Origin of the sequence: Nocardioides ganghwensis (assembly GCF_014779655.1) — a bacterium.
Taxonomy (GTDB): Bacteria; Actinomycetota; Actinomycetes; order Propionibacteriales; family Nocardioidaceae; genus Nocardioides; species Nocardioides ganghwensis.
In genome coordinates, this window is sequence record NZ_JACXYX010000004.1 from 1 (window position 1) to 56,112 (window position 56,112).

Below are 56,112 nucleotides of genomic sequence, written 5' to 3' on the forward strand. Positions count from 1 at the left end.
GCCTGCGGCAAACCCGCCAGATACGCCCGTTCAATCACCAACCGCTGATCCGCGGTCAACCTCACTCCCGGCATGCGCCGCAACCTCTCACCTCACGATCGAGTTGCAACAACCGGTTGAGTTCGCCGCGTGCTACTCGACCAGCGATGGGGAAGGGTCACAGCCGCAGGACGCGGCCGGCCACCACCAGGTGCACCTCGTCGCACGCGGCGGCGACGCGCTGGTTCACCAGGCCGAGGAGGTCGCGGAAGAGCCGGCCGGAGCGGTGCTCGGGCACCACGCCCAGGCCGACCTCGTTGGTCACCAGCACGACGTCCTGCTCGCACCGGCCGAGTGCGTCGACCACCTCGTCCGTACGGGCGAGCACGAGGTCGTGGACGGCTTCGGAGTCGTGGTCCCATGCGTCCGCGGCGTCGATGACGGCGGTGAGCCAGGTGCCCAGGCAGTCGACCAGCAGGGGGTCGCGGGCCTCGGCGAGCACGCCGGCGAGGTCCTGCGTCTCCACGGTTCCCCACGAGTCGGGGCGACGGGCGCGGTGGGCGTCGATCCGGGCCGCCCAGTCGGGGTCCTGCTCGCGGTCGGGCGGCGTACCGGTGGCGACATAGGTGGCGGGGGCACCGCCGATCAGGTCCTCGGCGTGGGTCGACTTGCCGGACCGTACGCCGCCGGTGACCAGGATCCGCATGGCGCGCATCCTGTCAGAGCCTGATCAGGCAGTCGCTGCCGCCAGCACCAGCACGGCGAAGGACACCTCCACCGCCGCGCCGAGCACGTCGCCGGTGATCCCGCCGAGACGGCGTACGCACCGCAGCAGCAGCGCGAGCACGACGCCCACCATCGCCACCAGCCCCAGCAGCAACGACCACGGCGCGTCGAGCCCGCGTCCGGCGAGGGTCACCGCCACGGCAGCGAGCACCAGCGTCGCGATCGCCCCGAGGACGGGCACCGCGCCGATGCAGGTGGCGCCGAGGCCGTCGGGTCGCGCGGCGGGCACACCACGTACGCACGCCAACGCCAGCGACGCGCGCGACACGCAGACGAGCAGGCCCACGACCCACCATGCGTCCTCGTGGCGGAGCACTGCCTGGAGCCCGGCCGCCTGCAGGCTCGCCACCAGCACGACGGCGACCACACCTGCCGGTCCCACGGGACCGGTGCGCATCACCTCGAGCGAGCGGGCAGGGGAGTAGGACGCGGTCAGCCCGTCGGCGGTGTCCGCGAGGCCGTCCCAGTGGAAGGCACGTGTGCCGAGGGCGAGCGCCAGCACGACGGCGTACGCCGTGGCGAGGGGCGGCAGGTCGATCCACCCGGCCAGCACGACGAGCGCCGCCGCGGCGACCGCGAGCGGCAGCGCGGCGAGCGGCGCGAGTGCCATCCCGAGTCCCGCGACCCTGCGGTCCACCACGCTGGGCGCGGGGACGCGCACCGCCGTCAGCGTGCCCGTGGCGAAGAGCCACGCGTCGCGCAGGAGCACGTCCTCAGCCCGGCAGGATGTCGGACAGCAGCGCCACGTCGCGCAGCACGGCGACACCCGAGCGCAGGACGGGCAGCGCGGCCACGGCTCCGGAGCCCTCGCCGAGGCGCATGCCGACGTCGAGCAGGGGCTCGAGGCCGAGGGACTTGAGGGCGTGGGCCTGCGCGGGCTCGGTCGAGCGGTGACCGGCGACCCACCAGGCAGCCGCGCCGGGCGCGATCGCCTGCGCGACGACCGCGCACGCGACGGACATCAGGCCGTCGAGGAGCACCGGCACGCCCCGGACCGACGCCTCGACGAGGAAGCCGACGGCCGCGGCGAGGTCTGCACTGCCGAGGGCGGCGAGCAGGTCGACCGGGTCCTCGGCGCGGCCCTCCGTCCGGGCGAGCGCAGCGGCGACCACGTCGCGCTTGCGCGCCCACCCGTCGTCGTCGATGCCCGTGCCACGGCCGGTGACCTCGTCGGCGGGGAGGCCGAGGAGGGCCGCGACCAGCGCGGCGGCCGGGGTGGTGTTGCCGATGCCGAGGTCGCCGGTCATCAGCAGCTGCGCCCCGTCGTCGACGTGCTCGCCCGCCACCGCGGCGCCGAGCGCCAGGGAGCGCTCCACCTCGTCGCGGGTGAGCGCGTCCTCGAGGTGGATCGCGCCCGAGCCACGACGTACCTTGCGCGCCGTGACCTCGGCCGGCAGGTCGGACAGGTCCGCGTCGACCGCGACGTCGAGCACGCTCACCCGTACGCCGTGCTCGCGGGCCAGCGCGGACACACCCGCCTGTCCCGCCACGATCGTGCGCACCATCGCCTCGGTGACGGCGGCGGGGTAGGCAGAGACCCCGTGCGCGGCGACGCCGTGGTCGCCGGCGAACACCACGAGGCGTACGTCGGTCAGTGGCCGGGGCGGCACCTCGCCCTGCGCGGCGGCGACCCAGGCGCCGATCTCGCCGATCCGGCCGAGGGCGCCGGCTGGGGTGGCGAGGGCGGCCAGCCGCTGCTGGGCGAGGGCGGCGATCTCGGGTGAGGGCGGGGCGATGCGCGACGACTGGTCCATGGCCGGACCAGCCTAGTGACGTCCGCTCACGGTGGGCCTGCCAGTCTTGCCGCGTGCCCGGTCATACCGTCCTCCAGCTCCCGGTCCCCGCGCTCGAGGAGTGGGTGCGCACCCGGACGGCCCACTACGACGGTGGGTTCGTGTCGGAGGACCCGCGGTTCGGGCACGCCCACATCACCGCGCTCGGTCCCTTCGACCCGGCGCCGTCGAGGGAGACGCTGGACCTGGTCCGCTCGATCGCCGCGGAAACGGACCCGGTCGCCGTACGGCTCGAGCGGCTCGCGCAGTTCCCCAACGGGATCATCCACCTCGTCCCGGACCCCGACGACGCGCTGCGCGCGCTCACCGCCCGACTGGTGGCCGCCTTCCCCGAGTGGCCGCCGTACGACGGCCAGTTCGAGGACGTACGCCCGCACCTCACCGTCGACGCGGCGTCGGACGCTGCGTCCGACCCGGTGGACCTCGCCTCGACGGCGCGGCTGCTCACGGACGTGGTGCCGGTCGACGTCGTCCTCGACCGGCTCCAGCTCGCGTGGTGGGAGTCGGGGAGCTGCCGGGTGATGCACGAGTGGTGGCTGGGAGGTTGACCGGGATGGCAGGATCGCCGCATGGCTTCATGGGCGCACCTCGAGATCACCGTCGACGACCAGGGCAACGTGGAGGTCGGCGGCTACAACGCCGACCCGGAGGCGCTGGTCGAGGGCACCGAGTCGTGGGAGGACCTGCTGTCCACCCTCGGCGTCAACGGCTGGGAGCTGGTGCAGGTGATCCCCGGACCGGAGACGACGTACTGGTTCAAGCGCCACGCCTGACGTCCGCGTGAGCGAGCTCCGCGACCGCTTCCGCGCCGCGTCGGCCTCCGCCGAGGCGATCTTCTGGCGCGCGCCGTCGACGCCCGCGGCGACGTTCCGCGACCTCGCGGCGTACGCCGAGGAGCACGACGTCGCATGGGACCGCTACGGCGAGGGCGGCGCGGTGGCGCAGCTCGAGGCAGAGGTCGCCGAGCTGCTCGGCAAGCCGGCCGCGGTGATGTTCCCCAGCGGCGTGATGGCGCAGCAGGCCGCCCTGCGCGCGTGGTGCGACCGCTCGGGGTCACGCCGGGTCGCGCTCCCCGACCTCTCGCACCTGGTGCACCACGAGCAGGACGGCCCGCGCCGCGTGCTCGGCCTGGAGCTCGAGTGGCTGACCACCGGGCGGGAGACCCCCACGGCCGAGGCCCTCGACAAGGTGGGGGGACGCCTCGGCGCAGCGCTGGTCGAGCTGCCGCTGCGCGACGCCGGCTGCCTGCTCCCGACGTGGGACGAGCTCGTCGAGCTGTCCGCGGCGGCACGCGGGCGCGGTGTGCCGCTGCACGCCGACGGCGCCCGGATCTGGGAGTCGGTGCCCCACTGGGACCGCACCATCGCGGAAGCGGCCGACCTGTTCGACTCGATGTACGTCTCGCTCTACAAGGGGCTCGGCGCCTCGAGCGGCGCGCTCGTCGTGGGCCCCGAGGACCTCGCCGGCGAGCTGCGGTCGTGGCGCCAGCGGATGGGCGGCACGATCTTCTCGATGACGACCGCCGCCGTCGGCGGGCTGATGGGCCTGCGCGACGGCGTGGAGCGGTTCGGCGCCTACCGCGCCTGGGCGATCGACCTCGCGGCCGCGCTGCGCGAACGTGGGATCCGGACCTTCCCCGAGGTCCCCCACATCGCGACCTTCCTCGCCTACGCGCCCGGCACGGCCGAGGAGGTCAACGAGCGGGTCGTCGCCCTCGTCGAGGAGCGCGGCGTCGTGCCCTGCGGGCTGTGGAGCCAGGCCGACGTGCCGGGCTGGGTGCAGACCGAGCTGACCTGCTACGAGGCCGCGATCACACGCGATCCGGGACAGGTCGCAGCGTTGGTGGCCGAGGCCGTCGGGGCCGCTACATTCCTCCCGTGAGTGCCCAGGCCCCTTCCGCAGTCATCCTCATCCGCGCGACCAGCTTCGTCCCCAACCCGGCGACGGCGGCCGACAACGCCTTCCAGTCCGACGTGCCCGCCGGGCAGTCCCAGGAGTCGACCGCGGCGCACGCGCTGGCCGAGATGGACGCGCTCGCCGAGGCGCTGCGCGCGGTCGGCGTACGGGTCCACGTCTTCGACGACGACGACCACACCCGCCCCGACAGCGTGTTCCCCAACAACTGGGTCTCCACCCACGCGGGCGGCACCGTCGCCGTCTACCCGATGTACGCCTCCAACCGCCGCCACGAGCGTCGCGCCGACGTCCTGGAGATGCTCAAGTCGGAGTACCGCGTCCAGGCGATCGTCGACTACTCCGGCCTCGAGCCGGACGGCATCTTCCTCGAGGGCACCGGCGCGATGGTGCTCGACCACGTGTCGCGGGTGGCCTACACCGCGCGGAGCCACCGCGCGGACATCGCCGTGCTCGAGCGCTTCTGCACCGACTTCAACTACGAGCCGATGGCCTTCGACGCCGTCGACTCGCACGGCGTGCCCGTCTACCACACCAACGTCATCGCCTGCATCGGCACCGACGTCGCGATGATCGCGCTCGAGATGATCCCCGACGAGCACCGCCGTCAGCAGGTGCGCGAGCGGCTCGAGGTCACCGGGCGCACGATCATCGAGCTCACCGAGGAGCAGATCCGCGAGTTCGCCGGCAACGCCGTCGAACTGTGCGGGCGTACGGCCGACGGCCGGCGCCGCTACGTCATGGCGATGTCGGCCCGCGCGAAGCGCTCCCTGACACCCGAGCAGGTCGCCACGATCGAGGACTCCTGCGAGATCGTCGCCGTGGACATCCCGACGATCGAGCTGGCGGGCGGCTCGGTGCGCTGCATGATCGCCGGCGTCCACCTCGACCACCGCCGCCCCCTCGCCGAGGCCGAGCTCACCGAGGCCGTCGCGGCCATCAACGAGGACAACCCGGTCACCCCCGACGGCCGCTTCGTCGACGGCAACGCCTGACGCGCCCAGGTCACGTCCGGTCGGTGGGAACCTCTCGGGTCGCGGCGGTGTAGACACTCTGCTGGGCCCCTCTGGACGGGAGTGACGATCAGCACCGACGACGCCAGCCACGACTCCAGCCAGGACGGGAGGGACGACGCCGACCTGGTCGGCCGGGTGCGCGCCGGGGACACCGACGCGTACGCCGTGCTCGTGCGCCGTCACGCCCGGGCGGCGCTGCGCACGGCCGTCCTCCTGGGAGCGGGGAGCGACGCCGAGGACGTGGTGCAGGAGGCGCTGGTGAAGGCGTACCGGTCGCTGGGGTCGTTCCGCGCCGACCGGCCGTTCCGGCCCTGGCTGCTGCGGATCGTCGCCAACGAGACCCGCAACGCCCACCGGTCGGCCGTACGCCGGACCGGCCGTGAGGAGCGGCAGGCCCGGGACCTGTGGGCCGAGCTGCTCGACCCGTCCGCGGCCGTGGTAGACCGGGAGGAGAAGGCCCGGCTGCTGGCCGCGGTCGCCGGACTGCCGGACAAGCTGCGCCTCGTGGTGGCCTGCCGGTACCTGCTCGAGCTCGACGAGGCGGCCACGGCCGTCGTCCTCGGTGTGCCCCGCGGCACCGTCAAGTCGCGGCTGAGCCGGGGCCTCGCGCGGCTGCGCGAGGACCTCGCCACGACGATCGAGGAGGTCGACCATGCCTGACGCGCTGGAGGAACGGCTGGCCGCGCTGGCCGCGGACCTGCGGGTGCCGGTGCCGGACCGGCTCGAGGGTGACGTCATGCGTCGCGTCGCCACGGCCCGCCCGCGTCGACGGTGGCGCCGCTGGCTCGCCGGGCTGGTCGCCGGTCTGCTCGGCGCCGGAGTCGTGGCCTCGCCGGTGGGTGCGGAGATCCGCGGGTGGCTCGGCCTGCCGGGCGTCTCGGTGACGTCGGGCGACCCGGTCGAGGAGACGCCCACCGTGCCGCCGGCGACCGGACCGACCGACCTCCAGCGCGCGGAGCAGCTCGCCGGCTTCGCGCCCGTGGTGCCCGCCGAGCTCGGCTCGCCGGACGGGGTGGAGGTCTCGGCCGACGGGCTGGTCGTGTCGCTGACGTGGTCCACGGAGGACGGGACGATCCGGCTCGACCAGCTCCGCGGCGACGTCGAGCCGCTGTTCTGGAAGACCGCCGACCACGCCGAGCGGGTCCTCGTCGCCGGCGCCGAGGCGCTCTGGCTGCCGACGGCGCACCGCGTCACCGTCGTCCCCGAGGGCGGCTCGGTGCGCGAGCTGCCGTCCCGGCTGGCGGCCCCGACCCTGCTGTGGCTCCACGGCGACCTCACCCTGCGGCTCGAGGGCGACCTCGACCTCGGGGCGGCCACGCGGATCGCTGAGTCGATCGCCTGACGGAACCCGGCGCCCCGCGGCGGTGTATCCCCGGCAACCCGTCGCCCCGAGGAGGAGCCATGCGCAGGATCCTGGCCGTCGTCGTGCTCGCTCTCGCACCCGCCGTCGGCCTGCCGGCCGCGGCGAACGCCGGTGGACCCACGAGCGTGCTCGTCACCCAGCCCGGGCAGTCGGCCGGTGCCCTGTACTACGACGACGCGGCGTACGACGCCCTGCTGGAGCTGCTGCCGGTCGGTGAGACGCGAGGCAAGCCGCTGCCGCCGGGTCGGAACGGGACGGACTACACCCTGACGTGGCTGATCCACGACGTGGAGCCCTGGCGGTGGGATCGCATCCGCATCGATGGGGACGGCAACGCGTGGGTGGCGACCGCCATGACGGCCGGCGCCACGCCCGGGTGGGAGCCTCTCGGGTCGCCGCAGGACGAGGCCCTCGCGCAGCTCCTCGCAGGAGTCCTGGGGGACTCGGCGACCCCGACGGTGGTCTCGGTGCCCACGGACGTCAGCCCAGCGCCGGCGACGCCGGAGGTCGCGCCGCCCGCGCCTCCCGCGCCGTCGACCGCGTGGTTCCCGCTCACCGGCTGGCGGTGGGCGCTGCCGGGTGCCCTGCTGGGGCTCGCGGTCGGGGCGGTCGCGGCGCGGCGCGACCGGGACGCGGAGCCGCGTCAGGTGCTGGTCGGCTCTGGGGCCTGAGCCCCAGGAGCGGGATCGTGGAGGTTCCGAGCCACCCCGTGACCCGGAACCTCCACGATCTCCTCGCTCAGTCGCGCGTCACCTGCACGACCGACGGGCGCGGGCCGGCGAACTCGCCGGCGCCGGCGGTGGCTCCGGCCGGCACGAAGTCGGGGAAGCGCGACTGGGGTGCGTCCCAGGAGCCGTCCTCGCCCGGGTGCTGGACGGCGACGAACACCGAGTCCTCGCGGTCGCGGATGACCGGGCCGCACGTCTCGGCGCCCGACGGCACGGCGAGGAACTGCTGCACGCGGCCGCGCTCGGGGCCCTCGACGGGCACCTTGAACAGCGCGTCGTTGAGCTTGATGGCGCCGGGCTGGCCGTCGGTGGAGACCCAGAGGTTCCCGACGCTGTCGAAGGCGACGTTGTCGGGGCAGGAGATGGGGGAGACCGGTCCGTCCCAGCCACCGAAGTAGCGTCCGGCCGACGCCTCGTCGCCGCAGACGAGGAACAGGTTCCAGCCGAACGTGGCGGCGGTGTGGTCGCCGCCGGTCGGGATCATCTCGACGACGTGGCCGTCCTTGTTGGCCGGACGGGGGTTCGCCTCGTCGACCTGTGCGGCGGTCCGGCTGGTGTTGTTGGTGCAGGCGACGTAGATGCGGCCGTTGCGCAGGTTGGGCTCGACGTCCTCGGGGCGGTCCATCCTGGTCGGCTGGACGGTGTCGGCGGCCAGGCGGGTGTAGACGAGCACCTCCTCGGTCGTGAAGCCGGGGACCACGGACTGCCCGTCGCGGGTCAGCGGGAGCCACTCACCGCTGCCGTCGCTGACGCCGTCGCCGAGCCCGTCGCCGGTGAAGCGGGCCACGGACAGGTCGCCCTCGCTCAGCAGCCGCAGGTTGTGGCGGCGCGCCTTCGCGCTGCTGCCGGGGCGCATCCGGTCGCGGGAGACGAAGCGGTAGACGTAGTCGAACCGCTCGTCGTCGCCCATGTAGGCCACGACGCGGCCGTCGCGGTTGACCACGACGGTGGCGCCCTCGTGCTTGAAGCGGCCCATTGCCGTGTGCTTGACCGGGGTGGAGGTCGGGTCGCTCGGGTCGAGCTCGACGATCCAGCCGAAGCGGTTGGGCTCGTTGCGGTAGTCGTCGGTGGTGGCGTCCCAGCGCGGGTCGAGCGAGCGCCAGTTGCGGGAGTCCTGGGTGGCGGAGAGGCCGTACCGCTTCTCCTTCGGGTCCGTCCCGGTGGCGCGGAAGTACTGGTTGAAGTTCTCCTCGCCCGACAGGACGGTTCCCCACGGCGTCGTTCCGCCGGCGCAGTTGTTCATCGTGCCGCGGACCGTGCGGCCGGTCGGGTCGGCCTTGGTCTTCAGGAGGTCGGAGCCGGCGGCGGGGCCGTCGACGGCGAAGACGGTGTCGAGGGTGATGCGTCGGTTGAGGCGCGCGCCCGGGACGTACGTCCACACGTCCCCGCGCCTGCGGCGTCGCAGCTCGACCACGGACATGCCGTGCGCCGCCCACGCCGTACGGATCACGGTCGCCGGGTCGCTGCCGGGCGGGAACATGATGCCCTCGTTGGTGTACTCGTGGTTGCACACGAGCAGCGCGGTGGTGCCGGCGCGGTTGGTCTCGATGATGTCGAGGTAGTCGTTGTTGTAGCCGAACTGGCCGGCCTGCGCCTCGGGCGACTGGTCGGCGGGGTCGAAGGTCGGCGCACCCGGCAGGATCGGGTCGCCCCAGCGCAGGATGGTGTCCCAGCGGTAGCCGGCGGGGACGGTCACGTCGTCCACGGTCGTCGCGACGGGTGCGATGGGGGTGAAGGGCAGCCTGCCCGCGGAGCCCGGGCCGCCTGTGCCCGGTCCGCGGCTCGGCGCGGCGGCCACACCTGTGGCGGGGAGCGCCGTGAGGGCGGTGACGGTGAGGCCGGTGCCGACGACCGCGCGACGGCTCAGGACGGAGGAGGCGATGTCGCGGAAGTACGAGGTCTCGGTCGTGTTGGGCACGGGCAGGGAGCAGGCGTCGCCGCAGCGCAGGTGGCACGTCACGGCGCTGCGGTTGCCGTGGGTCTGGCCGGCCATCGGCAACAGGGTGCGGCTCGGGCTCGGGCTCGGGCTGAGGCTCGGGGTCGGGCTGTGGGGCATGGGGGGACTCCGGGGATCTGAGGTCGGACGGACGGTCCGACTCTTCTCACCCGGGTGGCCCGCCGAGGGACCGGCGGGTGGACGTCAGGTGAACGTCCGCGGGCCCCTCGGCGAAGCGGCTGACGGGTCAGCGAACGGGCGCCCGCCCGGTGCGTACGTCGACCCAGACCAGGCGGTGGTCGCTCGCCGGGAAGGGGAAGGTCCCCACCAGCCGTGTGAACAGCGGGTCCGACGACGTCAGCCAGTAGACGCCGGCGTCCCGGACCGCGAGACGCTCGCTCGGCAGGACGTAGTCGGCGCGCAGGTTGCCGGGGGCGCCGTCGGCGAAGTCGGCAGTGTCCTCGGCGGCGGGGCCGGTGTGGGTCAGGTTGGCGCCACCGTCGCGGACGGCCGCCTCGACGGCGCCGGCCGACGTCGGGTGCGGGTCCTGGACCCGCGGGTGGTCGAGCAGCTGGAGGATCGCGTCGTCGTAGGAGTCTCCGTCGAAGGGGTCGGCGTTCTGGTCGCCGGCGATCACGAAGTCCTGCCCGCGACCGAGGCCGCCGGTGTCGCCCTCGTCGTCGTAGATGTAGGCCGCCGCGCGCCCGCCGGTCACGTAGTCGGCCCAGAAGCGGATCTCGTCGTGGTTGCGCTTGCCGTTGCGGTCCTCCACGCCGTCGAAGGTGGGCGGCGTCGGGTGGGAGACGAGGAAGTGGACCGGCTTGCGGCCGGGGATGCGGATCGGCACGTCCCAGTGCGACTTCGACGACAGCCGGAAGACGTCGAGCTCCTCGGGGGAGTACCAGTCCGCCGGCGCGGGCGTGGTCGGGTCGTCCGGGAGGACGGCACCCGGCATGTCCTTCCAGAGGAAGTGCTGGAAGGTGCGGACGTCGTCGGCGGCGATGGGGTACTTCGAGTAGACGACCATGCCGTACTGGCCCGGGAAGAAGCCGAAGCCGAAGGCGTCGTCCCCGCCGCCGATGGTCCCGTTGTTGTTGAGGTCGAACCCGCTCGGTACGCCCGTGTTGACCGGGGCGACGAAGTAGTAGGGGTAGTCGACGGGCGCCGCGCCGTTGTGGCCCACCTCGAGGTAGTTCTCCCGGAACAGCTCGGCGGCCCGGCCGTCCTCGACGTAGTCGAACTCGTTGACCAGCACGACGTCGGGGTTCGTGCGCTGGATCGTCTCGGCGACCGCCGCGGCCTGCGCGTTGCCGGGGGTGGACAGGTCCGCGACCAGCTGGCCCTCCGCGTTGCGGTTGAGCGAGGCGTTGAAGGTCGCGAACCGGACCTCGCTGGGCTTGCCGTGCCTTCCCTGCTGGTCGGCTCCGGCCGCGGCGGGTGCGGTGACGGCCACGGTGGTGGCGCCGGTGACGGCGAGGGCCGCGACGGCGGCAAGGGCGAGGCGGGTGGGCCGAGTACGCATGGGGGGTGCCTTCCGGGAGGGGGTCTCGCCAACGTACGACGACTTCCGGGCGCCGGGGAAGGCGGGTGCCGATGGATTCGGCGAGCGGTCGCCACGCGTTCGCCGCCACGTCACGTGCGTAACAGTTGCGGGTGCCCCGGCGCTGTAGTGGAGAAGAGGCGTGGCGAAACAAGCCACGCCGCTACCAGGAGGAACTCCATGTCTGTCTCCACCCGCTTCTGCGGTCTCGCGGCCACCGCCGCGATCACCTTCGCCGGTTTCGCGGTCGCTCCGTCGGCCACCGCCGACGAGACCACCGAGACGGTGCCCTGCGCCTCGCAGCAGGCCAAGGTCGACAAGGCCGAGGAGGCCCTCGAGCGCGTCACCGCGGTCTTCGCGCGCCAGCAGGCCAAGGTCAAGAAGGCCAAGAAGGTCGTCGAGCAGGCCGAGGCCGGCCGCGAGAAGGCCCTCGCCCGCAAGGCCCTCTCCAAGGCCAAGGACGTCCGTGACGAGACCAAGACGACCAAGCGCGCCCAGCAGCAGCGCCTGGCCAAGGCCGAGGAGCGCCTCGCCACGTGCGAGGCCGAGGAGGCGGCCACCACGCCGACCCCCACCCCGACGCCGACCACCACGGCCTGACGCGTCCGACTCGCACCGGGACCCCTCACGGCACCGCCGTGGGGGGTCCTGTCGTTCCCGGGACTGAGATGCTTGCGCCCGTGATCCCCACTCCCCGGCGTACGGCCATGCTGCTCATCGGATGCCTCGTGCTCGGCACGGGGGTCTCGCTGCTGCTCGCTGCGGACCTCGGCTCCGACGGCTACTCGACGTTCGTCAACGGCCTGACCATCTCGACGGGGGTCGACTTCTGGATCATGAACCTGGTCGTCGGCGTCGTGCTGGTGGCCCTGGCCGCGCTGCGGAAGGTCTACCCGGGCATCGGCACGGTGGTCCAGGTCGTGCTGGTCGGCGTGACGGTGTCCGTCGTGCTCGACCTGCTGACGACACCGGACGCGCTCGGGTGGCGACTGGCGCTGCTCGTCGCGGCGTTCCCGGTGCTGGCCGTGGGCATCGCGCTCTACCTCGGGAGCCACACCGGGGCGGGGCCAGCGGAGGCGGCAGCGCTGGCATGGGACCCGCCGGTGCCGTTCCGGTGGAGCTACAGCGTGGTGCAGGGCGGGGGAGCGCTGGGCGGCTGGCTGCTCGGCGCGACCGTCGGCGTGGGGACGCTCGCAGTGATCCTGCTCCTCGGGCCCGCGGTGGACCTCGCGGCTCGACTGATGTCCCTCGATCTCCACCAGGAGACGGATCCCGTCGAGGAGCGAGCGTCCTGACGTGCGGCCGCGCGGCCGCAGCACACTGCGCAAGGGCTGCGGTCCGCGCGACCGGGGGTGCGGGTCAGGCCGTGAGCTCGGCGCGGTCGCCGGACCGGCTCGACCCGGACTGCGAGATCTCGATCTTGCGCGGCTTGGCCTTCTCCGCGACCGGTACGACCAGGCGCAGCACGCCGTCGGCGTACGCCGCCTCGATCCGGTCGAGGTCGAGGTTGTCCCCGAGCACGAGCTGGCGGCTGAAGGCGCCACGGGGCCGCTCGGCCGCCAGCGGCTCCCAGTCGCCGTTGCGTGCGACCCGCTCGGCCCGCACGGTCAGCACGTTGCGCTCGACGTCGAGGTCGATGCTGTCGGTGCTGACGCCGGGCAGGTCGAACTCGATGACGAAGCGGTCGCCCTCGCGCCACGCGTCCATCGGCATGACCGCGGGGCGGTTGGTGGTGCCCATCAGCTGCTGGGTGAGCCGGTCGAGGTCACGGAAGGGGTCGGTGGTTCGCAGCAGCATCGTGTCCTCCTGGATGTGACGGGTGGACCTCCCGGTCCACGACCTGTATTTGTGGTTACAGGTTTTTTATAGCCACTGCATGAGGCAGAATCAAGGCCACCGACCGAGAATTTCCTGCGACCCGAGGAGGACCCATGGCCGCCCGCGACCACGGTGTCTACGCCATCTCCGTGGCGGCCGCGATGGTGTCCATGGAGATCCAGAACCTGCGCGTCTACGAGCGGCGCGGCCTGCTCACGCCGGACCGCACGGCCGGGGGGACCCGGCTCTACAGTGCCGACGACGTCGAACGCCTCGAGCGGATCCGTGACCTGCTGGCCGACGGTCTCAACCTCGCCGGCATCGCGCGGGTGCTCGAGCTCGAGGACGAGGTCGTCCGCCTCCGCTCCAGGCTCGACCGGGCCGAGGGCCGGGCCGCGGGGGAGCAGTCAGCCTGAGGCGGGACGGCTGGTCAGCACGCGCACCGCGAAGTCGGTGGTGAAGTCGTTGTCGAGGAAGCCGACGACGCTCGTGACACGGTCGAGGTCCAGCGGCAGCAGCCCCCGCGAGCCCGGCAGGTCGGGGGTCAGGCCGAGGTCGAGGTCGTCGCGACCGGACATCATCCGGACGTTGAACTCGTAGCGCTCGCGCGCGCCCTCCGCGGACAGGCGGCGTACGACCGTGGTCCCGACGCGTCGTCCGCCGGTCTCGGCGGCCCAGTCGTCGAGGGCGGCGAGGAGGTTGCGGCCCTCCTCGTGGTCGATGTCGGCCCACACCGCGTCCATCGACCCGGCGACGTCGAGCAGGATCGCCGCGGTCTTCTCCCCGATGCCCTGCACGCCGGGCAGGTTGTCGGAGGAGTCGCCGCGCAGCGCTGCGAAGGCGAGGTAGTTGGCCGGGCGGACGCCGTACAGGTCGAACAGGCGGGCCGGGTTGAGCATCGGCGAGCCGTGGATGCCGCCGTCGATGAGCCGCAGCACCCGGGTGTGGTGGCTGATGTGGGCGAAGGCGTCGCGGTCGGAGGTGATGATCACGCAGTCCCACCCGTTGGCCGCCGCCCAGGTCGCCCCCGATGCGTTGACGTCGTCGGCCTCCAGCCCGGGCGGGGTGAGGGTGGCCAGGCCGAGCGCGTCGAGTAGCGCGCCCGCCCGGTCGAGCTGGTCGACGAGCTCGGGGTCCTTCTCCGCGCGCCCGGCCTTGTAGTCGGGGTAGAGGTCGCGCCGCACCGATCCGGTGCGGTCGTCGAGCCCGAACAGCACCGCGTCGGGGGCGAAGGAGTCGATCGACTCGAGGATCTGGCGCAGCATCCCGTGCAGCGCCCAGATGGGGCGGCCCTGCCGGTCGCGCAGTCCGGTGTGGGAGCGGGCGTGGTGGTTGCGGTGCAGCAGTGACGGGGCGTCGACGACGAGCAGCAGCCGGCGGGTGCGGGTCACGGCGCCATGCTCGCACGACCCCTGCGAGCGCCTGCGGTCAGGACTGCGAGCGCGGCACGTGGATGTCGTACTGCGCGAGCTTGCGGTAGACCGTCGCCCGGCTCATCCCGAGCTCCTCGGCCGCCTCCTGCATCGAGATGCCGGGACGGGTGATGACCCGGACGATCTCATCGCGTTCGAAGGCCTCGATCCGGGTGAGCCGGTGGGAGCTCCCCGAGAGCACGTCGGCCGGCAGGTGGCGTACGTCGAGCGTGTCGGTGCGCCGCGCCGCCTGCGTCACCACCTCGATGAGCTGTCGGGCGTTGCCCGGCCAGCCGCACCCGCGCAGCGCGGTCTCGGCGGACCGCGTGATCGTGACTCCTCGTCCGCGAACGCGGCTCGCGGCGTGGTGCGCCAGGGGCATGACGTCCTCGGGTCGCTCGCGCAGCGGTGGGACCGACACGACCGTCCCGACCAGCGGGGCGAGCGCTGCGGGGATCGCGTCGAAGCTGCTCGCCGTCACGCAGAAGGGCAGGTGCTCGTCCGGGGTCGAGCGCACGCGGGCCTGGAGCACGAGGTCGCGGATGTGCTCGGCCACCCAGGCGGGCAGCCGGTCGACGTCACGCACCAGGATGCCGGTGTCGGGCTTCCCCAGCTCCGGAGTCCACAGCCCGATCCAGGCCTCGCTGTCCTGCGGCGCCGGGGGCGACGCGGCGAGGATGCGCTCGCGCGGCAGCTCCTGTCGGAGGGCCTGCGCCAGGAGCGTCGCTCGCCCGGTGCCCTCCTCCCCGACTGCGGCGACGATGCGGCCGGCGCCGATCGCGGCCCCGGCCCGCCCGAGGGCGTCGGTCCAGGCGGGGCCGAGCGAGGACAAGGTGCCCGAGCCCGGTTCGAGCCGAGGGGTCTCGACGCGGAACACCTCGCCCCGCTGGGCCGGCCGCGGCCGCTGTCCCCGCGAGCGCGCCAGCATCAGGGCGGAGGTGTTGCTGGCGGCGGACTGCGCGAGAGCGAGCAGCAGCTCGCTCGACTGGGCCGACCACGTGGTGAGGTTGACGCACCCCTCGAGCCGTCCGCTGACGGGGTCGAGCACGGGCACGGCCGCACAGGTGTAGGTGCACAGGCTGATGGCGTAGTGCTCCTCGGCACGCACCACCGTGGGCACCCGGTCGGCGATGGCGAGTCCGAGGCCGTTGGTGCCGACCGTGCGCTCGGCGTACGCGAACCCGGGGGCGAGGTGCACCTTGTCGAGCGCACGCAGCAGGGCCGTGTCACCGCTGAGCCGGTTGAGCACGAGGCCGTCCGCGTCGGTGAGCATGAGGGACACGGGCTCGTTGACGAGCGTCTGGTGCAGTCCGGTCAGCACCTCGCGACCGCACTCGAAGAAGAGCGACTCGTCGTTGAGGGTCCCGACGAACGACGGCTCGATGGCGTCGAGGGGCACCCCGTAGTCCTCGCTGCGCTGCCACGAGGCGACGAGGCGCTCGGCGAGGAGGGTCGGGCCTGCGGCCGGTGCCCCGGGCAGCGCCCGCTGCAGCTCACGGTGCCGGCGCGCACGCTCCGGCACGACGTCGTCGGCCACGGGACCACCCCCTCCATCGGGTGTGACCGACGTTACATCCGCCCGCCCGGGCGGACTGCGCGCCGCCGTCTCAAATTGAGACGGTCCTGGATCTCACATTGAGACGCCGGGGGAGGTCCGCGACCTCCGCGACCGACCTAGCGTCCCGGGCACCGCACTCAGCAGCCCAGCATCGGAGGACCCATGTACAGCAAGGACGGCGAGAGCTACTTCATCGTCGACGCCCACATCGCCCTGTGGGACGCCAGGCCCGAGAACATCAGGAACGTGCAGGGGCAGCAGTTCATCGACTGCTTCTACGACTACCACGCCAACCTCTCGCCGGAGTCGGAGGTGTGGACCAAGGAGGCCTACCTCTACCAAGGTGGCGAGAGGCTGATGAAGGACCTGTTCGAGGACGGGTACGTCGACCACGCGATCTTCCAACCGGCCCACCTGGGCGAGTTCTACCACCGCGGGTTCGGTCAGACGGACGAGGCGTCGGCGCTCGCTGCGCAGCACCCGGACAAGCTGACCTACAACCACAACTTCGACCCGCGCAACGGCGAGGCCGGGCTCGACCAGCTCCGCGCCGACGCGGAGCGGTTCGGGCTGAAGGGCGTCAAGCTCTACACGGCCGAGTGGCACGGCGACTCCCGCGGCTGGCGTCTCGACGACCCGATGGCCTACCGCTACTTCGAGCTGTGCCGCGAGCTCGGCATCACCAACATCCACATCCACAAGGGCCCGACGATCCGTCCGCTCGACCGCGACGCGTTCGACGTCGCGGACGTGGACCACGTGGCCACCGACTTCACCGACCTCAACTTCATCGTCGAGCACGTCGGCCTGCCGCGGCTCGAGGACTTCTGCTGGATCGCCACCCAGGAGCCCAACGTGCACGGCGGCCTTGCCGTCGCGATGCCCTTCATCCACACGCGGCCGCGCTACTTCGCCCAGATCATCGGTGAGCTCCTCTACTGGATCGGCGAGGACCGGATCCAGTTCTCCTCCGACTACGCGCTCTGGACCCCGAGGTGGCTGGTCGAGCAGTTCGTCGACTTCCAGATCCCCGAGGACCTCACGGAGTACGCCCCGCTCACCACCGCGCAGAAGAAGAAGATCCTCGGGCTCAACGCGGCGAAGATGTACGACATCGAGGTGCCGGCGGAGCTGCGGCTGCCCGATGCCGACGAGCCCGAGACCGGCCCGCGCCAGCCCGAGGCGGCCGACCTGGGCGCGATGGCGGCGGTGTGACGATGACGCTCACCGCCGGTCCGCCCACGGTCGTCGCCCGCCTCGCCGACGACGTACGCCGCGCGCTCGACGTCGTCATGGACCCCGAGCTCGACGAGCCGATCACCGACCTCGGCTTCGTCCGGTCGGTCGAGGTCGACGAGGCCGGGGGAGTGGAGGTCCACCTGCGCCTGCCGACGTCCTTCTGCTCGCCCAACTTCGCCTACCTCATGTCCTCGGACAGCAAGGACGCACTGACCGCGCTGCCGTGGGCGGCGAGGGTCGTCGTGCAGCTCGACGACCACCACGACTCGGACAAGATCAACGCGGGGCTGGCCGCCGACGCGGGCTACCGCGGCACGTTCGGCCAGGAGGCCGAGCAGGACCTCGAGGAGCTCCGGGAGACGTTCCGCCGCAAGGCGCACACCGCGGCGATGGAGCGCTGCCTCACCGCCCTGCTGCGCGCCGAGCCGGACCGTGACGTCGAGTCCCTCGGCGACGTACGGCTCTCCGACCTCGCCCCCGGACAGCACACCGACGCCCTCGTGCGGCGCCGGGAAGCCGTCGGACTGCCGCTCGACGGCTCCTCCCCGGTGCTCGTCGACCACGCCGGGATCCCGCCGGACGACGTCCCGATGGCCCTGCGTCGGGCCCGCTCGACACGCATCTCCATCGACGGCAACGCGCACTTCTGCCGGGGCCTCCTGCGCACCCGCTACCCCGGGTCGGAGGAGGACCAGGTCCACCGCGCCGACGGCGCAGAGGCCGCCGACGAGGCGTACGACCCGACGTTCATCGCGCTCACCACCCTCACGACCGCCCAGACGAAGGAGACCACACGATGAGCAAGATGCGAGCCGTCCAGGTCGTCGGCTACCACCAGGACCTCGAGATGACGGAGGTCGACGTTCCCGAGGCCACCGGCCCCTTCGACGTGGTCGTGCGGATCGGCGGCGCCGGCGTGTGCCGCACCGACCTGCACATCCTCGAGGGGCAGTGGGAGGAGAAGTCGGGCGTCACGCTGCCCTACACGATCGGGCACGAGAACGCCGGCTGGGTGCACGCCGTGGGGTCGGCGGTCACCAACGTCCGCGAGGGCGACAAGGTGATCGTGCACCCGCTCATCACCTGCGGGCTGTGCCGGGCCTGCCGCAGCGGCGACGACGTGCACTGCGAGGACAACCAGTTCCCCGGCATCAACACCCACGGCGGCTACGCGGAGTACCTGAGGACCTCGGCGCGCAGCGTGGTGCCGATCGACGACTCCCTCGAGCCCGCCGACGTCGCGGCTCTGGCCGACGCCGGCCTCACGGCGTACCACGCGGCCGCCAAGGCGGCCCGGCGGCTGACGCCGCGCGACATCTGCGTGGTGATCGGCGCGGGCGGACTCGGGCACATCGGCATCCAGGTGCTCAAGGCGCTGTCGCCCGCGCAGCTGGTCGTCGTCGACCGCAACCCCGAGGCGCTCAAGCTCGCGCTCTCGATCGGTGCCGACCACGGCGTCGTCGCCGAGGGCCGGCAGGTCGAGGAGGTCCTCGACATCACCCGCGGGCTCGGTGCCGAGGTGGTCGTCGACTTCGTCGGCGAGGGCGGCTCGACCGCCGAGGGGCTGGCGATGACCCGGCAGGCCGGCGACTACCACGTCGTGGGCTACGGCGAGGACGTCGTCGTGCCGACCATCGACCTGATCTCGGCCGAGAAGAACGTCATCGGCAACCTGGTCGGCTCCTACAACGACCTGTGCGACCTGATGGCGCTCGCCGCCCGCGGCGCGGTCACCCTGCACACCCAGAAGTACGCCCTGGACGACTTCCAGTCCGCCATCTCCAACCTCGACGCCGGCCGGGTCCGCGGCCGCGCGATCCTCGTCCCCTGACAAGGAGCACCTCATGAACGGCATCAAGCCCCTGCTGGGCATCGGCATCTCCGTCGGCGTGCTCGCCGGCGCGTGGACGTACGCAAGCGTCGAGCTGACGTGGATCACCTGGGTCGCGTTCGTGGCCTGGGCCTGCTTCTTCGCCGCCGGCGGCGGCACGACCGGCCTGGCCAGGGGACTGGCCGCCAACCTGGCCGGTGTCTTCTGGGGCTGGGTTATCAGCCAGGGGCTGGACACGATCAGCAGCTCCACGGTCGCGCTGGCCCTGATGGTCACCGTCGTCGGGTTCGTCCTGTGCGTCGAGGCGGCGCTGCCGCTGCTGTCCTTCATCCCCGGCGGGTTCGCGGGGACGGCGGTGTTCTTCGGCACGGGCTTCGACCTCGGGGGCGTGCTGGTGGCCATCGTCGCCGGGGCCGTGCTCGGTATCGTCTCGGAGCGGCTCGGCGCGGCGATCCAGTCGGCGATCGACGGGTCCGCCCGCACCGCCCCCGCCCCTGACGCCACCCCTGCGACCTGAGGAGAGACGTTGATCTTCATCACCGCCAAGTTCCAGATCAAGCCCGAGCACGCGGACGACTGGCCCGAGATCTCGCGGGCCTTCACCGAAGCCACCCGCGCGGAGGAGGGGTGCCTGTGGTTCGAGTGGTCGCGCAGCCTCGACGACCCGCACCAGTACGTCCTGGTCGAGGCGTTCCGCGACGGTGAGGCCGGTGGGGCGCACGTCGGCTCGGACCACTTCAGGGCCGCGCAGGCGGAGCTGCCGCCCTACCTGGTCCGCACGCCCGACATCGTCAGCACCGAGGTCGACCAGGACGGCTGGAACGAGCTCGGCGAGATGCGGGTCGGCTGACCGCTCGTCGGACTCATCGGACCCGGCAGCCTCGGCGCCTCACGCGCCGAGGCTGCCGAGGTAGTGCGCGAAGCCTCCCGGGGCGCGGGCGGTGCGCCGGCCCGAGGTGACCACCGGCACGGCGCCGGTCGCGAGGGTGGCCACCCCGGCGGCGCGTGCCGCCGCGACGAGGGCGACGTCCTCGTGGGTCGGCACCGGCGGGAAGCCGCCTGCGGAGCGGTAGGCGGCCAGGGTGAACCCGAGGTTGGCCCCGTGGACGTGGTCGTGCCCGTCGGCCGTGGTGTGCCGCTGGTGCCAGGCGGAGAGGGCGGCGGGGGACAGGTCACCGGGCCGCGGTTCGACGGTCCCCACGACCAGGTCCAGGCCGTCGGCGGCCCACCGCACGTGCTCGCCCAGCCAGTGGCGCGGGACCACGCTGTCGGCGTCCGTGCTCGCGACCCACAGCGGTGCGCGGCCGGAGCTCGCAGACCACGCTGCGGCCGCCTCGACGCCCGTGGCCCGGGCCACCCCGACGCATCCGGCGTCGGTGGTCAGCGCGACGACCCCGGCCCGGCCCGCCACGACCTGCGCCGACCGGTCGCGACACGCGTCCAGCACCACGAAGACACGCGCGCGGACGCGAGGGTGCTCCGATCGCAACGCGTCGACGGCGGCTGCGACGGAGTCGAGGCAGGCGGGCAGCAGGACCTCCTCGTCCCGTGCGGGGACCACGACGGCCACGGCACCCGGCCGGGTCACGACGGTCGTCCGAGCACGTGGAGCAGGAAGTCGGGCTCGTGGTGCTCGACGAGCACCGGCGCCCCGGTCGCCAGGAACGCGTCGTGGACGGCGGGCCCGGCCAGGGGCCAGCCGACCGGCTGGTGCCGCCAGTGGCACAGCAGCAGGTGGCCGTCGTCCGTGAGCGAGTCCCGGCACAGGCGCACCAGCTCCGCGAGGCCGTGCGGGCTGAGGAAGTAGCCCACCTCCGAGACCGACACCAGGTCGTGGCGACCCTCGGGCCACTCGTCGGGGACGCGGGCACGCCGCACCTCCAGGCCCTCGATCCCGGCCGTACGACCACGGGCGAGATCGACGGCCGCCGGACTGCTGTCGACCGCGAGCAGCCGGTCGCACCGGGTCGCGAGGTCGACGGCCAGCTCCCCGACCGAGCAGCCCACCTCCAGGGCGGACGCGTAGTGCTCCCGCGGGAGCGCGGCCAGGGTCAGGGCGCGCTTGCGCCGCTCGTAGAACGAGCCGACGTCCCACGGGTCGGGTCGCTCGCGATGCACCCGGTCCAGGGTGTCGTCCTCCGTCCCGGGCCCGCCCGTCACGAAGACCTCGACCTCGCGGCCGAAGTGGGCGAGCAGGTCGGGGCCGAGGAGGACCTCGTCTCCCGGTGCACTCGAGAGGGGACGTACCTGGCTGGCATGGGCGGCGACGGCGGCGCGCTTGGCCGCCACGGCGGCGGGGGCGAGGGGGAGGCGTACGACGTCGGAGCCGGAGAGGTCGTCCGGACGGCCCCAGTGCCACAGCCAGACGGGATACTCCAGCAGCTGGGCGTCCGTACGGTGGGCAGCCGTCGCAGCCGCCCGTCCGACCGCCTCGTGGTCAGGGTGGCCGTCGCGTCGCCACGGTGCGCAGAGGACGACGTCGGCGCCGTCGGTGCCGATCATCTCCACGAGGACCGCCACCAGCTCCTCCTCGTGGGCCGCGACGTCACCGTCGGGGAGGTCGAGGCAGGCGACCTCCGCGCCCGGCGCCAGCAGGGAGGTGGCCCTTCGCAGCTCGGCCCGGCGCACTTCGGCCAGCCGTCCGGGCGGGTGGGTGGGGGAGCTCGGGTGGGAACCCTCGCCGGCGGTGGCGGTCACGACCTCGACGCGCAGACCGGCCGATGCGGCGGTGTGCACCAGCCCGCCCGCGCCGAGGGTCTCGTCGTCGGGGTGGGCGCCGACCACGACGAGGCGGCTGCGCCCCTGCGGCAGCGCCGTGGTCGGCAGCGAACCGACGGTCGACGACCAGTCCGCGGCCGGTGTACCGGGTCGGTCGTGGCGGAACTGCGGGGCCGTCACCTCGTCGGTCACCAGCTCGACACCGGGTCGTCGAGCAGCAACCGGCCCAGGCCGGCCTGGTCGCGCTCGGCGTGCCACTGGCGCAGGTAGAGGTCGAGGTCGGCCACCCGGCGGGCGTGGTCCTCGTCGGTGGCCAGCGGAGCCGGCCCCAACCCGTGCGCGGCACGCCGCACGACCTCCTCGCAGGTGTCGGCGACCACGTCGCGCACCCGCAGGGCGGCCCGCCAGCCGTCCGCGCCGGTGAGGTCGCCGGCGTCGAGGGCAGAGGCGGCCTGCTGGAGCACGCTCCGCGCGGCGTGGAGCCGTGCGTCCACGGCGCCGAGGTGGACCAGCGCCACCTGGTCGGGCTCGCGTGAGGCGGACGCGGCCACCATCCGCCGAGCGACGCCGACGGCGCCGCCGAACCACACCGCAGCCACGCCGATCGCTCCCCAGGCGAAGCCGGGCCGGTCGAGGTACCAGCCGGTGGGCCCGATCGGGCGCGCCTCGACCGTGGTCATGTCGACGGGACCGGAGTCGACGGAGGAGAGCCCGCGGGCCACCCACGTCCCGGCCACCGGGGTGACCCCGGGGTGGTGGAGGTCGACGGCGAAGAGGCGACGGTCCGCGCCCACCCAGGCGCTCACCAGGGCGTGGTCGAGGTGCCCCGCGAGCGAGCACCAGTGCTTGCGTCCGTCGAGGACGTACGACGACCCGGCGGGCGTCGCCCGCAGCGGCTCGCCCGGGCCCTCCGCCGCGAAGACCCCCCACGTGCCTGCGTCCGCCTGCTCGTCGGCCTGCGCGAGGATGGCGACAGCGTCGAGGTGCGGCTCGAGGACGCGCGCGACGGTCAGGTCGGCGGCGGCGACGGTGGCGAGGGCCGACCACAGGTGGGCCGTACGGCCGGTGCCGGGGTGGGGCAGCCACCCCACGTGGTCGCGGGCGAGCGCCAGCGCCCCGCGTACGTCACCCGCCGCCGTCCGGGCGCGCGCCCCCAGCCCGGCCAGCTCGCGCCGCTCCTCGTCCGAGGGTGCGGCGACCTCGACGGGCCTGGACTCGGCCGCACCTGCGGCGCTCGCGTGGTCGTCGGTCATGGGTCCCCTCGGCTCGCGCGCCGGACGGGCGCGTGGCGCGGGTGCGCCACCGGCCACGCTAGGAGCGGGCGTGCCGCGGCGGGACCTCCCAAGGGGTTGGGCGACACGGGTGGGGCGACACGGGTGGGGCGACACGGGTGGGGCGGCGCCTCAGGGGCGCGGCGCGGTCCGGCGCACGTTGGTCCAGCCGGTCCAGCCGTTGTGCTCGAGCCGGCGCAGGATGCGGCGCGCGCCCGGCACCGAGTCCAGGAACACCGCGTCGAGGAGCTCCGCGAGCTCCTCGGGGAGGTCGCCGTGGCCCCAGGCGTCGTCGGGCACGGCCTCGAGCTCGGCGGTGAGCCGGTCCGCGACGGCGTCCAGTCGCGGGTCCTCCGCGGGCCAGGTCACCACGTCGGCCAGCTCGCGGTACGTCGCGAGCACCCCGGGGTCGTCGAGCTGCGCGTTCTTCGACGCCATGTAGAACGGCATCTGGTCCGGCAGCTGCGCCGCGACGAGGATCCATGCGTGGCGCTCGGCCTCGACCACCTGCTCCTCCACGCCCAGCTGCCGCAGGCGCTGCAGGTAGGCGACGGCCTCCGGCGGCAGGGCGAGGCTGTCGCCGGCCGCCAGCCGGGCGATCCGGTCACGGTGCTGCTGGCGCTCGCGGATCTCCGCGCGCAGCCGGCGGTCGACCTCCTCGACCGCCGCCGCGAAGGCATCGTCGTCGGCGTCCAGCAGCTCCTGCACCCGGGAGAGCGGTACGCCGGCCTCGGCGAGCGTACGGATCCGGATCAGCGCCACGACTGCGGCGGCGTCGTACCTGCGGTAGCCGGAGTGGTCACGCTCGGGCTCGGGGAGCAGGCCCTTCGCGTGGTAGTGCCGCACCGCGCGGACGGTCACCCCGGCGTACGCCGCGAGCTGGCTGATGGTCAGCATCGCTCATCCGCTCGTACGGCGACGGTAGGAGCGCATGGCGAGAGCGTAGGCCAGGACGAGCAGGCCGACGCACCAGGCGAGCGCGGTCCAGACGTCGTCGCCGAGCGGCTCCTCGGCGTAGAGGCGACGCAGGGTGTCGACGATCGAGGTCACCGGCTGGTGCTCGGCGAACCAGCGCACCGGGCCCGGCATGCCGTCGGTGGTCACGAAGGCGGAGCTCAGGAACGGCAGGAACAGCAGCGGGTAGGCGAACCCGCCCGCGCCGTCGGTCGACTTCGCCGTGAGGCCCGCGACCACCGCCAGCCAGGTCAGGGCGAGGGTGAAGACGACCATGATCCCCAGGACGCCCAGCCACGCGAGGAGCCCGGCGCCGGACCGGAAGCCCATCGCGACGGCGACCAGCACCACCAGCGCCAGCGAGACGAGGTTGGCCACCAGCGACGTCAGGACGTGCGCCCACAGGACCGCGGACCGCGCGATCGGCATGGAGCGGAGCCGGTCGAGGAAGCCGCTCTGCAGGTCGAGGAAGAGGCGGTAGGAGGTGTACGCGACCCCGGACGCGACCGTGATGAGCAGGATGCCAGGCAGCAGGTAGTCGACGTACGCCTCGCCGGGGCCGTCGCCGGTGTCGATGGCGCTGCCGAAGACGTAGACGAAGAGCAGCAGCATGGCGATCGGGGTGATCGCGGTGGTGATGATCGTGTCGGGGCTGCGCAGGACGTGGCGCAGCGAGCGCCGCGTCAGCACGACGGTGTCGGTCAGGACGGTGCTCATGACGCGCTCCCGACCACGGAGAGGAAGATCTCCTCGAGCGAGGGCCGCTTCTCGACGTACTCGACTCTCGCTGGCGGCAGGAGTGCCTTCAGCTCCTCGAGGGTGCCCTCGACGATGATGCGGCCGCCGTGGAGGATCGAGATCCGGTCGGCGAGCTGCTCGGCCTCCTCGAGGTGCTGCGTGGTGAGGAGGATGGTCGTCCCCTGTGCGGCGAGCTCGCGCACGGTCCGCCAGACCTCGATCCGGGCCTCGGGGTCGAGGCCCGTCGTGGGCTCGTCGAGGAAGAGCACCGACGGGTCGCCGACCAGGCTCATCGCGATGTCGAGCCGGCGCCGCATGCCGCCGCTGTAGGTCGCCGCCCGCCGGTCGCCGGCCTCGGTCAGGCCGAAGCGCGCGAGCATGGTGTCGGCGGTGGCTGCCGGGTCCGCGATGTGGCGGAGCTGGCCGACCAGCACCAGGTTCTCGTGGCCGGTGAGCACGTCGTCGACGGCGGTGAACTGCCCGGTCAGGCTGATCGCCTCGCGTACGCGCGCCGGCTCGGTGGCCACGTCGTGCCCGTCGATGGCAGCGCGGCCGCCGTCGGGTCGCAGCAGGGTGGACAGGATCCTGATCGCGGTCGTCTTGCCGGCGCCGTTGGAGCCGAGGAGGGCGTGGACGCTGCCCGGCGCCACGGTCAGGTCCAGGCCGCGCAGGACCTCGTGGTCGCCGAAGGACTTGAGGAGCCCGACGACCTCGATCGCGGGCGGGTGGGTGGGTGTGGCTCGTGGTTCGGTGGTCATGCGTCGAGCGTGCAGCCTTGACGCTGCGTCAAGGTCAAGCGCCCAGCACCGCTGGTCGAGGTGCGGCCAGCCCTCGGTGGTCGAGGTGCGAGCGAAACCCTTGCGATCCCGCCCCTCCGTCGTCGGTTGAGCAGGTCGCGCAGCGACCGTGTCGAAACCAGTCCAGATGCACTTCCAGCAAACATCCGCGGGCGCGGCCGTTGTCGGACCCGACGACTACAATCGATCACATGCTCGACGAGCTGGCAGCCGGGGTACGAGGGGTCGCAGACGACCTCTCACCCGCTGGCGTGCTGTCCGCGATCCGCGAGCGCAAGGCCGCCGAGCACCGGGCTGCGGCCGACCAGCTCGTCCTTGCCGCCCGGTGGGCGGACCTGCACCCGCCGGAGTCGATCCACGACGTGGCGTCGTTCGCGGTGCCGGGGTGTGAGCACGAGGAGCCCATCGCGGGCGAGGGGGCGCCGTTGGTGGCGGAGTTCTGCGTGGCCGAGCTCGGCACCGTGCTCGGCATCTCGACCACGGCGGCGAAGAAGCTCATCGGCCACGCCCTCGAGCTGCGCCACCGACTGCCGCGGTTGTGGGAGCAGGTCCACACCGGCCGGGTGCCGGCGTGGCGGGCCCGCGCCGTCGCGGAGACCACCATCCACTCCTCGCCCCCACTGACGGCCGAGGCGGCGGGGTTCGTCGACTCCCAGGTCGCCGCCGTGGCCGGGCGGATCGGGCAGGCGCAGCTCGACCGCCTCGTCGCGGAGACGATCAGGCGCTACGACCTCGCCACCGCCGACCCCACGAAGGACCCCGAGGAGGGGTGGCAGCACGTCGACCCGCGTCACGTCACCGTGGACACCGACGACGTGCACTACGCCGGCACCCTGCACCTGGAGGCCGACCTCGACATCGCGGACGCCCTCGACCTCGACCGCGCCGTCGCGCACCACGCAGCAGTCCAGAAGGCCCTCGGCTCCACCGAGTCGCTGGACGTGCGGCGGGCCAAGGCGCTCGGGGACCTCGCCCGCACGCAGACCGCGCTCGACCTCCTGACCGGGAGGCCGGGCACGGACCGCGCCAGCGAGCCGCACCCGGACACCAGCAGAGAGGACCGAGTGGACTCCACCGACAACCTCCCGGCCGCGCGTGAGGTCGTCATCCACGCCCACTTCGACGCCAGCATGTCCGGTGACGCCACGGTGTTCGGTCCCACCGGACGCATGGAGAACGGCCAGCGACTCGTCCTCCTCGACCAGATCAAGTCCTGGTGCGCCGACTCCCGCACCAACGTGACCATCAAGCCCGTCATCGACCTCAACGCCCAGCTCACAGCGCAGGGCTACGCCATCCCCGACCGCATTCGCGAGCAAGTCATCCTCCGCGACCGCACCTGCGTCTTCCCCTTGGTGCACCAGACCCGCCCGCGGCTGCGACATCGACCACATCACGCCGTTCGACCACGACGCCGACGCCGACGGCAGGCCCCAACCCGGACCCACAAGGACCGACAACCTCGCCTGCCTGTGCCGGTTCCACCACCGGCTCAAGACCCACTCGCCCTGGCGATACGAGACGACCGCGTCCGGGGTGTTCGAGTGGACCAGCCCTCACGGGCACCGCTACCGCCGCGACCAGACCGGGACCACCGAGCTCGACCCACCAGATCCGCCCGGCGTCCCGCAACCCAGACGACGATGACCCCGCCCCACACCCCGCCAGAGCATGTATCGGCGGGGTCACAGGCACGTCCTGACCTCAAAGCGAGCCGATGCTTACGTCCCCTCAACGCGAGATGCGTGCGGTCAGGCTGAGCTCGGTCTACGGTGCGGCCGTGGCCCCGACCGACGACCAGCCGATGGACCGTCCCTGCGAGGACTGCGGTGCAGCGATGATCACTGGGCTCGAGCCGATCACGGCCGGCGATCCGGATCTGAGCGCGAGGGGAGTGTCCGTGATCGGAAGCGAGTGGTGCACCAACACGGACTGCTCGTCCAACCACGCTGTACCCGGTCTCTGGCGGGTCGGTGTGAATGACTACACCTGCAAGGTGTGCGGCGAGCGGTTGCGTACGCCCATGGACGAGGTCGTCGCACATCGCCGGATGCACTGATCGGCTGCAGCCCGGGCATCGCAGCAGTGGCACAGCGCACGGCCCGCTCGGCGACCGTTCCCGCTCAGGGACGCAGGAGCACCTTGCCGCGCCGCCCGGGCTCGCCGTTGGCGCGGGCCGCGTCGGCGATATCGTCGAGACCGTAGACTTTCTCCACGGGCAGGGTCAGCGCCCCGGAGCCGATGCCCGTGACGAGCTCGCCCATGAGCGCGGCGCGCTTCTCGCGTGACATCGCGGCGAACACCTTGCTGCCCCAGAAGCCCTTGATCGACACCTGCTTGAAGATCACGTCGCCCGAGGAGATCTCCAGCGTCGGGGAGGCCATCGCGCCGAAGACGACGAGCACGCCGTCGTCGGCGAGCAGCGACACCACGTCACCCGCGGCGCTGCCCCCGACCGAGTCGACGCCCGCGACGATCGGGGCGTCGCCCACGATCTCGCGCACGCGGTCGCGCCAGCCGTCGTCGTCGGTCGCGACGACCCGCTCGATGCCCTGCTCGCGCAGCTCCTCGACGCCGTCGGTGCGACGGACGAGGCCCAGGACGTGGACGCCGCGGGCAGCGGCGAGCTGCGCGACGAGCCGGCCGACCGCGCCGTTGGCGGCGTTCTGCACGATCCAGTCGCCCTCGGACACCTCGAGGAAGTCGAGCAGCGCGATCGCGCTGAACGGCATCGACACCAGCTGCGATGCCGCCTCGTCGCTCACCTGGTCGGGCACCGGCACGAGCCCGGCCGCAGGTGCCACGATCAGCTCGGCCCACGCGCCGAAGCTGCCGCCGGTCGCGACCCGCTGGCCCACCGTCAGCCCGTCCACGCCCTCACCCAGCGCCTCGACCACGCCCACCGCCTCGGTGCCCGCGCGGGCCGGCATCTCGGGCTTGAAGCCGTAGCTGCCGCGCACCGTCCAGAGGTCGTGGTTGTGGATGGGGGAGAGCAGCACCCGGACGAGCACCTCGCCCGGACCGGGCTGCGGGTCGGGGACCTCCTGGACCGAGAGGACCTCGGCCGGGTCGCCGAACCGGGGCTGGACGAGTGCGCGCATGACAGGACCTTCCGTCGGGGATTCACGTACGTCCGGCCCAACGGGGCGCGGACGACCACTATGCCCGTACGCCGGAAGATGAGGGCGAGGTCACGCCGGGCACACTGGTGGACATGCCAGATCCCGGCGCCGCCGACGTGGACCGACGTCTCGAGTCGGCCATCCTCGACCTGCTCGCCCAGCGCGCCCGTACGGCGACCATCTGCCCGTCGGACGCCGCCCGCGCGGTGGGCGACGAGGAGTCCTGGCGGGACCTGATGGAGCCGGCCCGACGGGCGGCCCGGCGCCTCGTCGACCGCGGGGAGGTCGAGATCACCCAGGCCGGTCACGTGGTCGACCCCTCGACGGCGAAGGGCCCCATCCGCATCCGGCGGCGCTGAGCCGTCACTCCTCGAAGAGCCGGTCCTCGGCCTCCGCCGAGGTGACCTCCAACCTCAGGGCCAGCACCTTGTCGGGAGGCAGCCCGAGCCGGGCGAGGATGACCTGCACCTGCGGCCGCACCCAGGCGTACGACTCCACCGCCACCCGGCCGGCCTCGGTGGCCGTCCGGATCCAGACCACGGGCGTGCCCGCGCGGTCGGGCAGCCAGTGCGCCCCGAGCACGCCGGCGGGACCGAGGGAGGCGACGATCGGCAGCATCGCCGCGTCAGCCGCCCGGCGCTCCTGGTCCTCCGTCACGTCGTCACGCCGGTCCGCCTACGTGCCGCAGAAGGTCTGGTAGCCGGCGAAGGAGTCCGGGGCCGGCTCGGCGTAGCGCTCCAGTCCGGGGCGCTCGTCGTAGGGTGCGGAGACGACCGCGAGCAACCGGTCGAAGGGCTCGAGGTCACCGGCGGTCGCCGCGTCGAGCGCCTCCTCCACGAGGTGGTTGCGGGGGACGTACGCCGGGTTGACCCGGTCCATCGCGGCGGCGTGGGGCCCCACGGCCAGCCAGCGCTCGGCCCACGCGTCGAAGCCGGCGAGGTCGAGGAACATCCCGCGTGCCGGCTCGGCGTCGCCCCGGGCTGCCGCGCCGAGGCTGCGGAAGAACGACGTGTGGTCGACGTGGTCGGTCTGCACCAGGGCGAGGAGGTCCGCGACGAGGGTGGACGCCACCGCGTCGTCGAGCCCCTCGGGGAGCCCGAGCTTGGCGCGCATCCCGGCCGACCACGCGGCGGAGTAGCGCTCGCGGAAGGCGCCGAGCGCCTCGACCGCCAGCGCCACGGCGGCGTCCTGCTCGTCGGCGACCAGGGGGAGCAGCGCCTCGGCGAGGCGCGCGAGGTTCCACTCGGCGACGACCGGCTGGTTGCCGTACGCGTAGCGCCCGCCGGTGTCGATCGAGCTGTAGACGGTGGCGGGGTCGAACGCGTCCATGAAGGCGCAGGGGCCGTAGTCGATGGTCTCGCCCGAGATCGTCATGTTGTCGGTGTTCATCACGCCGTGGACGAAGCCGACGAGCATCCACCGCGCGATGAGCTCGGCCTGGGTCGCGACGACGGCCTCGAAGAGGGCGAGGGCGGGGTTGTCCGCCTCGGCGGCCTGCGGGTGGTGCCTGGCGATCGCGTGGTCGGTGAGCCGGCGCAGCAGGTCGAGGTCGTCCGTGGCGCGGGCGTACTGGAAGCTCCCCACGCGCAGGTGGCTGCTCGCGACCCGCGCCAGCACCGCGCCAGGCAGCACGGTCTCGCGCTGCACGGCACGGCCCGTCGCGACGACCGCGAGGCTGCGGGTGGTCGGGATGCCGAGGGCGTGCATGGCCTCGCTGACCAGGTGCTCGCGGAGCATCGGCCCGACCACGGCGAGCCCGTCGCCGCCGCGGGAGAAGGGCGTACGGCCGGAGCCCTTGAGGTGCAGGTCGCGCACCCGGCCGGAGGAGTCCACCAGCTCACCGAGCAGGAGGGCGCGCCCGTCGCCGAGCCGCGGCGAGTAGCCGCCGAACTGGTGCCCGGCGTACGCCTGCGCGACCGGCGTCGCTCCCTCCGGCGGGCGGGTGCCGGTCAGCAGGCCGAGGCCGTCGCCCCGCAGCCAGCCGGCGTCGAGCCCGAGCTCGTCGGCGAGCTGCTCGTTGAGCACGAGCAGCCGCGGCTCGGGGGTGTCCACGGCCTGCCACGGCAGGGCCAGCTCGGGGAGCTCGCGGGCGAAGCGGGCGTCCAGGGCGAGCGTCGAGGCGGGGGCGGGGGTCACCCTCTCGACGATACGTGGCGGGCGGAGGGCCGGCGGACGGGACGAGCCTCAGCTCCCGCCGGCGGGGAGTGCCTCGAGCATGATGTCGGGGTTGTCGCGGGCGGTGACCTGCGCGCGCCACTGGTCGACGAAGAGGGCCAGGCGGGTGCCGTCGCTGCGCTCGAGCACCTCGACGCCGCGCTTGCCCGCCAGGGCGGCGGCGCCGGCCGCGTCGGTGCGCCGGGCGACCTGGTAGTCGAGGCGGGAGAACCGGATGGGGGAGTTGAACTCGTTGGTCATCCGGTCCTCGACGACCTCGAACTGCATGGGGCCCACGGCCGCGAGCACGGGGTTCTGGTCGCCGCGCAGGTCCGAGCGCAGCACCTGCACCACGCCCTCCTGGTCGAGCTGCTCGATGCCGCGGCGGAACTGCTTGTAGCGACCGATGTCGCCCGCGCTGGCGGTGACGAAGTGCTCCGGCGCGAAGCTCGGGACGGGCGGGTACTCGATCGGGTCGCCGACGTAGACGGTGTCGCCCACGCGCAGTGCCTGGGCGTTGACGAAGCCGATGATGTCGCCGGGCTCGGCGCTCTCGACGGCGGCGGTGTCGCGGCCGAAGACCGACTGGGCGAACTTCGTCGCGAACGGCCGGCCGCTGCCCGCGTGGGTGACGACCATGCCGCGCTCGAAGGTGCCCGACACGACGCGGGCATAGGCCAGACGGTCGCGGTGGGCGTTGTTCATGCCCGACTGCACCTTGAAGACGAAGGCGCTGAAGTCGTCCTCGACCTTGCGCACGGACCCGTCGACGCCCTCGGTCGGGCTGGGGTCGGGCGCGATGTCGAGCAGCAGGTCGAGCAGCTGGGCGACGCCGAAGTTCTGCAGGGCCGAGGCGAACATGACCGGCGTGGTCTCACCGGCCAGGAAGCGGTCCTGGTCGTGGTCGGCCTCGTCGAGCTCGAGCAGCTCGTGCTCCTCGACCGCGGTCGCCCAGGCGAGCGCGTCGGCCGGCTCGACCTCGTCGGGGGCCATCCGGCGCTCGGGAGCCCGGGTCGCGCCGCCCGCGGTGCGGGTGTACTTCACGAACTCCCCGGTGCGCCGGTCGAGCACGCCGCGGAAGTCGCCGGCCTCGCCCACGGGCCAGGTCAGGGGAGTGGGCCGCAACCGGATCTTCTCCTGGATCAGGTCCATCAGCTCGAGGGCCGACAGTCCTGGCCGGTCCCACTTGTTGATGACCGTCATGACCGGGATGCCACGAAGCGCGCAGACCTTGAACAGCTTGAGGGTCTGCGGCTCGAGCCCCTTGCCGGCGTCGACCAGCATGACCGCGGAGTCGACCGCGGACAGCACGCGGTAGGTGTCCTCGGAGAAGTCGCTGTGGCCGGGTGTGTCGACGAGGTTGATCACGTGGTCGCGGTAGACGAACTGCAGCGCCGCGGACGTGATCGAGATGCCGCGGGCCTTCTCCATCGCCATCCAGTCCGACACGGTCGCGCGCCGGTCGCCCTTGCCGTGGACCGCACCGGCCTCGGTGATGACCCGCGCGTGCAGCGCGAGCGCCTCGGTGAGGGTGGACTTGCCCGCGTCGGGGTGGCTGATGACGGCGAACGTACGGCGGGGGCGGGTGTCGGGCACCGCGTGAATCTACCGGGAGCGAGGCCCGAGGCGTGCTTCATGGCCGACGCGTGTGGGGGTCCTCACGTCACTCGTCGTGCAGCCCGACGACGACGCGCGCCAGCCGGACGACCGGGATGCCGGCGCGGACGGCGGCGTCCTCGAGCTGTGCCCGCGCCTCTTCCACCGGGATCTCCCGCTGTGCGGCGATGATGCCGGTGGCCGCGTCGAGCACCGCCCGCTGCTCGAGCCGATCGGGCGCGTGCCGTGCCGAGGTGCGGGTCGAGAAGGAGAGGTCGGCGTTGGTGACCGCACCGGGAGCCCACGCCCCGAAGACGCGCGCCAGTCGCTCGTGCCTGTCCACGAAGGTGTCCGGGGCGGCTCCGTAGAGGTTCACGGTCGCGACGACCTCGGCGTCCCGCACCACGGGGAGGGTGAGGGTGCTGTGGATGCCCGCCGCGGCGCTCGCCCGGGCGAACTCCCGCCACCGGGGCTCGCTGAGCAGGCCGTCGGGCGAGGTGGCGATGCCGTGACCGAGGTCGATGGCGTCGACGCACGGACCGCTGGCGACGTACTGCACCGCGTCCAGCGTTGCGATCTCCTCGTCGGTCGCCACCAGCGTGAACGTGGCGTCGAGCTCACGGGAGGCGAGGCTCACGCCGACCAGCCCCGGCGCCACCTCGCGGGCCCGTTCGGCGGTCTTGAGCAGGCGATCCCTCAGCTCGAGGTCGTCGATGGAGGCGTCGAGCTCGTCGAGCGCCTGGAGGGTCTCGGGGATGGGTTCCACGATCGTCCGTACCCGCGAGCGCGCGCCCCATCCCCGGGTGCCCGTGGCTCGGCGGTGACAGGTGACCTGTCAGCCGCGCCGGGCGCTCTCGTTGGTCGCGTCCACGAGCTCCGTGGCGACGTCGCGCAGCTTGTGGTTGCTCGACGAGGAGGCACGCACGAGGAACTGGAAGGCGCGGTCCTCGTCGATGCCGTAGCGCTCCATCACGATGCCGATGGCCTGCCCGATCACCTTGCGCGAGGCGATGGCCTCGCTGAGCTGGTGGTGCTTCTGGGCGTGGCCCAACGCGATCGAGGCGTGGGTGGCGAAGAGCCTGGCCGCGTGGATCGCGTCGGGGGCGATCTCCTCGGACGTCGTCGAGTAGAGGTTGAGCCCGCCGATGGTGCGGCCGTCGTCGTAGAGGTGCAGGCCGAGCTGCGAGCGCAGCCCGTGCTGCACGGCGCGCGGCACGTAGCGGGGCCAGCGCTGGTCGTGGCGGATGTCCTCGGCGACCACGTCCTCGTCGTCCCTGATCGACTCGTAGCAGGGACCTTCGTGCAGCTCGTACTGGAGCGTGTCGAGGTCCCACACCAGCTGGCCCGTCCCCGACCTGGTCTCGATCGTCCCGTCGCGGTGCGTGACCGAGATGCCCACGTGGTCGAAGCCGGGCACGGACGTGCGCGTGGCCTGCACGATCGAGTCCAGGGTCTCCTGCAGGGTGCTGGGCTGGTTGATCGCGGCAGCGGCGTGCGTCAGCGCCTCGGCGAGCGGGAGCGGGGTGTCGGCCATCGAACGATCCTAGACCGCGTCCGGCCGGGCAGCCTGGCGCGCCAGTGCCGCGTCGACGGCGCGGGGGGAGAGCACGGAGTCGAGGGCCAGGCGTACGCACCCGACCACGCCGGCGCGGTCGCCGTACGCCGCGGGGACGACCTGCAGGTCGCGGCCGGCGAGTGCGGTGGTGGCGCTGAAGACGCCCTCGCGCAGCCCGGCAGAGAACGTGTCGAACGCGCCCGCCATGTCGCCGCCGACGACGACGACGCGCGGGTTGAGGACGGTCACCGTCGCGGCGAGCGCCTCGCCGATGTGGCGTCCCGACTCGCGCACGACCGAGCGCGCGCGACCGTTGCCGCGACCGGCGGCGGCGACCAGGTCGCGCACGTGGTGGACGTCCTCGCCCTCGGCGCGGAGCCGCTCCACCAGGGCCCACCCGCTCGCCACGGTCTCCAGGCAGCCGGTCTCGCCGCACCGGCAGCGGAGCCCGGCGGCGGCGGGGACCTTGACGTGGCCGAGCTGGCCGGCCGCGTCGCGGTGCCCGCGGACCAGGCGGCCGTCGGCGACGAGGGCGAGGCCGATGCCGGTCGAGGCCTTGAGCACGAGCGCCTCGTCGTGCTCGTGCACCGTCGGCTCCGCGTCGGCGCCCGCCAGGGGCATCTGCGAGAGCGCCATCACGCGCATGTCGTTGTCGAGCGTCAGGGGAGCCGCGGTCACCTGTGCCAGCCAGGGCGCGAGCGGCACGCCGTCCCAGCCGGTCAGTGCAGGCGAGTCGACGCTCATCGCCCGGGCCGGGTCGACGGTGCCGGCCAGCGACATCCCGACGCCGCGGACGTCGTCGCCCGTGCGTCCGAGGTCGCTGAGCATCTGCTCCAGCCGCGCGACGACCAGTGGCATCAGGACGTCGGGGCCCTGCCCGGTCTCCTGGTCGAGGCTGGCCGAGGCCAGCTCGGCGCCGTCGAGCGAGCTCACGGAGAGCTGGGACCGGCTGCGGCCCACGGCGACGGCCAGGACGAGACCGGCGTCGCGGTTGAGCACGAGGGTGGTGGCGGGCCGCCCACCGGTCGCGGACTCCTCCTCGCCCTCGAGCACCAGGCCGGCGTCGGCCAGTGCCGACAGCCGCGCGTTGACGGCCGTCCGGGACAGGCCCGTCGCCCGCCCCAGCGCGCCGCGGGTCGCGGCCTGCCCGGAGCGGATCAGGGCGAGGACCTCCCCGGCGGTGGCGGCTGGACTGGAAGGGGAGGCAGCCGGCGCGGGAGTGGTCGTCATGGTGCCGCGATTGTGGCACTGCCAAATATGTCTTGAAAAGACGCAAGTTCCGTTGCATCGGAACAGAAGCATCCGTACGGTGGTGCGCCATGGACCCGCTCACCCCGGTCGACCCCTGCGACTTCACCGTCTTCGGTGGCACCGGCGACCTCGCCCTGCGCAAGCTGCTGCCCGCGCTCTACCTCCGCGACCGCGACGGGCAGCTGCCCGAGGGCTTCCGCGTCATCGGCGTCTCGCGCGCCGAGGTGGACGACGACGGCTACCGCGCCCTCGTGGCGGACGCGCTGCGTGAGCACGTCGCAGCAGCCGACCTCGACGCCCCCGTGGTGGAGCGACTGCTCGCCCGGCTGCACCACGTCACGCTCGACATCGAGGACGTGGCCGCCTGGCACCAGCTCCACGACCGGCTCAAGGACGGTGCCGCGTCCGACGACGTGACCCGGGTGTTCTACCTCGCGGTCGCGCCCGGTCTCTTCGGCACCATCTGCGAGCACCTCGACGAGGCCGGGCTGGTCACCGAGCGCTCGCGCGTCGTGCTGGAGAAGCCGATGGGCAGCGACCTCGCCACCGCGCAACAGGTCAACGCCGCGGTCGGCCGCGTCTTCGACGAGTCGAGCATCTTCCGCATCGACCACTACCTCGGCAAGGAGAGCGTGCAGAACCTCCTGGTCACCCGGTTCGCCAACACGTTCCTCGAACCGCTGTGGAACAGCCGGTGGGTCGACCACGTGCAGATCACCGTGTCGGAGTCGATCGGCGTCGGCGAGCGCGGCTCCTACTACGACCGCTCGGGCGCGCTGCGCGACATGGTGCAGAACCACCTGCTGCAGCTGCTGTGCCTGGTGGCGATGGAGCCCCCGACGTATGTCGACCGCGAGACGGTGCGCGACGAGAAGCTCAAGGTGCTCCAGGCACTGCGGCCGATGACCCCCGAGCTCGTCGACCGCGACACCGTCGCCGGCCAGTACGCCGCCGGGCTCTGCGAGGGCCGTCCAGCGGCGTCGTACGCCGACGAGGTCGGGCACACCAGCGGCACCGAGACGTTCGTGGCGCTGAAGACCGAGGTGCAGAACTGGCGCTGGGCGGGCGTGCCGTTCTACCTGCGCACCGGCAAGCGGATGCCCGAGCGGGTCTCGGAGATCGTGGTGGTCTTCAAGGAGCCGCCGCACGCGATGTTCCCGCACAGCGAGGGCCCGACCGAGGCCAACCGGCTGCACATCCGCGTCCAGCCCGACGAGGGCATGCGGCTCCACATGACCGCCAAGGAGCCTGGTCCCGGCGGCATCCGGCTGCGGCCGGTGTCGCTCGACCTCAGCTATGCCGCGGCCTTCGGCACCCGCTCGCCCGACGCGTACGAGCGCCTCCTCATGGACGTGGTGCGCGGCAACACCACCCTGTTCATGCGCCGCGACGAGGTCGAGGCGGCGTGGACGTGGGTGGCCCCCATCCTCGAGCGCTGGTCGCAGCCCTCGCACCGGCCCCGGAAGTACCCGGCCGGCACGCACGGTCCCGTTGCCGCCGTCACGCTCCTCGAGCGCGACGGCCGATCCTGGCAGGAGACAGAATGAGCACGCCCAGCAAGGCCAGAAGCAACCCCAGCAAGCCCGGCATCGACCCGGTGGTCGCCGAGGTCACCGAGCGCATCGCCCGGCGCAGCGCCGACACCCGCGCGGCCTACCTCGCCCGCACCGACGCGGCGATCGACAAGGGTCCGGCCCGGGGCAGGCTCGCCTGTGCCAACCTCGCCCACGGCTTCGCCGCCGCCGAGGAGCCGGTGAGGTCCGGCCTGCGGTCCGGTCGCAAGCCCAACGTCGCCATCGTGTCCGCCTACAACGACATGCTCTCGGCGCACCAGCCCTTCCGCGACGTGCCCGAGGTGCTGAAGAAGTCGATCGTCCGCGCCGGTGGCCTGGCCCAGTTCGCCGGTGGCGTGCCCGCGATGTGCGACGGCATCACCCAGGGCCGCGCCGGCATGGAGCTCTCGCTCTTCAGCCGCGACCTGATCGCCATGTCGACGGCCGTCGCGCTCTCGCACGACATGTTCGACGCCGCGATGATGCTCGGCGTCTGCGACAAGATCGTGCCCGGCCTGCTGATCGGGGCCCTGTCCTTCGGCCACCTGCCGACCGTCTTCGTGCCGGCCGGCCCGATGCCCTCTGGCCTGCCCAACGCGGAGAAGGCCCGGGTCCGTCAGCTCTACGCCGAGGGCAAGGTCGGGCGCGAGGAGCTCCTCGAGGCCGAGTCGCAGTCCTACCACTCGGCCGGGACGTGCACGTTCTACGGCACGGCCAACAGCAACCAGATGCTGATGGAGGTCATGGGCCTGCACCTGCCCGACGCGACCTTCGCCAACCCCGGCACGCCGCTGCGTGCTGCCCTGACGCGCGCGGCGGGGGACCGTACGGTCGCCATCACCGCGGCCGGTGGCGAGCCCACCCCGGTCGGCCACCTCGTCGACGAGAAGGCGGTCGTCAACGCGTGCGTCGCGCTGCTCGCCACGGGCGGCTCGACCAACCACACGATGCACCTGGTCGCGATCGCCGCGGCGGCCGGCATCACCCTGACGTGGGACGACCTGTCCGACCTGTCGGCCGCCGTCCCGCTGCTGACGCGGATCTATCCCAACGGTTCGGCCGACATCAACCACTTCGTCGCCGCTGGCGGCACGCCGTTCCTCGTGCACACGCTGCTCAAGCACGGCTACCTCCACGACGACGTGCTCACGGTGTCCGGGCGCGGACTGTGGCGGCACACCCGCGAGGCCAGGCTCGACGGCGCCGGCGACAGGGCCGGGATCGTGTGGGAGGAAGGACCGAAGTCCTCGCTCGACACCGACGTCCTCCGCCCGGCCGACGACCCCTTCGCCCCCGACGGCGGCCTGCGCATGCTGTCGGGCCGCCTCGGCCGCGCCGTGGTCAAGACCTCGGCGGTCAAGCCGGAGCACCGGGTGGTGACGGCGCCGGCGATGGTCTTCGACGACCAGGCCGACTTCCTCGCCGCCTTCGCCGAGGGCCGCCTCGACGGACGCGACCTCGTGGCCGTGGTCCGCTACCAGGGCCCCGCCGCCAACGGCATGCCCGAGCTGCACAAGCTGATGCCCGCCCTCGGCGTGCTCCAGGACCGCGGCCAGCGGGTCGCGGTGGTCACCGACGGTCGCATGTCCGGTGCCTCCGGCAAGGTCCCCGCCGCCATCCACGTGACGCCGGAGGCCGCGCTCGGCGGTCCGCTGGCCCGGGTGCGCGAGGGCGACCTCGTGACCGTCGACGCCGAGACCGGGGTCCTCGAGGTCGAGCTCGCCGACGCCGAGTTCGAGCGTCGCGAGGCCACCGGCCGGGCGCCGCACGACGTCGAGTGGGCCGGCACCGGGCGCGAGCTGTTCTCCGGCTTCCGCGCCATCGTCGGCACCGCAGAGACCGGCGCCAGCGTCATCCGTCCCCTGCCCGCCCCCACCGAGGAGGCCCCCGTTGTCCAGCCTGTCTGACGTCCGGGCACGCCCCGTGCCCGCGTCGCTGCTCTCGCTCGTGCCCGTGGTCCCGGTCGTCGTGCTCGACGACCTCGCCCACGCCGTACCGGTGGCGCGCTCGCTCGTCGCAGGCGGTCTGCCGGTCATCGAGCTGACCCTGCGCACGCCTGTCGCCCTCGACGCGATCCGGGCGATCGCCGACGAGGTGCCGGAGATCCTCGTCGGCGCCGGCACGATCACCTCGCCCGAGCTCGTCGGGCGGGCCGTCGATGCGGGCGCGCAGTTCCTGGTGTCGCCGGGCACGACCCCGACGCTGCTGCGGGAGCTGGGTGGCTCGGGCGTCCCGTTCCTCCCCGGCACCGCCACGGTCTCCGAGGCGATGGCCGTGCTCGAGGCGGGCTTCTCGGAGATGAAGTTCTTCCCCGCCGAGGCCTCGGGCGGCGCCGCCTTCCTGAAGTCACTCGCCTCGCCGCTGCCGGCCGCCCGGTTCTGCCCGACGGGCGGCATCACCGCGACCTCCGCCACGGCGTACCTCTCGCTGCCCAACGTCGGCTGCGTCGGCGGGTCCTGGCTCACCCCGGCCGACGCGCTCGCCGCCGGTGACTGGGACCGCGTCACCTCGCTGGCGCGGGAGGCCGCGGCGCTCGGGGGCTGATCCGACAACCAACCGGGGGACGGTGGCGTCACAGTGGCATGCCTCCCCGATCGCTCATCCTCCGCGCGGCGACCGCGCTCGTGCTCCCGGCCTCCCTGCTCGCGTGGTCGGGGACGGCCACGGGCGAGGTGACCGCGTCGACCGAGGCGGCCGAGGAGGCGCCCGCGAGCGTCTCGGTGCGCGCCACCCGGCACCAGAGGATCCGGCTCGAGGTGCTGCCGCAGCTCGTGCAGCCCGGCGGCCGGGTCGCCAGCCCGGACGCGGCGCGTACGGCTGTGACGGCCACCCTGCGGCCGGTCATCCCGGGCCGGCGGGTGCAGCTGCAGGTGCGCGAGGAGCACGGCGCCGACCTGCCCGCGACGTGGCGCGCGGTCGCCGTCACCCGGCAGGACCGCTGGGGGAGGGCTCAGTTCGCGACCACGGCCTCCGTCGGGGGCGAGGCACTGACCTACCGCGTCAAGGCGATGGCCTCGGGCCGAACGGGGCCGATGAAGAGCAACCCGGTCAGCACCGCCCGCTGGCTGCGGCCGACGTGGACCGACGAGTTCTCCGGCTCCCACCTCGGACCGACGTGGAACCACCGCGGCCGTGACTACGCGCCCACGAGCCGACGCTCGTGCGCCAAGGGTGACCCGAGGGCGGTCAGCGTCAGCGGTGGGTCGGTGCGGTTGAGCGTCATCGCGGACCCCGACGCCACCAAGCGCTGCCGCATCCGGAGCCGCGACGCGCGTCCCGGCCGGTTCGCGTACCGGCTCAACGGCCACATCGGCACCGAGGGTGCCTTCTCGTTCCGCTACGGCATCGCGGCGGCGCGGGTGAAGTTCCACCGGCTGCGTGGGCAGCACGGCGCCTTCTGGATGCAGCCCGTCGACGGGATGTACCCGGGCGCGGCCGGCAACGAGATCGACGTCGTCGAGTACTTCGGCGACCGCCATCCCCAAGGCGGGCTGGCGTCGTTCATGCACCGCTACGAGGGCAAGCGCCGCATCCCCTCCGGCGGCTGGATCCCGAACTCGCGCTCGTTCCTCAGCGGCCGCCACGACGGGTGGTCGAAGAACTACCACGTCTTCTCCGTGGAGTGGACGCCCCGGCAGCTCGTCTTCCGCATCGACGGAAAGGAGACCGGCCGGCTGCGCGGCAAGATCTCCGCGGTGCGCCAGTTCCCGATCCTCAGCCTGCTCGCGGCCGACTACGAGATCCCGAAGATCGGCGAGCGCCGCCTGCCCCAGCACATGTACGTCGACTGGGTGCGGGTGTGGGAGACGGGGGACGAGCAGACGCCATGACGCACGGCGAGGACGTCATGGCGAGCGGTCGTCAGGGCGACCGCCTCTCATGACGTCAGTGTCGGCGTCTCAGCCCCGCCCGCGCAGCCCGCGGTAGAGGTCGATCTCGCTCCGGAGCCGGTGGGGGAGCGGTACGCCGGCCGCGGCCAGCGCGTCGGCGTACGCGTCCAGCGCGTCGAGCAGCGCCTGGCGCAGCGCCTGCTGCTCGGCGAGGCGCTTGTCGTGGCGAGCGCTCTCGAGACGAGCGCGTGCCGAGTGCACCTCGTCGAGCAGCACCGTGAGGTGCTCGTGCCGACCCGGATCCGAACGACGCCCTGCGTACACGTGACCATCCGACCTGGTCCAGCAGGCTGGGCGGGGGTGCACCAACGTCGTGGACCTCTCCAACCTAGCCGGTCCGCACCACCGTGGCTGAGGAATCGAGGGCGGGCGCGTCCGCGAGGACCGGCGCCGCTGCCGTGCGGAGGCGTCGCTGCTGGGTGGTCATCAGCCCGGCCGCGAGCACCGTGGCGCCGACGGTGACGGCGAACGCCGAGGTCGCGCCCGACTGGTCGGCGAGGCGTCCGGCGAGGCTGGAGCCCAGCGCGTAGCCCAGGCCCGTGGCGCTCGCCAGCGTCGTCATCGCCGCGCCCACGCGGGCCGGCGGCACCACGCGCTCGGCGAGGGAGAACACGGCGATCATGTAGGGCGCCACGGCGACACCGAGGACCAGCACGGTCACCGTCGCGGTCGCGAGCGAGTCGACGACGAGCAGCGGCAGCGACAGGGCGAGCAGCGCCCACGCCGCCACCAGCGCGCGCCGCTCGTGGCCGATCCGCTCGGGCACGTACGCCGTGGCGAGGCCGGCGATCGCGCTGCCGATGCCGAGGGTGGCGTGCACGAGGCCCGCGACGCCCGGCGTACCGGCGTCGGTGGCGAGGACGGTCGCGCCGGTCTGGGTCGCGCCGAAGAGCATGCCGATCGAGACCTGCGCGCCGACGAGCACCAGGAACGCCGCGCCCAGCAGCCGGCCGGAGCCGGCGGGCCGCTCGGCGGCGTGGGTGAGACGGGCCGAGGGGTCCAGCGCGAAGGCGGACCCGAACACCGCGAGCAGCACGGCCGCGAGCAGCATCGCCCCACCGGGCGAGAAGGCCGCGACCGAGAGGCCGACGAGTGCGGGACCGATGGCGAAGGACGCCTCGTCGGCAGCACCCTCGTAGGAGAACGCGGCGTCCACGAGACGACGCTGGTGCGTGCCGGTCGTACGCGTCATCGGTCGCCACCTGACCCGGGCGAGGGGACCGACCTGGGGGAGGAGCAGGCCGGTGGCCGCGGCGGTGAGGACCACGGTCGTCGGCGCGGCGTCGCCGCCCACGACGGCGACGAGCAGGGCCAGCCCGGTGGCACCCAGCAGCGACTGGACCAGGACGACGGGTCTCTGGCCGACGCGGTCGGCGAGAGAGCCGGCGACCGGTGCGCCGACGGCGTTGGCGACTGCCAGCGCACCGGCGCTCAGGCCACCGAGGCCGTAGCTGCCGGACGCGGTCGAGACGAGGAGGAGGGTGCCGAGCTGGCTCATCGCCAGCGGGAGGCGGCCGACGAACGCGATCAGCACGTAGGTCGGGCCGGCGAGGTGGAGGAGTCGTCGGTAGGAGGCGAGAGGGGTCACGAGGGTCCTTCTGGGTGCGTCGGTACGACGCGCCGAACCCACCTCCAAGACGCGTGAAACCCTCTGCAGCACCATCATACGAGCCCGCGACATCGTGCCGGGAATCGCCGGAGTGCCCCGTCGCCGGGGGGTGTCAGGCCAGGTCGAGCACCTCGTCGACCGGGCGTCGAGGAGTCCTCGGCTGCTCGCTGCGGCCGATCTCCTGCCACCCGATGCGGGCGAGGAGCAGGGCGTGGCCCGCGCCGCCGAGGACCTGGTGCCGGAGCGCCTCGCGGACCTCGTCGACCTCGGTCGCCTGGGACAGGGGGACGACGGACAGGCCGAGGGTGGTGGCCGTCAGCCACAAGGCACTCAGCCCCTCCCCGGCCCGCAGCCAGCTTGGCGGGTCGTCGTTCTCGGCGTGCAGCACCATCAGGCTGTCGGCGTCCCGCAGGTCCTGTCTTTCCAGGTCGGTGTCGGGCACGGACTCGTAGCGATGGGGATGGGCGTCGGCGCGCACGCCTGACCTGGTGAGGACCGCGGCCGGGATGCCGTCGGGCGTCCGGCGATCCACCCACGCGTCCCGCTCCTCCGCCGTCCTGCGTGACCGCGCCTGCAGGGCGCCGGCCTGCAGGACCAGCCGCTCGGCCCGCAGCCGGTCACGGGCGTCGGTGACCACCGTCGCCTCAGCGCCCCACGCCCGGGCGACGTCCACGAGGTGCGCGAGACGGTCCTGCGGGATCGGCCACGAGGTGAACCGGCGCCGATCGGTGAAGCGGACCTCGACCGCCTCGAGCAGCGCGGCGGCGTCGTGCGGCGGCGCGGCCGGCTCGTGCTGGATGCGGGCCAGCAGGCTCGCCGCGGGTCCCTCGGGGTGCCGTACGACCGTCGAGGACCACCCGAGGGCGCCGGCCACGACCTGCGCATGGTGGAGCGCCGCACCGCAGCTGATGGTGGCGCTCCTGCCGTCGGGATCGGTCGCGAGCAGGCGACGCGCGGGATCGAGGTGGAGCTCGAGGCAGCCGCCGGTGGCCCGCCACCGCCACGGCTGGGTGTTGTGCACGCTCGGCGCGCGCGTCGCTCCGTGGACGACGCGACGCAGGACCGGCACCGGAAGGGGGCGGGATCGGGACATGGGGCCTGACCTCCGGGGCGGCGTGGGTGCTGGGCTCGGGACGGAAGCGCTGGGTCGACCCTGCCCGCACCGCGGCCCCGAGCGCCACGGCCGTTGGTCCCGGGTCACCGGGCCTCTGGACGGTCCGAACGTCCACGGGCTACCGGCCCGACGTCCCGGGCAGTAGTCTCGGAGGCCAGCACTTATGGAGGGCGGTGCACCCCACGGACGTCGGTGGCGAGAACCCTCGAGACGTTCCGCTGGAGGAGGTCGACTTCGACCGCCTGCTCCGCGAGGTGCTGGCCCGCGTGCACGGGGTGCTCGACGAGCAGGACAGGCTCCGGCACCTGCTGGACGCGGTGGTGGCCATCACGTCGGAGCTCTCGCTGAACGGGGTGCTGGAGCGCATCGTCCGGTCGGCGAGCACCCTCGTCGGCGCCCGCTACGCGGCCCTCGGCGTCCTCACCGAGGGCCCGGACCGGGGGTTGCGCACGTTCGTCCACCACGGACTGGACGAGGAGACGGTCGCGCGGATCGGCGACCTGCCGACCGGGCACGGCCTGCTCGGACTCCTGATCGACGACCCCCGACCGATCCGGTCGACGGACATCGCCTCCCACCCGACCTCCTACGGCTTCCCCGACCACCACCCCGCGATGTCGTCGTTCCTGGGAGTGCCGGTCCGGACGCGGGGCCGGGTCTTCGGCAACCTCTACCTCACCGAGAAGGCCGGCGGGCAGGACTTCAGCGACATGGACGAGTCCGTCGCGGTCGCGCTGGCCGCCGCGGCGGGGGTGGCGATCGAGAACGCCATGCTCTACGAGGTGGCCGAGCGGCGCCAGGCGTGGTTGAGCGCGACGGCCGAGATCGCCTCCCTGCTGGCCGACGACGCGGCCGCCCACCGTGCGCTCCAGGCGGTGGCCGACCGCGCCCGCGAGGTGGCCGGTGCGGACGCGTCGTGGGTCGTCACCGGTGCGGATCCCCAGGACCTGCACCTCGAGGTGGTCTCGGGGCCGCCGATCGACCTCGAAGCCGTACGCGCCCTGCCGATGGAGGCGTCGCTCGCGAGCATCGTGGTGCGCACCGGCGTCCCCCTCTCGGTCGAGGACGTGGCGTCCGACCCGCGCGCCGTCGATCCGTCCTCCGTGGACGGCTGGCCCAGGCTCGGTCCGGTGCTGGTCCTGCCGTTGCGATCGGGCTCGGACGTGGAGGGTGTCCTTGCGTTGGCCTGGACGAGCGAGCGACTCGACGACTTCCGGCAGGTCGACCAGGCCCTGCCGGCCGGCTTCGCCGAGCAGGCCGCGCTCGCCCTGCGGGTCGCGAGGGTCCGCGGGGACAGGAGGCGGGTGTCGTTGCTGGAGGACCGCGACCGCATCGGTCGGGACCTGCACGACCTGGTCATCCAGCGGCTCTTACTACCGGGTCATGGTGCGCGGCGACCGCGCCTCGTGGAACATCCGCGACCGGCACATGGCTGCCACCATCGCCCGGCTCGCACGCCACCACGGTCCGGGCTCGAGAGGACTCGTCTGGGAGCACAACACCCATGTCGGGGACGCCCGCGCCACCGACATGGCCGCGGCCGGCCTGGTCACCGTGGGGCAGCTGGTGCGCGAGGCCCACGCCGCCGAGGGCGTGGCCCTCGTGGGGTTCGCGGCGCACCGGGGGTCGGTGGTGGCGGCGAGCGGGTGGGGAGAGCCCGAGCGCGTGCTGCCGGTCCCCGACGCCGTACCAGGCAGCCACGAGGACCTCCTGCACCGTGCGCTGGCGGCTCCCGCCGTGCTGGACTTCGGTGCCGACCGCAGCGGCCCGTGGCTCTCGGCGCGGAGGGGGCACCGGGCGATCGGCGTCGTCTACGAGCCACGGCAGGAGCGGGGCAACTACGTGCCCACCGTCATGGGTGGGCGGTACGACGCGTTGCTGTGGTTCGAGCGAGCAGAGGCGTTGCGACCGCTGCACCACGAGGCTGCCCCGCGCGAGCCCGAGCTCGAGACCGAGCCGACCGGGTTCTGACCGCCCGTCCAGGTTGGGCGACGCGCGGTCCTCGCGGACGCGGCAGCGACTACAGTCACGCCGCGATGGAGAACCACGAGACCCGCCCTCCCGGACCGCCGCGCGGCCTGCCGATCGACTCGGACACCGCCGGCGACACCGTCGCCGAGGGCCGGCACCGGTGGTGGGCGTTCGTCCGGTCGCACGCAGACGTGCTGGCGGTGATCAGCGCCGGAGGTGCACTGGGGAGCCTCGGCCGCTGGAGCGTCGACGAGCTGCTGCCGTGGTCGGGGACGACGTTCCCGTGGGCGACCTTCCTGGTCAACGTCTCCGGTGCCCTCGCCCTCGGGGTGCTGATGGTGCTCGTGGTCGAGGTGTGGCCGCCGCGGCGCTACGTACGCCCGTTCGTCGGCGTCGGCGTGCTCGGCGGCTGGACGACGTTCTCCACCTACGTGCTCGAGGCGCGCGACCTGCTCGCCGCGGGCCGGGCGGCAACGGCGTTCGCCTACGTGGGCGGGTCGCTGGTCGCCGGGCTCGTCGCGGTGTGGCTCGGCATCGCCGCGGCACGCCTGCTGGCGCCCGGGTCGCGCCGGGAGGGAGCGCGGTGACGGTCCTCATGGTGCTCCTGGGTGGTGCGATCGGCGCCCCGCTGCGCTACCTCGCCGACCTCTTCGTGCAGTCCCGGCACGACAGCGTCTTCCCGTGGGGCACCTTCACCGTCAACGTCGCGGGCTCACTGGTGCTGGGCGTCACCGCGGCCACGGTCGTCGAGCTCGACTCGCCGTCGTGGGTGCTGGCGCTCGTCGGCACCGGGATCTGCGGGGCCCTGACGACGTTCTCCACGTTCGGCTACGAGACCGTCCGCCTGCTCGAGGAGGGATCGGTCTCGGCCGCCGCCGCCAACGGCGTCGCGAGCATCGTCGTCGGGCTGGGAGCATGCGCGGGCGGCTTCGCGCTCGTCGCGGCCGTCCTCTGACCTCCGGGCCGCGCCCGATCCGTAGGGTGTCCGCGTGTCCACTCGCCCCGACCGGCCCGACACCGACCGGCCTGACACCGTTCGGCCCGGCACCGACCGACGCAGTGGGCTCGCGCGACTGCGCTCGGGTGACCCGCTCGTCCTCGTGGTGGCCGCGGTGTCGGTGGTGGTCTACGTGCTGCACGGCTTCCACGGTGCCCTGACGCGCGACCTCGGCATCTACAGCTACGCCGGCCAGCAGGTCGCCGAAGGCGTGCCTCCCTACCTCGGCGTCCTCAACCGTGCCGGCCCGCTGGCCCACGTGCTGCCGGGGGTCGGGGCGCTGGTCGCCCGCGCCGGCGGGTTCGACGACCTGGTCACGATGCGCGTGGTCTTCATGCTGATGGCGGCGGCAGCGGTGTGCCTCGCGTACCTGCTCGGCCGCGACCTCTTCCGCTCCCGCGCCGGCGGCCTGGTGACCGCGAGCGCGATGCTGGCCTTCCACGGGTTCATCAACTACGCGTCCAACGGGCCGCGCGAGAAGACCCCGATGGCGTTGTTCGTCCTCGGCGCACTGTGGGCGGTCACCCATCGCCGCTGGTTCACCGCGGGCGTCCTGACCAGCCTCGCCACGCTCTGCCTCCAGACGGCCTTCTTCAGCACCTTCACCGCCGTGGTCGCCGCCGTCCTGCTGCTCGCGCACGGTGAGCGGCTGCGGTCGCTCGTCAAGGTCGCGGCCGGCGGGCTGGTGCCCGTTCTCGTCCTGGGCGTGTGGTTCGCCCTCGCCGGGTCGCTGCGCGCGACGTACGACGGCTTCTACGGGATCAACCGGCGCTACACCGTCCCCAACCCGCTGACCACCGACCGCGAGCTGGTCTGGGAGGACCTGCAGGCGGCCTACGGGGTGTCGGTGTGGCTGCTGCTCGCCGGGCCGGTGCTCCTCGTGCTGGTCTCCCTGGCGGCGGTGTCGCCGCGCGCCCGGACCGCGCGGCCGGGGCTCGCTGTGCTGCCCGCGATGACCGCCGGCCTCGCGGCCGGGCTGTGGTGGATCCTGCAGGAGTACGACGCCTGGGCCGACCTGTTCCCGCTGCTGCCGTTCGCGGCCCTGGGCCTGGGGGCGGCGTACGCCGTGGCGGCCCACGGGCTGGCACCGAGGTGGCAGGCAGCGTCGGCGGCGGCGCTGGCCGGGGCCGCGGTGGTCATCGCCCTGGTCTACGCGGTGACGAGCAGCGACGACCTGCTCGACGACCAGCGGGAGGCGACGCGGGCGGTGCTCGCCGCGCTCCCTGAGGAGGCGACGATCACCTCGGTCGAGGCGCCCCAGCCGCTGGTGCTCACCGGCCGCACGAACCCCACGCGCTACCAGATGTTCCGCAGCGGGCTCCAGGACTACATGGAGGACACGTGGCCCGGCGGGCTCGTCGGGTTCCAGGAGGACCTGGTCGCGGACGGCCCCGACCTCGTCGCGGTGGGGGAGACGGTCTCGCGCCGCTGGCGCGCGTCGCTGCAGCCCGAGTACGTGTACGTCGGCAGCGCCCCGTTCTGGGACTGGTACGCCCGCGCCTCGCTGGGTGACGACACGATCGCGGACCTGCGGACGGCGGCGGGCTACGACGCCGACGACCCCCTGGCCGAGCCGCTGGTGCCATGAGCCGCGCACGCCGCACCCGGCGCAGGGCGCCGCTCCTGCTCGCCGCCGGCTCGGTGGTGAGCGGGGTGCTGGCCTACGTGCTCTTCGCGCTCGTCACGCGCGGCCTCGGTGCGTCCGCCGCGGCGCCCGTCTCGGTGCTGTGGACGGTCTGGGCGCTCGCGGGCGCCGCCTTCACCTTCCCGCTGCAGCACTGGATCACCCGGTGCCTGACGGCGGGTCGCGAGCAGGACGTACGGGGCTCGGGGCGCCGGGTCGGTGTCGTCGTGGCGGTCACGGCCGTCGCCGCGGGCGGGCTCGCCTGGGTGGCGCGGGACCGCCTCTTCCACCGGGACGACGCCTGGTTCCCCGTACTGGTCGCGCTGGTGGTCGTCGGCTCGGCCGCCGTCGGCGTGCTCCGCGGGGGCCTGGCCGGCCGGGGCCGGATGGCGGCGGTGGCGTGGAGCCTCGTCGCGGAGAACGCGCTGCGCTGCGTGCTCGTCGCCGTGCTGCTGCTGGCGCAGGTGGACGATCCCGTCGCCCACGGGCTGTGCCTGGTGGCCGGGTCGCTGGTGGCCCTCTGGCCGGGAGCCTGGCGGTTCCGTGCGGCGGGCGAGGAGCGGGCCCGCTCCCTGGCGTTCCTGGGTGGCGCCGCCACGGCCCAGCTGCTGGCCCAGGGCGTGCTGACCGGGGGGTCCGTGGTGCTGGCACTGCTCGGCGGCTCGCCCGCCCAGGTCACGGCGATGTTCGCGACGCTCGCGCTGTTCCGCGCCCCCTACATGGTCGTGCTCGGCACGCTGCCCCAGGTCACCCACCACGTCACCGGGCTCGTCGTCGAGGGCGACCTCCGCGCGCTCCGTTCGCTCGCGCGAGGCCTCGCCGTGCTGGGTGCAGCGACCGTGGCACTGGGCGCGGTCCTCGGCCTCGTCGTCGGACCCCAGCTCGTGTCCGCGGTCTTCGGTGGCACCGTCGAGGTGGCCCCGGACATCGCCGGGGTGGTCGCAGCGGGCTGCGCGCTGGCCCTGGTCAACGTCGTGCTCATGGTGGGAGCCCTCGCGCTGGACCGCCCGGGCCGGGTCGCCGGCGCGTGGGGCCTCGCCGTCGCCGCAGGCGCGCTCGTGCTGGTGCCGACCGCGTTCGGGGCGGCCGAGCGCGTCGCCCTCGCGTTCCTCGCGGCCGAGGTCGTCGCGACCGTGCTCCTCGCCCTCGCAGCCTCGTCGGTGCTCAGGCATGAGCGGGCCGGGACGGCGGCTTGAGGGCCGCGACGAGCACGGACGAGCCGAAGGGCAGGTCGCGACGGCGCAGGACGCGCGCCTCCGCACGGCACACACCCGTGAGCGCCCGGTCGACGCCGGGGGAGACCTGGGGCAGGCGCGCCTCGCCCGGGCGCGCCGGACGCACCCGCCGCACCAGGCGCTCGGCGGCGAAGAGCGGGAACACGCCCGCGAAGGCGTACGTCGCACGCAGCACGTGCACGCCGGCGCCCTCCACCAGCTCGACGAACGCCGGCCGCGTGTAGCGGCGGTGGTGGCCCGCCCGGACGTCGTGGTCCGACCACGCCCACTGGTAGGCGGGGACCGAGAGCAGCATCCGCCCGCCCGGCGCCAGCACGCGTACGAGCTCGGCGACGGCGCGGGCGTCGTCCGCACAGTGCTCGACCACGTCGAAGGCCGAGACCACGTCGAAGGTCGCGTCGGCGAAGGGCAGCTCGGTCGCCGACCCGACGACCCCCTCGCCGGGCCGCAGGCCCTCGGGGAACAGGTCGAGGCTCACGTGCTGCTGCGCTCCGCGCATCCAGCCGACGCTGGGTGCGTCGGCGCTGCCCACGTCGAGTGTCCGCCGCGGGGCGGCCAGGTGGGGAGACATCACGGCGTCGAGCAGTCCGGTCCGGGCGCGGTGCCACCAGTAGCCCTCGCAGCGCAGCGACGACGAGCCGGGCTGCGCCTCCGGAGCGTCCACGGTCGCGGCCCTCACCGGGTCGGCAGGGTCGCGGTGCACGCGTCGGCGAAGGTGGCCACGACCCGGTCGAGGTCGGGATCGGACAGGTCGTTGTAGAAGGGCAGGCGCAGCAACCGGTCGCTGACGTCCTGGGAGACCGGGCACTCGGTCGGTCGTACGGCGAACGCGCGCCCCGCGTCGGAGGTGTGCAGCGGCTGGTAGTGGAAGGTGGCCTGCACGCCGGCCTTGCGCATCAGCTCGAGCACGTCGTTGCGCCGATCGCGGTGCGGCAGCAGCACGTAGTACATGTGGTGGGCCGCCTGCCGGTCCTCCGGCACCCGCATCACCTCGAACTCCAGCTCCCCGGTGAGCGGCGCGAGCGCCGCCTCGTAGCGCTCGTGCAGGCGTCGGCGCCGTCCCTGCACCAGCTCACGCTGCTCGAGCTGCCCCAGGAGGTAGGCGGCCAGCACGTCGGAGAGGCCGAACGAGGAGCCGGTGTCCTTCCAGGTGTACTTGTCGACCTGGCCGAGCATGAACGCGTGGCGGTTGGTGCCCTTGTCGTAGAGCACCCGGGCGCGGTCGACGTCCTCCTCGTCGTTGAGGACGAGCGCGCCGCCCTCGCCGCAGACGAAGTTCTTGGTCTCGTGGAAGCTCAGCGTGGCGAAGCGACCGAGGCTGCCGAGCGGCTCGCCACGCCACGCGCCGAACAGCCCGTGCGCGTTGTCCTCGACGAGGCGCACGTCCGGCCACGCGGCCAGGACCTCGCGGATCCCCTCGACGTCGCACGCGACCCCGGCGTAGTGCACGATCACGACCGCACGCACGTGCTCGTCGAGCAGCGTCGCGAGGTGTGCCGGGTCGAGGCCGAGCGTCAGGGGCTCGATGTCGCAGAAGAGCAGCCCCGCACCCTGCCGCGCGAACGCCAGGCCGGTGCTGGTGAACGTGAAGGACGGCACGATCACCGTGTCACCCTCCTGGAGGTCCATCAGCATGGCCGAGAGCTCGAGCGCGGCGGTGCACGAGGTGGTCATCAGCACCTCCGCGGACCCGGTGTCCGCGGCGAGGATCTCCGCGGTGCGCCGCGCGAAGGCGCCGCCCGAGGAGAGGTGGCCGCTCCTGACGGCCTCCTGCACGTGATCGAGCTCGCGGCCCACCACGGACGGGACGTTGAACGGGACGTCCCGGAGCTCGCCCGGCTGGTCGTCGAACTGCTGCTGTGCCATCACCGGCACCTCGCTCTCGTCACGTCTCTGGTCACTGGTCCGGTCACGGCTCACGTCTCGACCTGCCACGGCAGCGGCCGCCCCAGCTGGGCGGCCAGGCGGGTGTTGCTGTCCTGGAAGTACCCCTCGAGCGCCTCCTTCACGCCTCGATCCAGCGTCGGCACGTCACCGGGGCTCGCGTTGACCGCCGCGGCCGGAGGAGCAGGCGTACGACCCGGGTCGAGGCCGAGGGCGTCCACGAGCGCGGGCAGCACGCCGGGGTCTCCCAGCAGCTCCTCGAGGAAGAGCACGTGGGTCGTCGTGGGGAACGTGGACAGCCAGGGGGCGAGCTGCTCGGCGTAGCGCCCCCGGCGCACGTAGGCGAACGGCGACACCGACGACCGCTGGGGGTCCCACGGCTGGTCGTCGTGCAGGTCGGCGAGCAGGGCCTCCTCGAGGTCCCGGGTCTCGAGGCCGTTGGCGGTGCTGAACCGCCAGTGGGAGACCGCCCGGCGTACGGGGTCGCGCAGCAGCGCCACCACCTCGACCTCGCCCAGCATCCGAGCGGCCCGCTCCGGCGCGTCGGGGTCCTCGAGGTAGCTCGTGCTCTTGTCGCCGAGCAGGTCCTCGTCACGGACGTGCGCGAACCAGGTGCGGTGGTACCACTCCGAGCCCCTCGCGGTCAGCGCATCGTCGCAGAAGACCTTGGGCTCCGGCGGCGACGGGCTGGCCATCGCGACGTCCGGGTGGTCGCCCAGGCTCCGGCTGAGGAACGTCGTGCCGCACCGCTGCGCGCCGACGACGAGGAGGTGCCGGTGGTCGCACCCGCTCACGACGACACCCGTCTTGCGACGTGGTAGGAGTGCACGGTGCTGACCGCGTTGAGGGTCCGCACGACGTACTCGCCCAGCATCGAGAGCAGCATGATCACGAAGCCGTTGAGGACGGCCAGCAGCACCGCGATCGTCGTCCACCCCGGCACCTCCGAGTCCACGAACAGCGACCGGACGAGGTAGAAGAGGCCGAGGAGGAAGCTTCCGCCGGCCACCGCGAAGCCGACGCCCGCGGCCGCGCGCAGGGGGAAGACGGAGTAGCTGAACAGGATGGTCAGCACGAGCGAGGCGATGCGCCGCAGGCCGTAGTTGCTGGTGCCGACGGGGCGCGGGTCGTGGCGCACGAGCACGTCGGCCGGGTTGCTGGAGAACATCAGCGCCTGGCCGGTGATGTAGGGGTGGGCGGTGCGCGCACTGCAGATCCGCTCGACGACGTCGCGGCGCAGGATGCGGAAGTTGGACACTGCGAGACCGGGCGGCTGGTCGAAGACGCGGCGGTTGATCATGCTGATCGCCCGGCTGCCGAGCCGTCGGTAGCCCCGGGCCTGCTTGCGCTCGAAGCGACCGAAGACCACGTCGTGGCCCTCCATCGCCTTCTCGATCAGCAGCAGGGCCTGGTCGGGCGGGTTCTGGAGGTCGTCGTCGAGGGTGATGACGAAGTCGCCCGTCGCCTCGCGCATGCCCGCCACGTTGGCGTGGTGCTGGCCGTAGTTGCGCAGCAGGTCGAGCGCGACGACGTGCGGCGACTGCCGCGCCCGCTCCGCGATGACCTCCCAGCTCGCGTCGCGGCTGCCGTCGTTGACGAGGACGACCTGGTGGCGCAGCCCCGCGCGCTCGAACACCTCGAGGACGGCGTCGATGGTGCGTCCGACCACGTCCTGGCTGTCGAAGACGGGGATGACGACGGAGTAGGAGTAGTCGGAGGCGTGCAGCGGGGTGTCGACCACACTTCGAGCATAGGGTCCCGGGTCGGCGCGCCGCCCCACCCCTCGGCGCAGGCCCCGATCAGCGGAAGTCACGGGACGAGGCCCGTGCCTGCAGCACTGCTCCAGCGCCGGGGACGACCACGTCGATGCCCTCCACGCGGTCGGCGACGAGGTTCGTGACGCCCTCGTTGCGCTCGAGGCGCCCACGCACGACCACGGCGACCCGGTTGCGGGCGGCCTGCCGGTGCGCCTTCATCACCCCGATGGAGCAGACGACGTTGAGCATGCCCGTCTCGTCCTCGAGGTTGAGGAAGGTGACGCCCATCGCGGTGCCGGGTCGCTGCCGGTGGGTGACCAGCCCACCGACGTGGACCCGTCGCCCGGCCTCGGCCGTGGCGAGCTCGGCGACCGACCGGACGCCCGCGCGGCGCAGGTCGTCGCGCAGGTGCTCGAGGGGGTGCCGCTCGGGGGAGACGCCGGTGGCCCAGAGGTCGGCCAGGGTGATCTCCGGCTCGCTCATGCCGGGCAGCGTCGGCGCATCGGACGTCGGCGTCGAGCCCGCGAGGTGCCCGGCCCCCTCGGCGAACCCGGCGGCCCACAGCGCCTCACGGCGGCCGAGGCCCCAGGCGTCGAACGCCCCGGCGGTGGCCAGCGCCTCCAGCTGCGCCGACGTCAGGCCCGCACGGCGGGAGAGGTCGGTGATGCCGGTGAACGGCGCCTCCTCGCGTGCCGCGACGATCCGGCGCGCCACCTCGAGCCCGATGCCGCGCACCGAGTCCAGCCCGAGGCGTACGGCGAGCGCGGCGTCGCGGCGGTGGGCGGGCACCGGGTCGGGGGTCCCCGGCACCCACTCGACCCGCTCGAAGCGCGGTCGGCAGCACGTGTCGAGCCCGGTGGGGGCGACCGGACCCACCACCAGCCCCTCCAGGTCGGCCTGGGCGGCGGACCGGGTGACGTCGGGGCGGCGTACGTCGACGCCGTGGCGCCGCGCGTCGCCCACGAGCGACTGCGGGGAGTAGAACCCCATCGGCTGGTTGCGCAGCAGCCCGGCCAGGAAGGCCGCGGGGTAGTGGAGCTTGAACCACGACGAGGCGTAGACCAGCAGGGCGAACGACAGCGCGTGGGACTCGGCGAAGCCGAAGTTGGCGAAGGACAGGATCTTGACGTAGATCGAGTCGGCCAGCTCGCCGGTGATCCCGCGTCGCTGCATGCCGGAGTAGAGCTTGGCCTTGACCGACTCGATGCGCTCGACGCCGCGCTTGGAACCCATCGCACGGCGCAGCAGGTCGGCGTCGTCGCGGCTGCAGTCGCCGAGCGTCACCGCCATCGCCATCAGCTGCTCCTGGAAGAGCGGCACGCCCTTGGTGCGCTCGAGCACGGGAACGAGCTCGGGGTGGTCGTAGGTGACCGGCTCCTGCCCGGTGGCGCGGCGTACGTAGGGGTGCACGGCCCCGCCCTGGATCGGACCGGGGCGGATGAGCGCGATCTCGATGGCGAGGTCGTAGAACTCGCGCGGTCGCAGCCGGGGCAGCGTGCCGATCTGGGCGCGGCTCTCGACCTGGAAGACGCCGATCGAGTCGGCGCGGCACAGCATGTCGTAGACCGCGGGCTCCTCCTTGGGCATCGTCGCGAGGTCCCACTCCTCACCGACGTGCTCGGCGACCAGCCGCATCATGTGGTCGAGGGCGCCGAGCATGCCGAGGCCGAGCAGGTCGAACTTGACCAGCCCCATCGACTCGCAGGCGTCCTTGTCCCACTGGAGCACGGTGCGCTTGTCCATGCGGGCCCGCTCGATGGGGCAGACCTCGCCGATCGGGCGCTCGGTGAGCACCATCCCGCCGGAGTGGATGCCGAGGTGCCGCGGCGCTCCGAGCAGCTCCTCGGCGAGCGCCACGACCGGGGCGGGGACGTCGTGGGCGTCCGGGTCGCCCTGGTCGCCGGCCACGACGGACTTCCAGCCGTCGATCTGCTTGGACCACGCGTCCTGCTGGCCGGGGGAGAAGCCCAGCGCCTTGGCGGCGTCGCGCACCGCCATGCGGGGACGGTAGGCGATGACGTTGGCCACCTGGGCGGCGTTGCGGCGGCCGTAGGTGTCGTAGACCCACTGGATGACCTCCTCGCGACGGTCGGAGTCGAAGTCGACGTCGATGTCGGGCTCCTCGTCACGGTGCGCGGAGATGAACCGCTCGAACGGGAGCTTGTAGAAGACGGCGTCGACGGCGGTGATGCCGAGGGCGTAGCAGACCGCGGAGCTGGCGGCCGACCCCCTGCCCTGGCACAGGATCCGGCGCTCGCGGGCGAACGCGACGATGTCGTGGACGATGACGAAGTAGCCGGCGAAGTCCTTCTCGCCGATGACCCGCAGCTCGTGCTCGAGCCGCTCGCGGGCCTCGGCCTCGTGGGGCACCCCGGCGTACCTCTCGGCGAAGCCTCGCTCGGCCAGCACCCGCAGCCACGAGTCGGCGGTGTGGCCCTCGGGGATCTGCCGCTTGGGCAGCGCGGGGGAGGCCTTGCGCAGGTCGAAGGCGAGCTCGTCGGCGAGCGAGACGCTGCGGGCGACGGCGGTGGGGTACGCCGCCAGCGCGGCGGTGGTCTCCGCGCCGCTGCGCAGGTGGGCGGAGCCCGACAGGTCGAGCCAGCCGTCGAGGTCGGCGAGGCTGCGGCGGGCGCGTACGGCGGCCATCGCCGAGGCCAGGCGGTGGCGCTGCGGGGTCGCGTGGTGGACGTTGCCGGCCGCGACCACGTCGAGGCCGTGGACGCCCGCCAGCCGGGCCAGCGAGGCGTTGGTCGCATCGGCCCCGGGCCGCGGCGACAGCTCGACGAGGACGTGCTCGAGGCCGAAGAGGGACGTCAGCCGGTCGAGGGCCTCGGCGGCCGCGGCCTCGCCCGCGGTGGCGAGCGCCTGCGGCACGGTGCCCTTGCGGCAGCCGGTGAGCACCACCCAGTGCCCGCGTCCCTGCTCGCCGAGCTCGTCGAGGTCGTAGACGGGGCGGCCCTTCTCGTCGCCGCGCAGGTGGGCGTCGGTCATGGCCGCGGCGAGCCGGTGGTAGCCCTCGACCCCGCGGGCCAGCACCAGCAGGTGGCTGCCCTCGGGATCGGGCGCACCGGCCTGCGGCGCCGTGAGGCCGAGGGACAGCTCCGCGCCGAACACCGTCGGCAGGTCGTGGGCCGCGGCGGCCTCCGCCAGCATCGGGGCGCCGTAGAACCCGTCGTGGTCGGTGATCGCGAGCGCGTGCAGGCCGAGGCGTACGGCCTCCTCGACGAGCTCGGCCGGGGAGCTGGCGCCGTCGAGGAAGCTGAAGTGGCTGTGGCAGTGCAGCTCGGCGTAGGGCGTCACCACGGCGGGCCGCTCGATGGCCTGGGGCGTCACCGCCGCGCGCTTGCGCCGCGACACGGGCGCGTCGTCGGCTCCCGGCAGGCCGCTGAGCCGTCGCTCGAGCTCCTTC

At 73.4% G+C, this 56,112-nt stretch carries 56 protein-coding genes and 1 pseudogene (1 of these 57 only partly in view); 28 read left to right on the plus strand and 29 right to left on the minus strand.

All coding sequences use genetic code 11. The annotated features are described in order from the left end of the window. Positions 1–157: 157 nt before the first annotated feature. The 3 genes from cobU to cobT are packed head-to-tail and all read right to left on the minus strand — an operon-like array spanning position 158 to position 2,519. Positions 158–685: a bifunctional adenosylcobinamide kinase/adenosylcobinamide-phosphate guanylyltransferase gene (gene cobU, locus IEZ24_RS05595; RefSeq protein ID WP_129456466.1), complete on the minus strand. Its 528-nt coding sequence runs from the start codon at positions 683–685 to the stop codon at positions 158–160. A 24-nt stretch (positions 686–709) separates the two neighbouring features. Further along, complete coding sequence (locus IEZ24_RS05600; protein WP_242498578.1) at positions 710–1,474, minus strand: adenosylcobinamide-GDP ribazoletransferase; 765 nt, start codon at positions 1,472–1,474, stop codon at positions 710–712. 4 nt (positions 1,475–1,478) lie between these two features. Then, positions 1,479–2,519, minus strand: a complete 1,041-nt coding sequence (cobT, locus tag IEZ24_RS05605) for a nicotinate-nucleotide--dimethylbenzimidazole phosphoribosyltransferase (RefSeq protein WP_129456467.1) — start codon at positions 2,517–2,519, stop codon at positions 1,479–1,481. A gap of 53 nt (positions 2,520–2,572) precedes the next feature. Between cobT and IEZ24_RS05610 the strand changes: the two genes are divergently transcribed. The 7 genes from IEZ24_RS05610 to IEZ24_RS05640 all read left to right on the plus strand — a co-directional run bounded on the left by IEZ24_RS05610 (position 2,573) and on the right by IEZ24_RS05640 (position 7,522). Further along, the gene (locus IEZ24_RS05610) at positions 2,573–3,106 is read left to right on the plus strand and encodes a 2'-5' RNA ligase family protein (RefSeq protein ID WP_129456468.1); all 534 of its coding nucleotides are present in this window, start codon (positions 2,573–2,575) and stop codon (positions 3,104–3,106) included. A gap of 21 nt (positions 3,107–3,127) precedes the next feature. Next, the gene (locus IEZ24_RS05615; protein ID WP_129456469.1) at positions 3,128–3,331 is read left to right on the plus strand and encodes a hypothetical protein; all 204 of its coding nucleotides are present in this window, start codon (positions 3,128–3,130) and stop codon (positions 3,329–3,331) included. A gap of 7 nt (positions 3,332–3,338) precedes the next feature. Further along, entirely contained in the window at positions 3,339–4,439 is a 1,101-nt protein-coding gene (locus IEZ24_RS05620; RefSeq protein ID WP_129456470.1) for a threonine aldolase family protein, read from the plus strand. Next, the gene (gene ctlX / locus IEZ24_RS05625; RefSeq protein ID WP_129456471.1) at positions 4,436–5,467 is read left to right on the plus strand and encodes a citrulline utilization hydrolase CtlX; all 1,032 of its coding nucleotides are present in this window, start codon (positions 4,436–4,438) and stop codon (positions 5,465–5,467) included. Before IEZ24_RS05620 ends, ctlX begins: the two co-directional genes overlap by 4 nt. Before the next feature lie 81 nt (positions 5,468–5,548). Continuing rightward, complete coding sequence (locus IEZ24_RS05630) at positions 5,549–6,148, plus strand: RNA polymerase sigma factor (RefSeq protein WP_242498579.1); 600 nt, start codon at positions 5,549–5,551, stop codon at positions 6,146–6,148. Continuing rightward, positions 6,141–6,830, plus strand: coding sequence for a hypothetical protein (locus IEZ24_RS05635; RefSeq protein ID WP_129456472.1), 690 nt, complete (start codon positions 6,141–6,143; stop codon positions 6,828–6,830). Before IEZ24_RS05630 ends, IEZ24_RS05635 begins: the two co-directional genes overlap by 8 nt. A gap of 59 nt (positions 6,831–6,889) precedes the next feature. Continuing rightward, a complete protein-coding gene (locus IEZ24_RS05640; RefSeq protein ID WP_129456473.1) occupies positions 6,890–7,522 on the plus strand; it encodes a hypothetical protein in 633 nt (210 codons plus the stop codon). A gap of 67 nt (positions 7,523–7,589) precedes the next feature. Here IEZ24_RS05640 and IEZ24_RS05645 read toward each other — a convergent pair whose 3' ends face one another. Continuing rightward, positions 7,590–9,572 (minus strand): PhoX family protein, encoded by a 1,983-nt coding sequence (locus IEZ24_RS05645; RefSeq protein WP_224744922.1) that lies wholly within the window; start codon positions 9,570–9,572, stop codon positions 7,590–7,592. A 190-nt stretch (positions 9,573–9,762) separates the two neighbouring features. Continuing rightward, positions 9,763–11,037 (minus strand): endonuclease/exonuclease/phosphatase family protein, encoded by a 1,275-nt coding sequence (locus IEZ24_RS05650; RefSeq protein WP_129456475.1) that lies wholly within the window; start codon positions 11,035–11,037, stop codon positions 9,763–9,765. Between the two features lie 198 nt (positions 11,038–11,235). Here IEZ24_RS05650 and IEZ24_RS05655 point away from each other — a divergent pair, with 198 nt between their 5' ends. Next, a complete protein-coding gene (locus IEZ24_RS05655; protein WP_129456476.1) occupies positions 11,236–11,655 on the plus strand; it encodes a hypothetical protein in 420 nt (139 codons plus the stop codon). Between the two features lie 80 nt (positions 11,656–11,735). After that, positions 11,736–12,350, plus strand: coding sequence for a hypothetical protein (locus IEZ24_RS05660; protein WP_129456477.1), 615 nt, complete (start codon positions 11,736–11,738; stop codon positions 12,348–12,350). Positions 12,351–12,414: 64 nt separating this feature from the next. Here IEZ24_RS05660 and IEZ24_RS05665 read toward each other — a convergent pair whose 3' ends face one another. After that, on the minus strand, positions 12,415–12,852 hold the full coding sequence (locus IEZ24_RS05665; RefSeq protein WP_129456478.1) for an Hsp20/alpha crystallin family protein: 438 nt from the start codon (positions 12,850–12,852) through the stop codon (positions 12,415–12,417). 134 nt (positions 12,853–12,986) lie between these two features. Here IEZ24_RS05665 and IEZ24_RS05670 point away from each other — a divergent pair, with 134 nt between their 5' ends. After that, complete coding sequence (locus IEZ24_RS05670; RefSeq protein ID WP_129456479.1) at positions 12,987–13,289, plus strand: MerR family transcriptional regulator; 303 nt, start codon at positions 12,987–12,989, stop codon at positions 13,287–13,289. Here the strand turns inward: IEZ24_RS05670 and IEZ24_RS05675 are convergent. Together IEZ24_RS05675 and IEZ24_RS22240 are read right to left on the minus strand one after the other, a co-directional pair. Next, positions 13,281–14,264, minus strand: coding sequence for a 5'-3' exonuclease (locus tag IEZ24_RS05675; protein ID WP_129456480.1), 984 nt, complete (start codon positions 14,262–14,264; stop codon positions 13,281–13,283). The two genes, IEZ24_RS05670 and IEZ24_RS05675, sit on opposite strands and share 9 nt — an antisense overlap. Positions 14,265–14,301: 37 nt before the next feature. Then, complete coding sequence (locus IEZ24_RS22240; RefSeq protein ID WP_207206905.1) at positions 14,302–15,822, minus strand: helix-turn-helix domain-containing protein; 1,521 nt, start codon at positions 15,820–15,822, stop codon at positions 14,302–14,304. Positions 15,823–16,005: 183 nt separating this feature from the next. Between IEZ24_RS22240 and IEZ24_RS05685 the strand changes: the two genes are divergently transcribed. From IEZ24_RS05685 to IEZ24_RS05705, 5 genes are read left to right on the plus strand one after another with little or no spacing between them, the layout of a single operon-like run. Beyond that, positions 16,006–17,058 (plus strand): amidohydrolase family protein, encoded by a 1,053-nt coding sequence (locus tag IEZ24_RS05685; protein WP_129456481.1) that lies wholly within the window; start codon positions 16,006–16,008, stop codon positions 17,056–17,058. A 2-nt stretch (positions 17,059–17,060) separates the two neighbouring features. Continuing rightward, positions 17,061–17,882, plus strand: coding sequence for a metal-sulfur cluster assembly factor (locus IEZ24_RS05690; RefSeq protein WP_129456482.1), 822 nt, complete (start codon positions 17,061–17,063; stop codon positions 17,880–17,882). Beyond that, positions 17,879–18,913, plus strand: coding sequence for an NAD(P)-dependent alcohol dehydrogenase (locus tag IEZ24_RS05695; protein WP_224744923.1), 1,035 nt, complete (start codon positions 17,879–17,881; stop codon positions 18,911–18,913). Before IEZ24_RS05690 ends, IEZ24_RS05695 begins: the two co-directional genes overlap by 4 nt. Positions 18,914–18,926: 13 nt before the next feature. Continuing rightward, positions 18,927–19,430 carry a DUF1097 domain-containing protein gene (locus IEZ24_RS05700; RefSeq protein ID WP_129456483.1) on the plus strand — a complete coding sequence of 168 codons (504 nt, stop codon included), beginning with the start codon at positions 18,927–18,929 and terminating at the stop codon, positions 19,428–19,430. Positions 19,431–19,439: 9 nt separating this feature from the next. Then, positions 19,440–19,763, plus strand: coding sequence for a putative quinol monooxygenase (locus IEZ24_RS05705; RefSeq protein WP_129456484.1), 324 nt, complete (start codon positions 19,440–19,442; stop codon positions 19,761–19,763). A gap of 39 nt (positions 19,764–19,802) precedes the next feature. Here the strand turns inward: IEZ24_RS05705 and IEZ24_RS05710 are convergent, their stop codons facing one another. The 6 genes from IEZ24_RS05710 to IEZ24_RS05735 form a co-directional block, all read right to left on the minus strand. Then, positions 19,803–20,474, minus strand: coding sequence for a glycosyltransferase (locus tag IEZ24_RS05710; RefSeq protein ID WP_207206906.1), 672 nt, complete (start codon positions 20,472–20,474; stop codon positions 19,803–19,805). A 23-nt stretch (positions 20,475–20,497) separates the two neighbouring features. Next, positions 20,498–21,823, minus strand: coding sequence for a PIG-L family deacetylase (locus IEZ24_RS05715; RefSeq protein WP_165356174.1), 1,326 nt, complete (start codon positions 21,821–21,823; stop codon positions 20,498–20,500). Beyond that, positions 21,820–22,884, minus strand: coding sequence for an acyl-CoA dehydrogenase family protein (locus IEZ24_RS05720; protein WP_129456487.1), 1,065 nt, complete (start codon positions 22,882–22,884; stop codon positions 21,820–21,822). The genes IEZ24_RS05715 and IEZ24_RS05720 overlap by 4 nt, the downstream gene beginning before the upstream one ends. A 150-nt stretch (positions 22,885–23,034) precedes the next feature. After that, a complete protein-coding gene (locus tag IEZ24_RS05725; protein ID WP_129456488.1) occupies positions 23,035–23,799 on the minus strand; it encodes a MerR family transcriptional regulator in 765 nt (254 codons plus the stop codon). A gap of 3 nt (positions 23,800–23,802) precedes the next feature. Beyond that, positions 23,803–24,573, minus strand: coding sequence for an ABC transporter permease (locus IEZ24_RS05730; RefSeq protein WP_129456489.1), 771 nt, complete (start codon positions 24,571–24,573; stop codon positions 23,803–23,805). After that, complete coding sequence (locus IEZ24_RS05735) at positions 24,570–25,352, minus strand: ABC transporter ATP-binding protein (RefSeq protein WP_129456490.1); 783 nt, start codon at positions 25,350–25,352, stop codon at positions 24,570–24,572. Before IEZ24_RS05735 ends, IEZ24_RS05730 begins: the two co-directional genes overlap by 4 nt. A gap of 230 nt (positions 25,353–25,582) precedes the next feature. Here IEZ24_RS05735 and IEZ24_RS05740 point away from each other — a divergent pair, with 230 nt between their 5' ends. Further along, a complete protein-coding gene (locus IEZ24_RS05740) occupies positions 25,583–27,151 on the plus strand; it encodes a DUF222 domain-containing protein (RefSeq protein ID WP_129456491.1) in 1,569 nt (522 codons plus the stop codon). Positions 27,152–27,171: 20 nt separating this feature from the next. Further along, positions 27,172–27,450, plus strand: coding sequence for a hypothetical protein (locus IEZ24_RS05745; protein ID WP_129456492.1), 279 nt, complete (start codon positions 27,172–27,174; stop codon positions 27,448–27,450). 64 nt (positions 27,451–27,514) lie between these two features. On the opposite strand, the gene IEZ24_RS05750 is transcribed toward IEZ24_RS05745, so the two are convergent. Next, a complete protein-coding gene (locus IEZ24_RS05750; RefSeq protein WP_129456493.1) occupies positions 27,515–28,492 on the minus strand; it encodes a zinc-binding dehydrogenase in 978 nt (325 codons plus the stop codon). A gap of 113 nt (positions 28,493–28,605) precedes the next feature. Between IEZ24_RS05750 and IEZ24_RS05755 the strand changes: the two genes are divergently transcribed. Further along, on the plus strand, positions 28,606–28,872 hold the full coding sequence (locus tag IEZ24_RS05755; RefSeq protein ID WP_129456494.1) for a DUF3253 domain-containing protein: 267 nt from the start codon (positions 28,606–28,608) through the stop codon (positions 28,870–28,872). A 4-nt stretch (positions 28,873–28,876) separates the two neighbouring features. Here IEZ24_RS05755 and IEZ24_RS05760 read toward each other — a convergent pair whose 3' ends face one another. The 6 genes from IEZ24_RS05760 to IEZ24_RS05785 form a co-directional block, all read right to left on the minus strand. Then, positions 28,877–29,170, minus strand: a complete 294-nt coding sequence (locus IEZ24_RS05760) for a hypothetical protein (RefSeq protein ID WP_129456495.1) — start codon at positions 29,168–29,170, stop codon at positions 28,877–28,879. 18 nt (positions 29,171–29,188) lie between these two features. Then, on the minus strand, positions 29,189–30,649 hold the full coding sequence (locus IEZ24_RS05765) for a protein adenylyltransferase SelO (RefSeq protein WP_129456496.1): 1,461 nt from the start codon (positions 30,647–30,649) through the stop codon (positions 29,189–29,191). A gap of 48 nt (positions 30,650–30,697) precedes the next feature. After that, the gene (locus IEZ24_RS05770; RefSeq protein WP_129456497.1) at positions 30,698–32,263 is read right to left on the minus strand and encodes a peptide chain release factor 3; all 1,566 of its coding nucleotides are present in this window, start codon (positions 32,261–32,263) and stop codon (positions 30,698–30,700) included. A gap of 67 nt (positions 32,264–32,330) precedes the next feature. Continuing rightward, entirely contained in the window at positions 32,331–33,029 is a 699-nt protein-coding gene (locus IEZ24_RS05775) for a GAF and ANTAR domain-containing protein (RefSeq protein WP_129456498.1), read from the minus strand. A gap of 69 nt (positions 33,030–33,098) precedes the next feature. Continuing rightward, positions 33,099–33,797 carry a GAF and ANTAR domain-containing protein gene (locus IEZ24_RS05780; protein ID WP_129456499.1) on the minus strand — a complete coding sequence of 233 codons (699 nt, stop codon included), beginning with the start codon at positions 33,795–33,797 and terminating at the stop codon, positions 33,099–33,101. A 9-nt stretch (positions 33,798–33,806) separates the two neighbouring features. Continuing rightward, positions 33,807–35,048 (minus strand): ROK family transcriptional regulator, encoded by a 1,242-nt coding sequence (locus tag IEZ24_RS05785; protein WP_129456500.1) that lies wholly within the window; start codon positions 35,046–35,048, stop codon positions 33,807–33,809. An 89-nt stretch (positions 35,049–35,137) separates the two neighbouring features. Here IEZ24_RS05785 and zwf point away from each other — a divergent pair, with 89 nt between their 5' ends. Genes zwf through IEZ24_RS05805 form a run of 4 tightly spaced genes read left to right on the plus strand, consistent with a single transcriptional unit; the run spans position 35,138 to position 40,452 of the window. After that, entirely contained in the window at positions 35,138–36,616 is a 1,479-nt protein-coding gene (gene zwf / locus IEZ24_RS05790) for a glucose-6-phosphate dehydrogenase (RefSeq protein ID WP_129456501.1), read from the plus strand. Continuing rightward, positions 36,613–38,529 carry a phosphogluconate dehydratase gene (edd, locus tag IEZ24_RS05795; RefSeq protein WP_129456502.1) on the plus strand — a complete coding sequence of 639 codons (1,917 nt, stop codon included), beginning with the start codon at positions 36,613–36,615 and terminating at the stop codon, positions 38,527–38,529. The genes zwf and edd overlap by 4 nt, the downstream gene beginning before the upstream one ends. Then, positions 38,513–39,166: a bifunctional 4-hydroxy-2-oxoglutarate aldolase/2-dehydro-3-deoxy-phosphogluconate aldolase gene (gene eda / locus IEZ24_RS05800; RefSeq protein WP_224744924.1), complete on the plus strand. Its 654-nt coding sequence runs from the start codon at positions 38,513–38,515 to the stop codon at positions 39,164–39,166. Before edd ends, eda begins: the two co-directional genes overlap by 17 nt. A 38-nt stretch (positions 39,167–39,204) precedes the next feature. Next, positions 39,205–40,452 (plus strand): glycoside hydrolase family 16 protein, encoded by a 1,248-nt coding sequence (locus IEZ24_RS05805; protein WP_129456503.1) that lies wholly within the window; start codon positions 39,205–39,207, stop codon positions 40,450–40,452. 69 nt (positions 40,453–40,521) lie between these two features. Here the strand turns inward: IEZ24_RS05805 and IEZ24_RS05810 are convergent, their stop codons facing one another. The 3 genes from IEZ24_RS05810 to IEZ24_RS05820 form a co-directional block, all read right to left on the minus strand. Then, positions 40,522–40,776, minus strand: coding sequence for a hypothetical protein (locus IEZ24_RS05810; RefSeq protein ID WP_129456504.1), 255 nt, complete (start codon positions 40,774–40,776; stop codon positions 40,522–40,524). 64 nt (positions 40,777–40,840) lie between these two features. Then, complete coding sequence (locus IEZ24_RS05815; RefSeq protein WP_129456505.1) at positions 40,841–42,100, minus strand: MFS transporter; 1,260 nt, start codon at positions 42,098–42,100, stop codon at positions 40,841–40,843. 133 nt (positions 42,101–42,233) lie between these two features. Further along, the gene (locus tag IEZ24_RS05820; RefSeq protein ID WP_129456506.1) at positions 42,234–43,214 is read right to left on the minus strand and encodes an Acg family FMN-binding oxidoreductase; all 981 of its coding nucleotides are present in this window, start codon (positions 43,212–43,214) and stop codon (positions 42,234–42,236) included. 374 nt (positions 43,215–43,588) lie between these two features. Here IEZ24_RS05820 and IEZ24_RS05825 point away from each other — a divergent pair. The 6 genes and pseudogenes from IEZ24_RS05825 to IEZ24_RS05850 all read left to right on the plus strand — a co-directional run. Further along, positions 43,589–44,446 (plus strand): annotated as a pseudogene (locus IEZ24_RS05825) (GAF domain-containing protein); the annotation flags it as partial. Then, entirely contained in the window at positions 44,406–45,206 is an 801-nt protein-coding gene (locus tag IEZ24_RS05830; RefSeq protein WP_397190525.1) for an erythromycin esterase family protein, read from the plus strand. The pseudogene IEZ24_RS05825 and the gene IEZ24_RS05830, both read left to right, overlap by 41 nt. Before the next feature lie 65 nt (positions 45,207–45,271). Next, entirely contained in the window at positions 45,272–45,793 is a 522-nt protein-coding gene (locus IEZ24_RS05835; protein WP_129456538.1) for a fluoride efflux transporter FluC, read from the plus strand. After that, a complete protein-coding gene (crcB, locus tag IEZ24_RS05840) occupies positions 45,790–46,161 on the plus strand; it encodes a fluoride efflux transporter CrcB (protein WP_129456507.1) in 372 nt (123 codons plus the stop codon). Before IEZ24_RS05835 ends, crcB begins: the two co-directional genes overlap by 4 nt. A 34-nt stretch (positions 46,162–46,195) precedes the next feature. After that, entirely contained in the window at positions 46,196–47,791 is a 1,596-nt protein-coding gene (locus IEZ24_RS05845) for a glycosyltransferase family 39 protein (protein ID WP_129456508.1), read from the plus strand. After that, positions 47,788–49,023 (plus strand): polysaccharide biosynthesis protein, encoded by a 1,236-nt coding sequence (locus tag IEZ24_RS05850; RefSeq protein WP_129456509.1) that lies wholly within the window; start codon positions 47,788–47,790, stop codon positions 49,021–49,023. Before IEZ24_RS05845 ends, IEZ24_RS05850 begins: the two co-directional genes overlap by 4 nt. On the opposite strand, the gene IEZ24_RS05855 is transcribed toward IEZ24_RS05850, so the two are convergent. The 5 genes in view from IEZ24_RS05855 to IEZ24_RS05875 are tightly spaced (at most 58 nt apart) and all read right to left on the minus strand, a layout consistent with a single transcriptional unit that may run on beyond the window. Then, positions 48,992–49,726 carry a class I SAM-dependent methyltransferase gene (locus tag IEZ24_RS05855; protein WP_242498580.1) on the minus strand — a complete coding sequence of 245 codons (735 nt, stop codon included), beginning with the start codon at positions 49,724–49,726 and terminating at the stop codon, positions 48,992–48,994. The genes IEZ24_RS05850 and IEZ24_RS05855 overlap by 32 nt on opposite strands. An 11-nt stretch (positions 49,727–49,737) precedes the next feature. Next, positions 49,738–50,928, minus strand: coding sequence for a dTDP-4-amino-4,6-dideoxygalactose transaminase (gene rffA / locus IEZ24_RS05860; protein WP_129456510.1), 1,191 nt, complete (start codon positions 50,926–50,928; stop codon positions 49,738–49,740). A gap of 50 nt (positions 50,929–50,978) precedes the next feature. After that, positions 50,979–51,740 carry a sulfotransferase family protein gene (locus IEZ24_RS22245; RefSeq protein ID WP_165356176.1) on the minus strand — a complete coding sequence of 254 codons (762 nt, stop codon included), beginning with the start codon at positions 51,738–51,740 and terminating at the stop codon, positions 50,979–50,981. Then, entirely contained in the window at positions 51,737–52,687 is a 951-nt protein-coding gene (locus tag IEZ24_RS22250; RefSeq protein ID WP_165356177.1) for a glycosyltransferase family 2 protein, read from the minus strand. Before IEZ24_RS22250 ends, IEZ24_RS22245 begins: the two co-directional genes overlap by 4 nt. A 58-nt stretch (positions 52,688–52,745) precedes the next feature. After that, positions 52,746–56,112, minus strand: partial view of an error-prone DNA polymerase gene (locus tag IEZ24_RS05875; protein WP_129456513.1) — the 3' portion only. It continues 29 nt past the right edge of the window; only the last 3,367 of its 3,396 coding nucleotides appear in the window; the start codon falls outside the window, past its right edge — the gene reads right to left on this strand; its stop codon occupies positions 52,746–52,748.

Coding starts and splice junctions, on each gene's coding strand:
- IEZ24_RS05650 (WP_129456475.1), bottom strand. CDS start 11,037: ATGCGTACTCGGCCCACCCGCCTCGCCCTTGCCGCCGTCGCGGCCCTC.
- IEZ24_RS05805 (WP_129456503.1), top strand. CDS start 39,205: ATGCCTCCCCGATCGCTCATCCTCCGCGCGGCGACCGCGCTCGTGCTC.
- IEZ24_RS05690 (WP_129456482.1), top strand. CDS start 17,061: ATGACGCTCACCGCCGGTCCGCCCACGGTCGTCGCCCGCCTCGCCGAC.
- IEZ24_RS05740 (WP_129456491.1), top strand. CDS start 25,583: ATGCTCGACGAGCTGGCAGCCGGGGTACGAGGGGTCGCAGACGACCTC.
- IEZ24_RS05730 (WP_129456489.1), bottom strand. CDS start 24,573: ATGAGCACCGTCCTGACCGACACCGTCGTGCTGACGCGGCGCTCGCTG.
- IEZ24_RS05725 (WP_129456488.1), bottom strand. CDS start 23,799: ATGCTGACCATCAGCCAGCTCGCGGCGTACGCCGGGGTGACCGTCCGC.
- IEZ24_RS05635 (WP_129456472.1), top strand. CDS start 6,141: ATGCCTGACGCGCTGGAGGAACGGCTGGCCGCGCTGGCCGCGGACCTG.
- IEZ24_RS05645 (WP_224744922.1), bottom strand. CDS start 9,572: ATGGCCGGCCAGACCCACGGCAACCGCAGCGCCGTGACGTGCCACCTG.
- cobT (WP_129456467.1), bottom strand. CDS start 2,519: ATGGACCAGTCGTCGCGCATCGCCCCGCCCTCACCCGAGATCGCCGCC.
- IEZ24_RS05615 (WP_129456469.1), top strand. CDS start 3,128: ATGGCTTCATGGGCGCACCTCGAGATCACCGTCGACGACCAGGGCAAC.
- zwf (WP_129456501.1), top strand. CDS start 35,138: ATGGACCCGCTCACCCCGGTCGACCCCTGCGACTTCACCGTCTTCGGT.
- IEZ24_RS05695 (WP_224744923.1), top strand. CDS start 17,879: ATGAGCAAGATGCGAGCCGTCCAGGTCGTCGGCTACCACCAGGACCTC.
- IEZ24_RS05655 (WP_129456476.1), top strand. CDS start 11,236: ATGTCTGTCTCCACCCGCTTCTGCGGTCTCGCGGCCACCGCCGCGATC.
- IEZ24_RS05640 (WP_129456473.1), top strand. CDS start 6,890: ATGCGCAGGATCCTGGCCGTCGTCGTGCTCGCTCTCGCACCCGCCGTC.
- edd (WP_129456502.1), top strand. CDS start 36,613: ATGAGCACGCCCAGCAAGGCCAGAAGCAACCCCAGCAAGCCCGGCATC.
- cobU (WP_129456466.1), bottom strand. CDS start 685: ATGCGGATCCTGGTCACCGGCGGCGTACGGTCCGGCAAGTCGACCCAC.
- IEZ24_RS05750 (WP_129456493.1), bottom strand. CDS start 28,492: ATGCGCGCACTCGTCCAGCCCCGGTTCGGCGACCCGGCCGAGGTCCTC.
- rffA (WP_129456510.1), bottom strand. CDS start 50,928: ATGGCACAGCAGCAGTTCGACGACCAGCCGGGCGAGCTCCGGGACGTC.
- IEZ24_RS05820 (WP_129456506.1), bottom strand. CDS start 43,214: ATGTCCCGATCCCGCCCCCTTCCGGTGCCGGTCCTGCGTCGCGTCGTC.
- IEZ24_RS05700 (WP_129456483.1), top strand. CDS start 18,927: ATGAACGGCATCAAGCCCCTGCTGGGCATCGGCATCTCCGTCGGCGTG.
- IEZ24_RS05780 (WP_129456499.1), bottom strand. CDS start 33,797: ATGGCCGACACCCCGCTCCCGCTCGCCGAGGCGCTGACGCACGCCGCT.
- IEZ24_RS05720 (WP_129456487.1), bottom strand. CDS start 22,884: ATGACCGACGACCACGCGAGCGCCGCAGGTGCGGCCGAGTCCAGGCCC.
- IEZ24_RS05850 (WP_129456509.1), top strand. CDS start 47,788: ATGAGCCGCGCACGCCGCACCCGGCGCAGGGCGCCGCTCCTGCTCGCC.
- IEZ24_RS05665 (WP_129456478.1), bottom strand. CDS start 12,852: ATGCTGCTGCGAACCACCGACCCCTTCCGTGACCTCGACCGGCTCACC.
- IEZ24_RS05785 (WP_129456500.1), bottom strand. CDS start 35,048: ATGACGACCACTCCCGCGCCGGCTGCCTCCCCTTCCAGTCCAGCCGCC.
- IEZ24_RS05735 (WP_129456490.1), bottom strand. CDS start 25,352: ATGACCACCGAACCACGAGCCACACCCACCCACCCGCCCGCGATCGAG.
- IEZ24_RS05755 (WP_129456494.1), top strand. CDS start 28,606: ATGCCAGATCCCGGCGCCGCCGACGTGGACCGACGTCTCGAGTCGGCC.
- IEZ24_RS05670 (WP_129456479.1), top strand. CDS start 12,987: ATGGCCGCCCGCGACCACGGTGTCTACGCCATCTCCGTGGCGGCCGCG.
- IEZ24_RS05685 (WP_129456481.1), top strand. CDS start 16,006: ATGTACAGCAAGGACGGCGAGAGCTACTTCATCGTCGACGCCCACATC.
- IEZ24_RS05835 (WP_129456538.1), top strand. CDS start 45,272: ATGGAGAACCACGAGACCCGCCCTCCCGGACCGCCGCGCGGCCTGCCG.